The 56,390-nt window shown below is 59.3% G+C and carries 57 protein-coding genes (2 of these 57 only partly in view); 21 read left to right on the forward strand and 36 right to left on the reverse strand.

The window, feature by feature from the left end:
• Together cobW and FZZ85_RS03225 are read right to left on the reverse strand one after the other, a co-directional pair.
• Positions 1-765, reverse strand: partial view of a cobalamin biosynthesis protein CobW gene (cobW, locus tag FZZ85_RS03220; protein WP_226412179.1) — the 5' portion only. 345 nt of this gene lie to the left of the window's left edge; 765 of the gene's 1,110 nt are visible here — the first part of the coding sequence; it begins with the start codon at positions 763-765; its stop codon lies off the left edge, out of view.
• Positions 766-770: 5 nt separating this feature from the next.
• Positions 771-1,280 (reverse strand): pentapeptide repeat-containing protein, encoded by a 510-nt coding sequence (locus tag FZZ85_RS03225; RefSeq protein WP_226412479.1) that lies wholly within the window; start codon positions 1,278-1,280, stop codon positions 771-773.
• A 55-nt stretch (positions 1,281-1,335) separates the two neighbouring features.
• Here FZZ85_RS03225 and FZZ85_RS03230 point away from each other — a divergent pair, with 55 nt between their 5' ends.
• The 3 genes from FZZ85_RS03230 to ilvD are packed head-to-tail and all read left to right on the forward strand — an operon-like array spanning position 1,336 to position 3,974.
• A complete protein-coding gene (locus FZZ85_RS03230) occupies positions 1,336-1,941 on the forward strand; it encodes a uracil phosphoribosyltransferase (RefSeq protein ID WP_226412181.1) in 606 nt (201 codons plus the stop codon).
• A 36-nt stretch (positions 1,942-1,977) separates the two neighbouring features.
• Positions 1,978-2,256, forward strand: coding sequence for a hypothetical protein (locus FZZ85_RS03235; RefSeq protein ID WP_226399955.1), 279 nt, complete (start codon positions 1,978-1,980; stop codon positions 2,254-2,256).
• A gap of 44 nt (positions 2,257-2,300) precedes the next feature.
• Positions 2,301-3,974 (forward strand): dihydroxy-acid dehydratase, encoded by a 1,674-nt coding sequence (gene ilvD / locus FZZ85_RS03240; protein ID WP_226412183.1) that lies wholly within the window; start codon positions 2,301-2,303, stop codon positions 3,972-3,974.
• A gap of 11 nt (positions 3,975-3,985) precedes the next feature.
• Here ilvD and FZZ85_RS03245 read toward each other — a convergent pair whose 3' ends face one another.
• From FZZ85_RS03245 to glpX, 7 genes are all read right to left on the reverse strand, one after another.
• A complete protein-coding gene (locus FZZ85_RS03245; protein ID WP_226412185.1) occupies positions 3,986-4,354 on the reverse strand; it encodes a hypothetical protein in 369 nt (122 codons plus the stop codon).
• Positions 4,355-4,358: 4 nt separating this feature from the next.
• Entirely contained in the window at positions 4,359-4,919 is a 561-nt protein-coding gene (locus FZZ85_RS03250; RefSeq protein ID WP_226412187.1) for a CIA30 family protein, read from the reverse strand.
• Complete coding sequence (pgl, locus tag FZZ85_RS03255) at positions 4,900-5,613, reverse strand: 6-phosphogluconolactonase (protein WP_226412189.1); 714 nt, start codon at positions 5,611-5,613, stop codon at positions 4,900-4,902. The genes FZZ85_RS03250 and pgl overlap by 20 nt, the downstream gene beginning before the upstream one ends.
• Before the next feature lie 11 nt (positions 5,614-5,624).
• Complete coding sequence (gndA, locus tag FZZ85_RS03260) at positions 5,625-7,043, reverse strand: NADP-dependent phosphogluconate dehydrogenase (RefSeq protein WP_226412191.1); 1,419 nt, start codon at positions 7,041-7,043, stop codon at positions 5,625-5,627.
• Between the two features lie 136 nt (positions 7,044-7,179).
• The gene (locus FZZ85_RS03265) at positions 7,180-8,475 is read right to left on the reverse strand and encodes a glucose-1-phosphate adenylyltransferase (RefSeq protein ID WP_226412193.1); all 1,296 of its coding nucleotides are present in this window, start codon (positions 8,473-8,475) and stop codon (positions 7,180-7,182) included.
• 121 nt (positions 8,476-8,596) lie between these two features.
• Positions 8,597-9,895: a glutamyl-tRNA reductase gene (locus FZZ85_RS03270; RefSeq protein WP_226412195.1), complete on the reverse strand. Its 1,299-nt coding sequence runs from the start codon at positions 9,893-9,895 to the stop codon at positions 8,597-8,599.
• A 32-nt stretch (positions 9,896-9,927) separates the two neighbouring features.
• Complete coding sequence (gene glpX, locus FZZ85_RS03275; RefSeq protein WP_006851350.1) at positions 9,928-10,932, reverse strand: class II fructose-bisphosphatase; 1,005 nt, start codon at positions 10,930-10,932, stop codon at positions 9,928-9,930.
• Between the two features lie 150 nt (positions 10,933-11,082).
• Between glpX and rpe the strand changes: the two genes are divergently transcribed.
• The gene (gene rpe / locus FZZ85_RS03280) at positions 11,083-11,766 is read left to right on the forward strand and encodes a ribulose-phosphate 3-epimerase (RefSeq protein WP_226412197.1); all 684 of its coding nucleotides are present in this window, start codon (positions 11,083-11,085) and stop codon (positions 11,764-11,766) included.
• A 1,913-nt stretch (positions 11,767-13,679) separates the two neighbouring features.
• Here the strand turns inward: rpe and ccsB are convergent.
• Genes ccsB through FZZ85_RS03320 form a run of 8 tightly spaced genes read right to left on the reverse strand, consistent with a single transcriptional unit; the run spans position 13,680 to position 22,508 of the window.
• Positions 13,680-14,594 (reverse strand): c-type cytochrome biogenesis protein CcsB, encoded by a 915-nt coding sequence (ccsB, locus tag FZZ85_RS03285; protein WP_226412481.1) that lies wholly within the window; start codon positions 14,592-14,594, stop codon positions 13,680-13,682.
• Between the two features lie 38 nt (positions 14,595-14,632).
• The gene (locus FZZ85_RS03290) at positions 14,633-15,763 is read right to left on the reverse strand and encodes an LptF/LptG family permease (RefSeq protein WP_226412199.1); all 1,131 of its coding nucleotides are present in this window, start codon (positions 15,761-15,763) and stop codon (positions 14,633-14,635) included.
• Between the two features lie 29 nt (positions 15,764-15,792).
• Positions 15,793-16,521 (reverse strand): LPS export ABC transporter ATP-binding protein, encoded by a 729-nt coding sequence (lptB, locus tag FZZ85_RS03295; RefSeq protein ID WP_226412201.1) that lies wholly within the window; start codon positions 16,519-16,521, stop codon positions 15,793-15,795.
• Positions 16,518-16,955, reverse strand: a complete 438-nt coding sequence (locus tag FZZ85_RS03300; RefSeq protein ID WP_226412203.1) for a hypothetical protein — start codon at positions 16,953-16,955, stop codon at positions 16,518-16,520. Before FZZ85_RS03300 ends, lptB begins: the two co-directional genes overlap by 4 nt.
• A 50-nt stretch (positions 16,956-17,005) precedes the next feature.
• The gene (locus FZZ85_RS03305; RefSeq protein ID WP_226412205.1) at positions 17,006-17,362 is read right to left on the reverse strand and encodes a DUF309 domain-containing protein; all 357 of its coding nucleotides are present in this window, start codon (positions 17,360-17,362) and stop codon (positions 17,006-17,008) included.
• Positions 17,362-19,170: a translational GTPase TypA gene (gene typA / locus FZZ85_RS03310; protein WP_226412207.1), complete on the reverse strand. Its 1,809-nt coding sequence runs from the start codon at positions 19,168-19,170 to the stop codon at positions 17,362-17,364. Before typA ends, FZZ85_RS03305 begins: the two co-directional genes overlap by 1 nt.
• A gap of 57 nt (positions 19,171-19,227) precedes the next feature.
• A complete protein-coding gene (locus FZZ85_RS03315; RefSeq protein ID WP_226412209.1) occupies positions 19,228-21,759 on the reverse strand; it encodes a U32 family peptidase in 2,532 nt (843 codons plus the stop codon).
• Positions 21,756-22,508, reverse strand: coding sequence for a M15 family metallopeptidase (locus FZZ85_RS03320; protein WP_226412211.1), 753 nt, complete (start codon positions 22,506-22,508; stop codon positions 21,756-21,758). Before FZZ85_RS03320 ends, FZZ85_RS03315 begins: the two co-directional genes overlap by 4 nt.
• Before the next feature lie 108 nt (positions 22,509-22,616).
• Between FZZ85_RS03320 and chlP the strand changes: the two genes are divergently transcribed.
• Entirely contained in the window at positions 22,617-23,999 is a 1,383-nt protein-coding gene (gene chlP, locus FZZ85_RS03325) for a geranylgeranyl reductase (RefSeq protein WP_226412213.1), read from the forward strand.
• 35 nt (positions 24,000-24,034) lie between these two features.
• On the opposite strand, the gene FZZ85_RS03330 is transcribed toward chlP, so the two are convergent.
• Complete coding sequence (locus tag FZZ85_RS03330) at positions 24,035-24,223, reverse strand: hypothetical protein (protein WP_226412215.1); 189 nt, start codon at positions 24,221-24,223, stop codon at positions 24,035-24,037.
• 236 nt (positions 24,224-24,459) lie between these two features.
• Here FZZ85_RS03330 and FZZ85_RS03335 point away from each other — a divergent pair, with 236 nt between their 5' ends.
• Positions 24,460-24,711 (forward strand): hypothetical protein, encoded by a 252-nt coding sequence (locus tag FZZ85_RS03335; protein WP_226412217.1) that lies wholly within the window; start codon positions 24,460-24,462, stop codon positions 24,709-24,711.
• Entirely contained in the window at positions 24,711-24,962 is a 252-nt protein-coding gene (locus FZZ85_RS03340; protein WP_226412219.1) for a hypothetical protein, read from the forward strand. The genes FZZ85_RS03335 and FZZ85_RS03340 overlap by 1 nt, the downstream gene beginning before the upstream one ends.
• Before the next feature lie 373 nt (positions 24,963-25,335).
• Here the strand turns inward: FZZ85_RS03340 and glyS are convergent, their stop codons facing one another.
• Positions 25,336-27,507 (reverse strand): glycine--tRNA ligase subunit beta, encoded by a 2,172-nt coding sequence (gene glyS / locus FZZ85_RS03345; RefSeq protein ID WP_226412221.1) that lies wholly within the window; start codon positions 27,505-27,507, stop codon positions 25,336-25,338.
• An 88-nt stretch (positions 27,508-27,595) separates the two neighbouring features.
• Between glyS and FZZ85_RS03350 the strand changes: the two genes are divergently transcribed.
• Positions 27,596-29,338, forward strand: coding sequence for an NADPH-dependent assimilatory sulfite reductase hemoprotein subunit (locus tag FZZ85_RS03350; RefSeq protein WP_226412483.1), 1,743 nt, complete (start codon positions 27,596-27,598; stop codon positions 29,336-29,338).
• Here FZZ85_RS03350 and FZZ85_RS03355 read toward each other — a convergent pair.
• From FZZ85_RS03355 to FZZ85_RS03405, 11 genes are all read right to left on the reverse strand, one after another.
• Positions 29,302-30,003: a M15 family metallopeptidase gene (locus FZZ85_RS03355; RefSeq protein ID WP_226412223.1), complete on the reverse strand. Its 702-nt coding sequence runs from the start codon at positions 30,001-30,003 to the stop codon at positions 29,302-29,304. The two genes, FZZ85_RS03350 and FZZ85_RS03355, sit on opposite strands and share 37 nt — an antisense overlap.
• A gap of 20 nt (positions 30,004-30,023) precedes the next feature.
• The gene (gene recG, locus FZZ85_RS03360; RefSeq protein WP_226412485.1) at positions 30,024-32,462 is read right to left on the reverse strand and encodes an ATP-dependent DNA helicase RecG; all 2,439 of its coding nucleotides are present in this window, start codon (positions 32,460-32,462) and stop codon (positions 30,024-30,026) included.
• 32 nt (positions 32,463-32,494) lie between these two features.
• The gene (locus FZZ85_RS03365; RefSeq protein ID WP_226412225.1) at positions 32,495-33,616 is read right to left on the reverse strand and encodes a hypothetical protein; all 1,122 of its coding nucleotides are present in this window, start codon (positions 33,614-33,616) and stop codon (positions 32,495-32,497) included.
• Positions 33,617-33,621: 5 nt separating this feature from the next.
• Positions 33,622-34,284: a translation elongation factor Ts gene (tsf, locus tag FZZ85_RS03370; RefSeq protein WP_226412227.1), complete on the reverse strand. Its 663-nt coding sequence runs from the start codon at positions 34,282-34,284 to the stop codon at positions 33,622-33,624.
• 84 nt (positions 34,285-34,368) lie between these two features.
• On the reverse strand, positions 34,369-35,085 hold the full coding sequence (gene rpsB / locus FZZ85_RS03375) for a 30S ribosomal protein S2 (RefSeq protein WP_006850376.1): 717 nt from the start codon (positions 35,083-35,085) through the stop codon (positions 34,369-34,371).
• Between the two features lie 130 nt (positions 35,086-35,215).
• A complete protein-coding gene (locus tag FZZ85_RS03380) occupies positions 35,216-36,148 on the reverse strand; it encodes a glycosyltransferase family 2 protein (RefSeq protein WP_226412229.1) in 933 nt (310 codons plus the stop codon).
• Positions 36,149-36,239: 91 nt separating this feature from the next.
• The gene (locus FZZ85_RS03385; protein WP_006850288.1) at positions 36,240-36,395 is read right to left on the reverse strand and encodes a hypothetical protein; all 156 of its coding nucleotides are present in this window, start codon (positions 36,393-36,395) and stop codon (positions 36,240-36,242) included.
• Between the two features lie 36 nt (positions 36,396-36,431).
• Positions 36,432-37,109, reverse strand: a complete 678-nt coding sequence (locus FZZ85_RS03390; protein WP_226412231.1) for a DevA family ABC transporter ATP-binding protein — start codon at positions 37,107-37,109, stop codon at positions 36,432-36,434.
• Complete coding sequence (devC, locus tag FZZ85_RS03395) at positions 37,109-38,278, reverse strand: ABC transporter permease DevC (RefSeq protein ID WP_226412233.1); 1,170 nt, start codon at positions 38,276-38,278, stop codon at positions 37,109-37,111. The genes FZZ85_RS03390 and devC overlap by 1 nt, the downstream gene beginning before the upstream one ends.
• The gene (locus tag FZZ85_RS03400; RefSeq protein WP_226412235.1) at positions 38,275-39,171 is read right to left on the reverse strand and encodes an HlyD family efflux transporter periplasmic adaptor subunit; all 897 of its coding nucleotides are present in this window, start codon (positions 39,169-39,171) and stop codon (positions 38,275-38,277) included. The genes devC and FZZ85_RS03400 overlap by 4 nt, the downstream gene beginning before the upstream one ends.
• Positions 39,171-39,914 carry a phycocyanobilin:ferredoxin oxidoreductase gene (locus FZZ85_RS03405; RefSeq protein WP_226412237.1) on the reverse strand — a complete coding sequence of 248 codons (744 nt, stop codon included), beginning with the start codon at positions 39,912-39,914 and terminating at the stop codon, positions 39,171-39,173. The genes FZZ85_RS03400 and FZZ85_RS03405 overlap by 1 nt, the downstream gene beginning before the upstream one ends.
• Positions 39,915-39,932: 18 nt before the next feature.
• Between FZZ85_RS03405 and FZZ85_RS03410 the strand changes: the two genes are divergently transcribed.
• Together FZZ85_RS03410 and FZZ85_RS03415 are read left to right on the forward strand one after the other, a co-directional pair.
• The gene (locus FZZ85_RS03410; RefSeq protein WP_226412239.1) at positions 39,933-41,216 is read left to right on the forward strand and encodes a pitrilysin family protein; all 1,284 of its coding nucleotides are present in this window, start codon (positions 39,933-39,935) and stop codon (positions 41,214-41,216) included.
• Positions 41,213-42,469 (forward strand): pitrilysin family protein, encoded by a 1,257-nt coding sequence (locus FZZ85_RS03415; protein ID WP_226412241.1) that lies wholly within the window; start codon positions 41,213-41,215, stop codon positions 42,467-42,469. The genes FZZ85_RS03410 and FZZ85_RS03415 overlap by 4 nt, the downstream gene beginning before the upstream one ends.
• Here FZZ85_RS03415 and FZZ85_RS03420 read toward each other — a convergent pair.
• Positions 42,466-42,693, reverse strand: coding sequence for an NAD(P)H dehydrogenase assembly family protein (locus FZZ85_RS03420; protein ID WP_226412243.1), 228 nt, complete (start codon positions 42,691-42,693; stop codon positions 42,466-42,468). The two genes, FZZ85_RS03415 and FZZ85_RS03420, sit on opposite strands and share 4 nt — an antisense overlap.
• Positions 42,694-42,749: 56 nt before the next feature.
• On the opposite strand from FZZ85_RS03420, the gene FZZ85_RS03425 reads away from it, so the two are divergent.
• Genes FZZ85_RS03425 through FZZ85_RS03435 form a run of 3 tightly spaced genes read left to right on the forward strand, consistent with a single transcriptional unit; the run spans position 42,750 to position 45,416 of the window.
• Positions 42,750-43,319: a biotin transporter BioY gene (locus tag FZZ85_RS03425; RefSeq protein WP_226412248.1), complete on the forward strand. Its 570-nt coding sequence runs from the start codon at positions 42,750-42,752 to the stop codon at positions 43,317-43,319.
• On the forward strand, positions 43,316-43,792 hold the full coding sequence (gene lspA, locus FZZ85_RS03430; protein ID WP_226412250.1) for a signal peptidase II: 477 nt from the start codon (positions 43,316-43,318) through the stop codon (positions 43,790-43,792). Before FZZ85_RS03425 ends, lspA begins: the two co-directional genes overlap by 4 nt.
• Positions 43,793-43,826: 34 nt before the next feature.
• A complete protein-coding gene (locus FZZ85_RS03435; RefSeq protein WP_226412252.1) occupies positions 43,827-45,416 on the forward strand; it encodes a YcjF family protein in 1,590 nt (529 codons plus the stop codon).
• A 121-nt stretch (positions 45,417-45,537) separates the two neighbouring features.
• On the opposite strand, the gene FZZ85_RS03440 is transcribed toward FZZ85_RS03435, so the two are convergent.
• Complete coding sequence (locus FZZ85_RS03440; RefSeq protein WP_226412254.1) at positions 45,538-46,947, reverse strand: pyridoxal-dependent decarboxylase; 1,410 nt, start codon at positions 46,945-46,947, stop codon at positions 45,538-45,540.
• A gap of 100 nt (positions 46,948-47,047) precedes the next feature.
• Between FZZ85_RS03440 and FZZ85_RS03445 the strand changes: the two genes are divergently transcribed.
• The gene (locus tag FZZ85_RS03445) at positions 47,048-47,491 is read left to right on the forward strand and encodes a nucleoside deaminase (protein WP_226412487.1); all 444 of its coding nucleotides are present in this window, start codon (positions 47,048-47,050) and stop codon (positions 47,489-47,491) included.
• Here FZZ85_RS03445 and FZZ85_RS03450 read toward each other — a convergent pair.
• The gene (locus tag FZZ85_RS03450) at positions 47,463-48,659 is read right to left on the reverse strand and encodes an alanine--glyoxylate aminotransferase family protein (protein WP_226412256.1); all 1,197 of its coding nucleotides are present in this window, start codon (positions 48,657-48,659) and stop codon (positions 47,463-47,465) included. The genes FZZ85_RS03445 and FZZ85_RS03450 overlap by 29 nt on opposite strands.
• 96 nt (positions 48,660-48,755) lie before the next feature.
• Positions 48,756-49,280 (reverse strand): allophycocyanin subunit beta, encoded by a 525-nt coding sequence (locus tag FZZ85_RS03455; RefSeq protein ID WP_226412257.1) that lies wholly within the window; start codon positions 49,278-49,280, stop codon positions 48,756-48,758.
• Positions 49,281-49,486: 206 nt separating this feature from the next.
• On the opposite strand from FZZ85_RS03455, the gene glnA reads away from it, so the two are divergent.
• From glnA to FZZ85_RS03475, 4 genes are all read left to right on the forward strand, one after another.
• Entirely contained in the window at positions 49,487-50,908 is a 1,422-nt protein-coding gene (gene glnA, locus FZZ85_RS03460) for a type I glutamate--ammonia ligase (RefSeq protein ID WP_226412259.1), read from the forward strand.
• 114 nt (positions 50,909-51,022) lie between these two features.
• Entirely contained in the window at positions 51,023-52,096 is a 1,074-nt protein-coding gene (locus FZZ85_RS03465) for a class I SAM-dependent methyltransferase (RefSeq protein WP_226412261.1), read from the forward strand.
• 74 nt (positions 52,097-52,170) lie between these two features.
• The gene (locus tag FZZ85_RS03470; protein ID WP_226412263.1) at positions 52,171-52,461 is read left to right on the forward strand and encodes a copper-binding protein; all 291 of its coding nucleotides are present in this window, start codon (positions 52,171-52,173) and stop codon (positions 52,459-52,461) included.
• A 353-nt stretch (positions 52,462-52,814) separates the two neighbouring features.
• The gene (locus FZZ85_RS03475) at positions 52,815-53,069 is read left to right on the forward strand and encodes a DUF6439 family protein (RefSeq protein ID WP_226412265.1); all 255 of its coding nucleotides are present in this window, start codon (positions 52,815-52,817) and stop codon (positions 53,067-53,069) included.
• Here the strand turns inward: FZZ85_RS03475 and FZZ85_RS03480 are convergent.
• Positions 53,029-53,466: an ATP-binding protein gene (locus tag FZZ85_RS03480; protein WP_226412267.1), complete on the reverse strand. Its 438-nt coding sequence runs from the start codon at positions 53,464-53,466 to the stop codon at positions 53,029-53,031. The genes FZZ85_RS03475 and FZZ85_RS03480 overlap by 41 nt on opposite strands.
• A 53-nt stretch (positions 53,467-53,519) precedes the next feature.
• Positions 53,520-54,239, reverse strand: a complete 720-nt coding sequence (locus tag FZZ85_RS03485) for a GUN4 domain-containing protein (RefSeq protein WP_226412269.1) — start codon at positions 54,237-54,239, stop codon at positions 53,520-53,522.
• A 39-nt stretch (positions 54,240-54,278) separates the two neighbouring features.
• Here FZZ85_RS03485 and mnmH point away from each other — a divergent pair, with 39 nt between their 5' ends.
• The 3 genes in view from mnmH to FZZ85_RS03500 are tightly spaced (at most 30 nt apart) and all read left to right on the forward strand, a layout consistent with a single transcriptional unit that may run on beyond the window.
• A complete protein-coding gene (gene mnmH / locus FZZ85_RS03490) occupies positions 54,279-55,322 on the forward strand; it encodes a tRNA 2-selenouridine(34) synthase MnmH (RefSeq protein WP_226412489.1) in 1,044 nt (347 codons plus the stop codon).
• Between the two features lie 30 nt (positions 55,323-55,352).
• The gene (gene psb28 / locus FZZ85_RS03495; RefSeq protein WP_226412271.1) at positions 55,353-55,736 is read left to right on the forward strand and encodes a photosystem II reaction center protein Psb28; all 384 of its coding nucleotides are present in this window, start codon (positions 55,353-55,355) and stop codon (positions 55,734-55,736) included.
• A protein-coding gene (locus FZZ85_RS03500) for an AI-2E family transporter (RefSeq protein ID WP_226412273.1) crosses the window boundary here: on the forward strand, positions 55,733-56,390 show its 5' portion. It continues 422 nt past the right edge of the window; 658 of the gene's 1,080 nt are visible here — the first part of the coding sequence; its start codon is at positions 55,733-55,735; its stop codon lies beyond the right edge, outside the window. The genes psb28 and FZZ85_RS03500 overlap by 4 nt, the downstream gene beginning before the upstream one ends.

The raw sequence follows: 56,390 nt of genomic DNA on the forward strand, positions 1-56,390 counted from the left end.
GTCGACATGGCTGTGGTCGTGATGGTCGTGATCGTGATCGTGATCGTGGTCGTGGTCGTGGTCGTGGTGGTGCTTGGGCTTGTGCTCCAGACCCAACACAACAGTTGTCTCCACCTGTCCCTGAGACACCGGGAGCAGAGCGGTTCCCGGGCGGACTTTGCCCTTGATCCGCCCCTGCACCTCATTCATCGCTGATGCATCAAGGCAATCAGCCCGGCTGATCAAGACCAGATCAGCGGCCTGGAGTTGATCCTCAAACAAGTCATCGATCGCTGTGAGGTGATCGAGGCTGGGATCCTCGGCACGTTGCCGTTCCAGCGCCTCAGCATCAGCCACTGGGCTGCCCGCAGCCAAGGCTTCGCCATCCACAAGCGTCACCACACCATTCACATGCACACGGCTACGGATGGCTGGCCAATCCAAGGCCTGGAGCAGAGGCCGTGGCAAGGCCAGACCGCTTGTCTCAACAACGATCCCATCCAACTGATCCGCCCGTTCCAGCAAGGTCTCCATCGTCGGGAGGAAGTCGTCCTGCACCGTGCAGCAGAGGCACCCGTTGTTCAGCTCGACCAGTCGGCCATCAACATCCTCCTCGGGACAGAAGCCACAGCTGCGAATCAGATCACCATCAAGCCCAACGCTGCCGAATTCATTGACCATCACGGCCAATCGCTGGCCTCCGCGTGTGAGCAGATGGCGGAGGACCGTCGTCTTCCCGGCCCCGAGAAACCCGGTGATCACGGTCACCGGCAGACGCTTAGCCATGAGGATTAAGGGCGGCAGCCCAGGCTCTCACGGGTTGAGACGCCACTGGTCGGGTTGGATCCATCCGCCCGAGCACAGAGAGCCCGCTGTTGGGGCAGATCGATAACAGCATTGGTGAAATCAGCACCGTCGATCTGCGCGTCCGTGAAACGGCTCTGCATCATCATCGCATTGGTGAAGTTGGCCCCCCGCAGATCTGCGCCCTCGAAGTGGCTGGCAAAGCCAACAACATCGGAGAGATCGGCATTACGCAGATCGGCCCCCTGCAGTTGGGAGGTGTTGATCACAGCTCCGCGCAGGTCCGTGTCGCTGAGATTCACCTCCCGCAAATCGGCCTTGAGAAACTCTTTTTCCTTGAGATCAAGACCGTGCATATCGGCGCTGATCTCCTGAACTGCGAATTGACCACGCAACTCGGGAGCGGTGATGGCCTGCACTGATTCAGCCCAGAAAACGGTGCTGATCGCCAGCGTGATCACCGCAAGCAGCGAGGCCAAACGTCGAAGGGCGCCCATGAGACCGGTAATTTGAGCAATCACGTTATGGCAACTGTCAGCGGAGCGAGTCGATATGGCCATGAGCTTGCGGGTGGTGGTTCCACCCCATCCCCTAATCGGTCATTGGCTGACGATGTTGCGGCACCGGGAAACCCCTGCTGCCCTTTATGCCACCGCCCTGCAGGAGCTCGGCCGGTGGCTCACCTACGAAGCCCTGCGGGACTGGCTGCCCCATCGTCGGGACATGGTGCCCGGAATCGATGGAGACACCGAAGGCACCATCGTTGAGTCGTCGGTTCCGCTGATCGCCATCCCAGTGCTGCCAGCAGGCCTCGAGCTTTGGCAGGGGGGACGATCTGTCCTTCCCGATTCCTCCCTCAGCCTGGGGTCATGCCCAGAGAAAATCGAAGCCAATGCCGGGGTAATTCTGTTTGTTGATCAGATCAGCGATGGCCAATCCACCCTCAAGCTTCTGCAAGAGCTCCAGACCAAAGGTGTGGATGGAAGGCGGCTACGACTGATCACTGCCCTATGTGCCAGTCCTGGACTAAAGCTTTTGGGTGAAGCGATTCCAGACCTAACGCTGCATACCGCCTGTATCGACGAAAGCCTTGGTGAGCAAGGCGAGATTTGTCCGGGAATCGGTGACCCTGTGCGACGGCTGAACTTCAGATCTTGAGGGCGTGACTAACCTTCATTCAGGTTGATTGCACCCATGGCCCAGCAGCACGACACGGGCTCAGGCACCCTGGCAACTCTGGTCACCGGAGCAGTGCTCGGTGCTGCAGGCCTGGCTTGGTGGCTCCTCAATGAGGCTGACAGGCGTAGGCGTTACGGCGCGCAGACGTCGATGTTGCACGCACCGCGGATGCAGGACGGTTCGGAAGTACTGGACAGTTCACCCAACGGGCACCTCGAGGAACGGGTTGAAAAACTCAACGCAGAGATTGCCCGCGTTCGTGCCCAGCTCGAGGGACTCGGAAGCGAAGGATGAGCGCTCGGTAGGTTGGCTTGATTGCCACTGGTCCGCTCCGTTCCATGCTTCGCTCCGACGCCGTCACCAAGGGGATTCAGCGGTCTCCCAATCGCGCCATGTTGCGGGCCGTTGGCTTTGGAGACAGTGATTTCGGCAAGCCCATTCTGGGCATTGCCAACGGCTACAGCACCATCACCCCCTGCAATGTGGGGCTGAACGATTTGGCCATACGGGCTGAGGAAGCTGCCCGGCAGGCCGGAGGCATGCCACAGATGTTCGGGACCATCACCGTGAGTGACGGAATTTCCATGGGCACCGAAGGGATGAAGTACTCCCTGGTGAGTCGTGAAGTGATTGCTGACGCCATCGAAACGGCCTGCAACGGCCAAAGCATGGATGGGGTGCTGGCAGTCGGAGGCTGCGACAAAAACATGCCTGGCGCCATGCTGGCCATGGCAAGGATGAACATTCCTTCGGTGTTCGTCTACGGCGGCACGATCAAGCCGGGCAAGCTGGGTGGCTGTGATCTCACGGTGGTGAGCGCTTTTGAAGCGGTCGGCCAACTGACCAGCGGCAAAATCGACGAGGAGCAGCTCACCGCAGTTGAAAAAAATGCCTGCCCTGGGGCTGGCAGTTGCGGCGGCATGTTCACCGCCAACACCATGAGCGCCGCCATCGAAACGATGGGTCTCAGCCTTCCCTACAGCTCCACGATGGCTGCGGAGGACGGGGAAAAGGCCGATAGTGCCGCTCGCTCCGCTGAGGTGCTGGTGGAGGCCGTGAAAGCCAACATCCGCCCCCTGGATCTGCTGACCAAGGAAGCCTTTGAGAACGCCATCAGCGTGATCATGGCGGTGGGTGGCTCCACCAATGCGGTGCTGCACCTGCTTGCCATCGCCCGCACGGCCGGCGTCGAGCTGAGCATCGATGACTTCGAACGGATCCGTCAGCGGGTGCCTGTGATCTGTGACCTCAAGCCCAGTGGCCGCTACGTGACCGTTGATCTACACAACGCCGGCGGCATTCCCCAGGTGATGAAGCTGCTGCTGGATGCCGGGTTGCTGCACGGCGACTGCCGCACGGTGGAGGGCAAGACCCTGAATGACTTGCTGGCAGACGTGCCGTCAGCACCAGCCGCCGGACAGGACGTGATCCGCCCCTTGAGCAACCCCCTTTACGCCAAAGGCCACCTCGCCATCCTCAAGGGCAACCTCGCTAGCGAGGGCAGCGTGGCCAAGATCAGCGGTGTGAAGACCCCGGTGCTCACAGGCCCGGCCCGGGTGTTCGAAAGCGAGGAAGACTGTCTTGCCGCCATCCTCGACAAAAAGATCAAGGCCGGGGATGTGGTGGTGGTCCGCAACGAGGGTCCCGTTGGTGGGCCGGGCATGCGGGAGATGCTGGCTCCCACATCAGCGATCGTGGGTCAAGGCCTGGGAGACAAGGTCGCCCTGATCACCGATGGTCGCTTCAGCGGTGGCACCTATGGCCTGGTGGTAGGTCACGTGGCCCCTGAAGCTGCTGTTGGTGGAACGATCGGCCTAGTTCAAGAGGGCGACAGCATCACCGTTGATGCCGACCAGTTGCTGCTCCAACTCAACGTGGATGAGGTGGAACTGGAGCGCCGCCGGACGGGATGGAGTAAGCCGGAACCGCGCTATCGCCATGGAATACTCGGCAAATACGCACGGCTGGTTTCCAGCTCAAGCCGTGGTGCAACAACCGACCACTCCGATTGAGTTCGTCGCAGTCAAACAGCCGGTTGCACCAAGGCTCGTAAACGTCTACCCAATGCCTCGAGAGGGGCGGCATCCTGTGGTGCCGCGCAACGCTGACCGGATCCACCATCCATCCAGACCGGATGGCGCCCGTGCCAGAGCATCGGGCGTTCCGGTTGGTCCCACCAGCTGAGCATCAGATTGATCTCGTTACCGCTCCGGTAGATCTCCAGTTCAAGGTCCTGCTCGGAGCAACGCTGGCCTTCGCCATCGCGGCATTCAATCCGCACGTGCAGATCGTCGATTTGTTCGGGAGCTGAAGGATCGATCAAAACAACCGCATGGTTCCAGGGCTTGAGGCAAACATCAGCCGCCTTGGCAATCAACACCAGAAGGTCCATGGGCTCAGGGCAAGGCGCGGATTGAGCGGATCAGCATCCGGATGGAGCCTGCGCGAAAACCCGGATTGAGATCCCCTGCATCGCCAAATTTCGAGTGCAACACTTGAATGCGGGTGATCCCACTGGGATCGAAGCGCAGCGATATGCCAACGGGCTTGGCCCTCACGGTGGGTCTGAGGTCGTCGAAAGACACCACCACAGGTGTCACGCCAGTGGGTTGGGTTGGAACATCCACCACCCAGCGGAGGCCACCAGGAATCAGTTCGGTGAGTCCCATGGCTCCATCCCTGCAACCGAGGGCAATCTTCAGTGTGCGTCCCTCACCTTCAACATCCAGCCGAAGTGCCGAATAGGTCGACAGGTCGAGCGCGGGCTGCAGGCGAGGGGAACGGCAGCTCACGAACCCACCACCGGTTTCCACCAGGTCCCCCTCCAGCACGAGTCCATCGGGGGTCACGCGACAACCGGCACGGGATCGGCCGCCCATGATCGTGTCATTCAGGCTGGCCCAGTCAGCAAAGTCGCTGCCCTGGAAAAGAATCTGCTCAGAGGCCGGCGGCTGCATCCTGATCGGCGAGGACCAGCACATCACTAGCAGGTTGAACCAGCCGAGCGGGGGTGCGATCGGAAGATTCGGAGGGATCCACCAGTCGCCTGAGGGCCTCCTGTTTTCCGGCCCCACTGACGAGGAAGATCACCTGACGGGCGGCACTGAGAACAGGTGCCGTCAAGGTGATTCGATCCAATCCTTTACCACGGCCAATGGTCGTCCAGCGATCTAGCACCGCTGGAGCCTCAGTGCCGGGGAAAAGGGATGCGGTATGTCCGTCATCCCCAAGGCCCAGCAGCATCACATCGAACACCGGTGGGGCTCCTGAGCAAAGCTGAGAGATCTGGTCAGCAAAGGCCTGGGCACTGGCCTCAGGGCTTTCGAGTTCCACGGTGGGCACCGGGTGAAAGGCGGCCGAAGCTCCAGGCCCGGGGGAGAGCAGGGTGCGTCGCAACATGCCGGCGTTGCTGGACTCATCGTCCGCAGCAACCCAGCGCTCGTCGCCCAAGACGACGTCCACCCGATCCCAGGGCAGCCGCTCCTGTCCGAGCAGGGAGTAGGCCCTGGCAGGCGTGCTTCCACCCGAGAGAGCGATCTGGCAGCGATCCCGTTGGTCCAGCGCCAGATCAATCTGAGCGGCAATCATTTCAGAGGCCTTGCGAGCGAGGTCATCGGAATCTCTCGCCCGCTCGATGCGGTAGTTGGTCATCGCTCAACCGCTCAGCTGAGCCATTCGGTGTGGAACGCGCCCTCCTTGTCCACCCGTTGGTAGGTGTGAGAGCCGAAGCAGTCGCGCATCGCCTGAACCAGGTTCTGGGGAAGACGACCAGAGCGGTAGCTATTGATGTAATCGAGGGTGCTGCTGAAGCAGGGAACGGGAATACCGGCCTCGGCGGCACCGGCCACCACTTGAGCCAGCCCGGGCAGCCGTCGGTTGATCTGCTCAGCGAACCAAGGATCCACCATCAGGTTGGGCAGTTGGGGGTCAGCATCGAAAGCATCCTGAATGCGCTTCAGCAGACGGGCCCGAATGATGCAACCACCCTTCCAGATCTGAGCGATCGATGGCATGTGGAGCTCATAATCAAGATCCTTGGAGGCGATGCGTAACAGTTCCATGCCCTGGGCATAACTGGCGATGCAGCTCAGAACGGTGGCATCCATCAACGGAGCCATGGCGTCATCAGGCGTCCCCAGATCAAAGTCCTTAGTGGCAGGACCTTTGAGGATCGATTCAGCCGCCATGCGCTGGGGCTTCATCGAGCTCATCACCCGTGCATTGAGGGAGGCATAGATCGTTGGCACAGAAGCACCCATCTGAAGCGCCGTCACCACGGTCCAGAGTCCCGTGCCCTTTTGGCCAGCCTGGTCGGTGATTTTCTCCACCAGATCAGTGCCATTGACGGGGTCCTTAGTGCGGAGACACACCTCGGTGATTTCCACCAAATACGACGACAACTCTTCTGTGGCGTTCCATTGACCGAGAACGTCGGCCATCTGCACACCACTCATTCCCTTGACCCGCTTCATCAGGTCATAGCCCTCAGCAAGGATCTGCTCGATGCCGTATTCGATCCCGTTGTGGACCGTTTTGACAAGGTGTCCTGACCCTCCGGGACCGATGTAGGTCACACAAGGTCCGTCTTCGACCTGCGCCGCCATCTTGTTCACGAGGCTCTCGATGGCCTCGTAGGAGGTCTTGGTTCCTCCGGGCATCATGCTCGGCCCCTCCAGGGCACCTTTGGCGCCACCAGACACACCCATACCGATGAAGCCGAAACTCTTGCTCTCGAGTTGCTTCACACGACGTTCGGTGTCGTGATAGTCGGAGTTGCCTCCATCAATCAGCAGATCGCCTTCTTCGAGATAGGGAGAGAGCTGATCGACGACGGCATCGACGGCAGACCCCGCCTTCACCATCATCAAAATCCGGCGGGGTCGTTCCAGCTTGCCAACGAAATCTTCGAGGTCAGTGGCGCCCTGAATGTTTTTGTCCTTGCCACGCCCCTGGAGGAAGTCTTCAGTTTTGGCGTAGGTGCGGTTGTAAACAACGCTAGAAAAACCGTTGCGCTCCGCATTAAGGACGAGGTTCTCGCCCATCACGCCTAGACCAATAAGGCCGAAGTGAGACTTGGACATGGCCTGAAGGACCACTAACGACTCACCTCAGTGTGTTGATCTCGGCTGGTCCTGACTGCAAATCAACCAACAAATGTCAGGAATGAACCATCGGCTCAGGGAGAGGGCGGCTCACTCCCGCGAGCGGTTTCAGCGCTCAGATCACCGTTCCATCAGCGATGGTGGCGTTTTTCTGAACAACCACGATGCCGTTGCGGATGTAGAAGCCCTGATCGGAACGATCGGCCTCTTCCACGTTGTCCTTGTTGATGATCGAGACACCCGAACCAATGCGGGTGTTCTTATCGAGGATGGCGCGTTTAACCGTGGTGCCCTTGCCAACGCCAAGAGGAATACCTCCTCGCTCTCTCAAGACAGCACGTTCGTCGGGTGATTCAAAGAAGTCGGCTCCCATCACCAGCGTGTCTTGAAGCACGCAGTCACTTTCAATTCGACTGCGCACGCCTAATACACAGTGATGAATGCTGCAGGACTTCAGAATGGAACCTTCCCCAATGATCGAGTTGGTCACCTGGACATCAACCAACTTGCTGGGGGGCAGATAACGCGGACGGGTGTAGATGGGGAACTTCTCGTCGTAGAAGCTGAAAGGAGGCGTTGGTTGCTGGGTCAGCGCGAGGTTGGCTTCATAGAATGCACCGATGGTGCCGATGTCTTCCCAGTAGTCGTCGAACACGTAGCTCTGAAGCTTGTCTCCCCTCGCGAGAGCCTCGGGGATGATTTCTTTGCCGAAATCCTTGTGTCCGGGATGCTTGTCGAGCAGATCAAACAGGGTCTGACGGCTGAAGACATAAATGCCCATTGAGGCCAGATAGGGCCTTTCCTTAGCTGAATCGGCAGTTAGGCCGAAGCGAGAGGTGTCGACAGCCATCTCCAGCAGCGAATCACCCTTTGGCTTCTCTCGGAACTCCTTAATCGTGCCATTTTCATCGGTCCGCATCAGGCCGAAAGCCTCAGCCTGCTTTGGATCAACGGGAAGAGCGGCAACGGTGAGATCGGCGCCTGAACGGCGATGGTGCTCAATGAAGAGGCTGTAATCCATCCGGTACAGCTGGTCGCCGGAAAGGATCAGATATTCATCAACGTCCCATTCCTGGAACAACCACTGGTATTTGCGTACAGCATCTGCAGTGCCTTCAAACCACGTGGGACTGTCAGGGGTCTGCTGGGCTGCGAGCACCTCAACAAACCCTCCACCGAAGGAATTGCTGAGGTTGTAGGTCTGGCTCAGGTGGCGGTTGAGTGACGCACTGTTGAACTGCGTCATCACATACATCTTGTTGATGTCGGAATTGATGCAGTTGCTAATCGGAATATCAATCAGTCGGTATTTGCCTGCCAGAGGGACGGCCGGCTTGGCGCGCATTTTTGTGAGCGGATACAGGCGTGTGCCTGCTCCGCCGCCCAGAATGATGGCCAAGACCCGCTTCATGCCGCTATCCCAAATCGGCGTTGCCGCAAGAACTTACCGGAGTTTTTGGCTTCTCAACCGTCTTTGGGAAGAATCAGTCGAGATTACTGGGATTCAGGTCGCGACTGAATCGCTGATGAGCTCAAGATGCTTCCAAATCGAACAGTCTTTCAACAATTCGAAGGGCTTGTTGACGATCCTGACGGCTCTGGGGAGCCCGGAGCTGGGTGACCGGCGTGTGGAGGATTTTGTTGATGATCCCCTTGCTCAAGGCTTCGACAACCTTGCGTTCCCGAGCTGAGAAATCAGGACCCATTCGGCTTAGGGCTTTTTGGAGTTCCTCCGTGCGGATCGACTCCATCGAAGAGCGCAGCTGGTTGATGGTCGGCACAGCCTCGAGGCTGTCCCACCACTCGAGGAACTGCTGTGCTTCCTGCTGAAGCAAATGCTCAGCCTCCCGGGCCATTGCCTGACGGGCTTCCTGGTTACGGGCGACGACCTCTTGAAGGTCATCCACATCGTGGGATTCAACGCCGTCCACATCGGCAGCATCGGCAGCGATGTTGCGCGGCACCCCGATATCAATCAAGCGAAGCTTGCTGCGCCGGTTCAGAGGTGCCAGACGCGCGGCATCGATGATGGGATCATCGGCGGCTGTACTGGTGAACATCAGCGAGCAGGTGCTCAGATACTGATCCAGATCCGTGAGCGGCCTGCACTGAACAGGAAGATCAGGGAAATCAGCCGAAAGCTGTTCGGCCCGTTCAACGGTGCGGTTCAACAGAACAACACCGGAGGCACCTTTGGCCTGAAGGTGCTGAAGCAACAGTCGGCTCATGCGCCCGGCACCGACAACGGCGATCTGCTCGCTTTCCAGGGTGACCAGTTGATCCAGTCCCCGGGATTGACCGAGCTTGAGCTGGGCGAGCTCAACGGCCGCCGAGCTGATCGAAACCGCCCCTGTTCCGAGGTTGGTTTCACTGCGGACACGTTTGCCCGTGGTGACGGCCTGGGTGAGCAAGCGATTCAGGATCGGACCCAGGGATTTGTGCTCCTGGCCGAGCCGCATCATTTTTTTCACCTGGGAGAGGATTTGACCTTCCCCCAGCACAAGGCTGTCGAGACCTGCTGCCACCCGCATCAGATGGTCGACAGCATCTTCGTGGTGGAAACTGAAAAGGTGCGGAGTCAGCTCTCCTGTCTCAAGGCCGGAGTGGCTGCTGAGGAAGTCGCTGACAGCAGACACGCCAAGGTCCGGATTGCGAACCAACGTGTAAATCTCGAGGCGATTGCAGGTGCTGAGGATCGATGCCTCGAGCACCTGCTCATTGCCGCGGAGGGATTGAAGGGACGTCTCCATGGTCTGCTCAGGGATGCTGAGCCGTTCCCGGATCTCCACCGGTGCCGTGCGATGACTGAGGCCGACGACGGAGATATGCATTGAAGACGTTCCTCTCAACCAGTGGGTGACGATCAGCTCAGAGCGATGCTCTGGGCGCCGTCTTTGATGTGCACGGTGTTGGTGAAGCGGCAGGTGTTGTCCAAGTTGCTGATCACCAGGCTGCTCGTGCGGGTGCAGTCCTTTTCGAACTTAACGCCATCGAAGAGCAGACCATCAGTGATGCCGCTGCCTGCGAAACAAACATGCTCGCCACAGGCCAGCTCCTCTGCTTCGTAGACCTTGTCGGGATCGGCGATGCCCATCTCGGCGAGACGAGCCAGGTTGCCCTCCTTGGTCATGTCAGCCCATTCGGAGGTCTGAGCAATGGCAGGGTCATACACCAGTTGACCCTGGAAGTGGCCACCAAGAGCGCGCATGGCAGCGGCGGAAATCACACCTTCAGGCGCAGCACCAATGCCCATCAGACAGTGGGTTCCCGTGCCAGCGAAACCGCAAGCGATTGCAGCCTGAACGTCACCGTCGGAGATGGGCTGAATGCGAGCGCCGGTGGCACGGATCTCAGCGATCAGATCCTTGTGACGAGCGCGATCCATCACCACGATGTTCAGCTCATCGACGGGGAGGCCCAGGCACTCGCTGAGAATCTTGATGTTTTCAGTGGCCGATTTGCGGATGTCCACCTTGCCCTTGGCAGCCGGAGGAGCAGCCAGCTTCTTCATATAGAAGTCGGGGGCGTTGAACAGACCACCGCGATCGGAAGCGGCGAGAACAGCCATCGAGCCACGCTGGTTGAAGGCGCAAAGGTTGGTGCCTTCGCAAGGGTCAACTGCGAAATCCACGCCAGGGCCAGTGCCGGTGCCGACCTCTTCTCCGATGTACAGCATCGGGGCTTCATCACGTTCCCCTTCGCCAATCACGATGCGGCCTTGCATCTGGATCTGATTCATGCGCTTGCGCATGGCATCGACGGCTAATGCATCCGCTTCATCCTTCAGGCCTTTGCCGGAGAGCGAGGCGGAAGCGATGGCGGCCTGCTCGACGATCTCGAGAATTTCCTGAATAAGGGTCTGATCCACGGGACTCCGGATGAGGTGGGACGGGTTGACGAGATCTCCTGGACGGGCAGTTGGCCGTCGCCGCAGTGGATCTCGACGTCTGAGCGCGGCTCACTGTATCAGTGGTTGCAGGAGTCCCTAAAATCTCCCGGCAAATCGCGCTCCTCATCCATGAGCACCAAGCCCCTGGTGATCTCGCCGTCGATACTGTCGGCTGACTTCTCACGCCTCGGCGCAGAAGTGAAAGCCGTGGACGAAGCCGGTGCAGATTGGATCCATGTGGATGTAATGGACGGCCGATTTGTTCCGAACATCACCATTGGACCGCTGATTGTTGAGGCGTTGCGTCCGGTGACTCAGAAGCCACTGGACGTTCACCTGATGATTGTTGAGCCGGAGAAGTACGTCCCCGACTTCGCCAAAGCCGGCGCCGACATCATTTCTGTTCAGGTTGAGGCCTGCCCGCATCTTCATCGCAACCTGGCTCAGATCAAGGACCTGGGCAAAAAAGCAGGGGCAGTCCTGAATCCCTCAACTCCAATCGATACCCTCGAGTACTGCCTCGAGCTCTGCGATTTGGTGTTGATCATGAGCGTCAACCCCGGTTTCGGTGGCCAAAGCTTCATCGAAAGCCAGGTCCAGAAAATCCGCGACCTACGCCGCATGTGCGACGAGAAGGGTCTCGATCCCTGGATCGAAGTGGATGGCGGCATTAAAGCTGGCAATGCCTGGAAGGTGATCGAAGCAGGTGCCAACGCGATTGTGTCCGGCTCCGGTGTGTTCAACCAACCCGATTACGCCGAAGCGATCAAAGGCATCCGCAACAGCAACAGTAAGGAAGCTGTTCTTGCCTGATCAGCAGGGCATCAATTGAGCACCAAAAGCCCGGCAGCCAATGCCGGGCTTTTTCTTGAGAAAAAACATTCACACCAGAGTTGCTCAGCCCGCAACATCAGCTTCAAGCAAGGACCGAGCGATTGAGCAGTTTCATCATCTCCATAGATTTGATAGCCACACTAATGCGATCAAGTCGCCGATAATTGGTAAATGCAAAATGACGTCAAACTGGTTGCAGCATTCCTAGCCCTTAATGCTGGCGTGATTTCATTAGTTGTCGCTGGCTATCTCAAAGGCAGTATGAATATTGGCGCCGTCCTTCAACACTTAGCCCAATAAATTTTTTCGTTTCGTATTTCACCAGCCCTCGTCCTAACCCCTGCCGCTTGAGTTGAAATACGGATGACCAGCTCCTCTCCTTTGAACCAAACTGGACATGTCGAAGTCGGAGGCGTCCAATGCGTGACGACAGTCCAACTGAGCAAGGTCTAGAAGCTGCCTGACTGGCCTGACTAGCCATACAGCCAGACGCTTCGTTCAGCTTCAAAGAACGCCAACAAGGAAGGCCATCCCTTTGCAGGGGTGGCCTTCCTTTTTGTCCGTTGCCCTGATGCACCTCTTGAGAGGCCAACCACCCCTTGGTTAGACATCACGCCAATCAGTGAGGTTGATAACAGAACAAGATTGACGATCATGGAACTATTCAGAAACGCGATGGACCACAGGTCACGACGCGAAATTCACGCATAACCGAGAGAACAGCATGAGTAGACGAGGAATCCATCCACTTCTTTGAGCTCTTGATCGGTCTCAACAGGTGGCACCCTTAAGACGTGCTGTACCGCTTTCTGGTCTGGAATCGGCACAACGAAAACGGTATCTGCGCTCGGAAACTGAAGAGACCGAAGCGTTCCAACAAAAGGACAGTCATCGCTCATCCACGTGAGACCACGTAGCCCCGCAAGCGCTTATTTGATTCGTCCTGGGGCTCAGAGAGGTTTGAGATCACAGCCCAGGGTGATTGGCGTGAGGGAGAAAGCATGTGGTCCTCAATCCACCTCAGTGATGGGGGGGGGGAGTCCGTTAGGCCTCGATCCCCTTGTGGCGGCCGCTTTCGCTGCCAGACCCATATCTCCACCTTGCAGTCCATTCACAGCTGCAGTTATGCAGCTCAACAATCTCTTCCTCTGCTCGAGAACAGGCTTCACAGGCTGAACCTGCAAAACATCCCTGGAATGTTGAATCTGGGTAAACGAATCAATCCCTCATCTAGAGAATTGAATCGAGGTGAAAAAATGATTGCTATTAATACAACACAAAATCACAAAATTAGGACTGGATGCATCCAGTCACAGATCGAACTTAAGTAGACAGGTTTTCCTTCATCCGGGAATGCAGAATAACTGCACGAGACCAACTACTCCGTCATGAAAATTATTCTTTAGGGACTTATTGCTGGTGTCGTGTCGATCACAGCTTTGAATGAACCAGACCCAATCAAAAAGAAATATCCTAGGGCAAAAACTTGTTATCAGAATCAATACGTTTAGACGTACTATCTCGGCACCTGGGATAAGCCTAGGCATGTCAGCAGTCGAGAGAAAAAGGTGAAACTACCCTGCCCCAAGAGCTTGCATTTCCATGGGCACAAAAGCCATAAACACCAGGAGGAGAATCGCACCAACAACCATCCCGCCCATCAACCGACACTTGAAGCGGAAGAACCGTTGTCGTGGATCCTGCGGATGAGGACAGCAATTCTTGTTTGGGAGGAACTGTCGCTGGCGATGTTCTTGCTGGAACCTTAGAAGGCGTCCTCGCCAAAAAAGACAACTGATCTGGTCGATTCCTACCGGGGCTGTTAGCGGCGCCCTTGTCGGATGTCAGATCGATAGCGGGTGAGCACCTCTCGAGTGCACACAGAAAGCTGTTCAGAAAAACCAGCCGTAGCTATGCAAACCAATGCCCAGCAAATTCACCCCGATGTAGCAAACAGCGATCACCAAAAGGCCAACCACAGCAACAAGAGCGGGGCGTCGACCCTGCCAACCGCGACTGAGGCGAGTGTGCAGATAAGCGGCATACACCAGCCAGCAGATCAAGGCCCAAGTTTCCTTGGGATCCCAGCTCCAGTAACTGCCCCAGGCTTCATTAGCCCAAACAGCACCACTCACGATGCCCACGGTGAGCATCAGGAACCCAACCGTAATCGTGCGGTAACTGAGACTGTCGAGTTGTTCATTTGTACTCAGTTGAACCGATTGCAGCTGAACAGAACCAGCATTGGCAATCGAGGCGGCCTGACGAAACCCGCCACTGCCAATGGAGCTGCTCCGGAGTTCCAGGGATTGGCCGCGATCCGTGACCAACACCGCCAAGGAGAGCAGCGATCCCACCAGCAAGGCGGCATAACTCACCATGATCACGCTCACATGCATGACCAACCAGCTGGAGCGCAGGGCAGGAACCAGAGGAGCCGCTGACTGCAATTGATCAGGAAGGGCAAAGCTTGCGAAGGCAATGCAACCAAGGCCCATCGGAGTGGCCGCTGCCGCCACGATGGGGGAAGGCCAGGCCCGTTCCACTAGCAACTGGGTGAGGGTGCAAGCCCAGGCAAGAAAGCAGAGTGATTCGTAGAGGTTGCTGATCGGGAAGTGGCCGGATTGCCACCAGCGCAAAATCAGCTGAGCTGTGAACAGCAGGTTGGCGACTGCCACCAGCAGGCGGACCAAGCCAGCACGGGACTGGCTGGAAACCGCCCAGAAGGCCAGCGGCAGGGCCAGCAGCAGCAACACAAAACCAGCAAATCCAAGACTGATGACCAGCTCAAAAGGCGTGTTCAGCACACCATTCCCCGAAGACATGGCAATTCTGCCTTGGCCAATCAGCGACTGGCCTGTTTCAGCAACAGACCACCAGCGCCTAGAAACAACATCACAGGAAGCCAAGCCGCCAGGATCGGTGGCATGGTTCCCTTGACTCCCAGGGAACTGAAGCTGAAACCAATCACGTAGTAGACAGCGATGATCCCGAGGGTGAGCACAAACGAGAAGCTTCTGCTGCTTCTGTAACTGGGCTGAGCGCCGAGGGTAGCTCCAAACAAGCCAAACACCAGACAGGCCATCGGAACCGTGAACTTCTCCTGGATCCGCACACGGATTTTGCGGGCTTCCTTGATGCTGCCAGCCTCTTCATACAGGCTCTGAGCATGCAAGGCTTCAGCAACAGTCATGTTGACGGCATCGCTCTCAATCCCCGCCAAGCGCAGCGGCCCAGAGCCAAGTGGATAGACGTAACGATCGAAATCGGCTTTGGTTGAGCTGCCGTTGGTGGCCAAGGTCAGAATATGGCCATCTAGAAAATTCCAGCTGGCTTGACCCTCATTCCAAATGGCTCGATCTGCACGCAACATCTGGGTTAGACCGGGTCGGCTGAAATCCAGAACCGTCACATCCAGCATTTGGCCGTTCTGGAATTTGCGGGAATAAAACAGTTGAAGGAGGCCTTTGTCGCCCTTTTCACCATCTGAACCAATACGTCTTCCAAAGCGGGGATAAATGACATCGCGCCCTGTCTCACTGGCCAGTGAACGCCCCAATGACCGCTTGAGGGTGACCTCTGCATAGCGTTGGCTGCGGGGCACCACAACATCGTTGAGGACAAAGGTGAACAGGGTCATCGCCATTGAAAGGGCGAGGGCCGCACTGATCATCCGCTTCGTGGTGATTCCGAGACTTCGTAGGGCTGTTATTTCGTTGTTTGCTGAAAGACGGGTGAACACAAACAGCGAGGCCATAAGTGTTCCAATCGGCATAGAGAAGGCCAGCCAACGCGGAATGCTGAACAACAGCACCTGAACCGCGATCGTGATCGGCAGGTTCTTGTCAACCATCTGCCGCACCAGTTCAAACATCACGCCGCCCGTAAGCAGCAGCAGCGTGAAGAGGGCAATGAAGAACAGCAGTGGACCCAGTAGCTCCTTCAGCAACCAGCGATCAAGCAGATCCAGCCTCATCCAGGTGGTGCGTTTGAGACGATCCAAAATCACAGTTGGAATCCCTCCCCGAGGTAGTAACGACGCACCTGTGGATCAGCCGCTACCTCATCAGAGCGTCCTGATGCCAACACAGCTCCAGCATTGAGGATGTAAGCGCGATCGGTTATGGCCAGGGTTTCGCGGACGTTGTGATCGGTGATCAGGATCCCCATGCCCCGGGAGCGCAACTCCTCGATCAACAGCTGAAGATCTGCCACCGCAAGAGGATCGATGCCGGCGAAGGGTTCATCCAAAAGCAAATAGGTGGGTCCTTTTGCACCTGAAGCCATCGCCCGGGCCACCTCACAACGGCGACGTTCGCCCCCGGAGAGTTGAAAGCCACGGCGGTTGATGAACTCGGTGAGGTGAAAGTCCTCAATCAGCTGCTGGCGCCGATCCCGGTGCTGCTCGGGACTGAGATCGGTCTGTTCAAGAGCGATATCCAGGTTTTCTCGCACCGTGAGATTGCGAAAAACACTTGCTTCCTGGGGCAAATAACCCACCCCACGCCGTGCGCGTTCAGGCATTGGCAGATAAGTGACCCGCTCGCCGTTCATGGTCACCTCGCCGTGATCAGGGGACAGCAAACCAATCACCAGGTTGAAGGTGGTGGTTTTACCGGCTCCATTGGGACCCAACAGTCCGACCACCTCGCCGGGGGAAAGCCTCAGATTCAAGCCCTTCACCAAACGACGGCCGCCAAGGGTGATGGAAACGTTAGAAAGCTCCAGAGTCATGGGGCCTCCAGGTTGATGGCAGGAGCACCCTCCACCACAGCCTGGCTGGGCTGGAGCGTCCATTGACTAAACACCTGCTGCCCAGGGAGGGGGATGGCGACGGCCCGCTCTTCCTCAAGCAAGTAGATGAAGCGATCCGCACGGAGCAGGTTGCCATCGGCCTGGATCACATCCACATCACCACTCAGCACAATCCGGTCTTCCTCCGTGAAGTACTGGGCCTGTCGGCTGGTAGCAACCAAACCACGGCCGGCATGCACCACGCGAACATTGCCGCTGGCGGTGATCACACCAGTGCTGTTGTCGGCCGCTTGCAGATCGGACTCAATCGTGATGACACCTGCATCAGCAGTTTGCTGAGCCTGGACCGCATCCAGAGGGCAAATGGCGGCCAGAAGTGGCAGAGCTAAAAGAAGGCCCCCGGAGCGGAGCATCGCTTTACCTGCCACGCAATTTGCTCGAGTTCGTTGAGATTACCGGCGCTTCAGCACATGCACTCAAGAACAGGGACAGTGCATGACTCGGGATCCCCATCCTGCTGAAGGGCTTCAAGCCGTTGTTGCGTCGCTTGGCAGAGAGCATCAAGGTCGAGACCCAGATCAGGAGTTCCTGGACGTTTCAGACGTCCAAGGGCTTCGCCAAAAAGAATCGTGGCACCACGATGGTTGCCCCGTTGCAGATGCAGCTGGGCAACCGCCACTTGAAGGATTCCCTGCAGGCTTCGCCGCTCCGGATCAGCCGTTTCATGCCAGAGCTCTTCAAACAGATCGTGGGCGGCGTACCACTCACCGGCATTGAAAAGCTCCACGCCCTCCTGAAAGCGGGGATCAGCCTGGGGCATCAGCGCTTGGACTTGGCCGGCTTCTTGCCGGGAAGTTTGCGCAAACGAATCGACTCGGGGGTTACTTCAAGCATCTCGTCTGGACCGATGTATTCCAGAGCCCGCTCAAGGGTCATCTGAATGGGTGCTTGCAACGTATCCAGTTCCTCAGCACCCGCGGAACGCATGTTGGTGAGCTGCTTGGTCTTGCAGACGTTGATCTCAAGATCCTGGGGCCGGTTGTATTCCCCGATGATCATGCCCTTGTAGACCTTGGTGCCCGGGCTGATGAAGAACTGGCCACGGTCCTCGGCGTTCTTGAGGGCATAGAAGGTGGCCGTGCCTTCTTCGAAGGCTATAAGCACACCGTTCCGGCGGGTGTCGAATTCACCCATCATCGGTCGGTATTCATAGAAGGAGTGGCTCATGATTCCTTCGCCTCGGGTGGCTCGGATGAACTCACCCCGGAAACCGATCAGACCGCGGGAGGGAACGATGAACTCCAGCTGGGTGCGTCCATCAGCACTGGTTTCCATGTTCTGCATCTCACCTTTACGGGTGCCAAGTTTTTCGATGCAGCTGCCGACCGCTGGCTCAGGGACATCCATCACGAGGGTTTCAACCGGCTCGCAAGGCGTGCCATCAATGGTGCGGTAGATCACCTGAGGCTGGGAAACCTGGAACTCATAGCCCTCGCGGCGCATGGTCTCGATGAGGATGCCAAGGTGCAGCTCACCGCGGCCACTCACAGCAAAGCGGTCTGGTGAATCGGTGTCTTCGACACGCAGAGCCACGTTGGTGAGCAATTCACGCTGCAGGCGGTCACGCACCTGGCGGCTGGTGACGAACTTTCCTTCCTTGCCTGCAAACGGGGAGTCGTTGACGACGAAGGTCATCTGCAGGGTGGGCTCATCCACCTTGATCAACGGCAGAGCGGTGGGCTCATCGGGGCAGGCGATGGTTTCGCCGATGTTGACGTCGTCAAAGCCAGCCACAGCCACCAGATCACCGGCGGAAGCCTCTTCGATCTCGACGCGCTGGAGACCCTCGAAGCCCAGCAACTTGCTGATGCGGCCCTTCTTGACACTGCCGTCGTCCTTTATCAGCGCAGCGTTTTGACCCTGTTTAATTTTTCCGTTGTGAACGCGGCCAATGATGATCCGACCAAGGAAGTCGGAATAGTCAAGGGTGGTGATTTGCAGCTGGAGGGGCTTCTCCGGATCACCAACCGGGGGCGGAACGTGGCGCAGGATCGCGTCGAACAGAGGACGCATGTTGTCGCTATCAGTCTTCATGTCGGGCTTGGCGAAGCCCCCAAGACCGCTGCCGAACAAGTAAGGGAAATCGCACTGATCGTCGTCAGCGCCGAGTTCGATGAACAGATCGAGCACCTTGTCGACAGCGGTCTCGGGATCCACCCGAGAACGGTCGATCTTGTTGACGAACACGATCGGACGCAGGCCCTGCTCGAGGGCCTTCTTCAGCACAAAGCGGGTCTGGGGCATCGGCCCCTCATTGGCATCCACGATCAGCAGACAACCGTCAACCATGCCCAGCACCCGCTCCACTTCACCACCGAAATCGGCGTGACCCGGAGTGTCAACGATGTTGATCCGGGTGTCGTTGTAGGTGACCGCCGTGTTCTTCGACAGGATCGTGATGCCCCGTTCACGCTCCAGGTCGTTGGAGTCCATCACACAAGTGGGGACGGCCTCGTTGTCGCGGAAAATTCCTGACTGCGCCAACAGTGAATCGACCAAAGTCGTCTTGCCGTGGTCAACGTGGGCGATGATCGCGATGTTGCGGATCGCCTTGTTGTTGGCGCTCATGCGGGTTGACCGTAAGTATTTGTGAAGAACGCCAAAGGCGCAGTGCGACAGGTTATCTCAACGTGAGAATCGACTGGTGCGCTCCGGACCAGTTCTGCGCAGGCTGCCGCGGGTGACGCCGAGCTGGTGGTGAATCTGCTCCTGGGACCAAACGTCCTGGGTGGCCATCCGACCCGCCAGAGCTTCGGAATAAAGGCTGACGCGCCGACGCGTCGCAGCGGCATCTTCATCGAGAAGTTCAAGCCGAATCCTGCGTACGCCCGCCCGCAGCAGCGACGGAAGCGCCTCAACGCCCGATTGCGCCGTCCCATTGAAGAGGGTGTTGCGACAACCCAGATCAGCGCGCAGGGGATGTTCAACCCCGCTGCGATCCCGAAGGGTGACGTGGTGCTTCTCACAGGGACGACCGCAATCGGTGTGGTCCTTGCCGTCCGAGAGGAACGCACAGAACAGGCAATGCTCCATGTGGAACAACGGCATGTGCTGATGCAGGGTGACTTCCAGCAGCGCTGGATCAACGGCGGCGACCAAATCCAGAAGTTGCTGAAGGTTCAGGTCGTAACTGGCCGTAAGTCGCTGCAGATTCCAGTGGTCGCGATACCAGTGGAAACTCAGAGGGTTGGCGGTATTGAGGGAAAAGTCGCCAATGCAGGGGGCCAGCGACGTCAGCACCTCCAGCTGATCGGGATTTCGAACCAGGAAGCCATCGGGGCGGGCGCGAATCAGAGGCTCAAGAGTCCAGCGTTCATCGGGCCGTGTGATCCGTGCCCCGGCCAACCAAACACCTTCCGGCCAGCAGCCTCGACCGATAGACACCGCTTCACGCAGCTCCCGGGGCTGCTCGAGATCCGCCACCACCGAGCGAATCGGCAGGCCCGTGCTTGAGAGATCCACCAAGGCCTGCAACTGATCCAGGCTGCGGACCAGCACCACCAAGCCTGGCTTGGTCTCACTGAGGTGAGCATCCGCTGGGGGGCACATCTGGGCCAATAGCTCTATTGGGTCTGCCGTTTTGGGAAGTACAGGGCCAGGGACTGAATCGGTGCTGTCATCCAGCGAGGCCTCCAATTGCTCCAGCAGGGCCCTGCGCATGCGGTTGAGTTCCGCCACGGGCAGAAAAAGATCGCCCTCCAGCTGGACCTCCAGATGCTGAAGCGACCAGCCGGTTCCCCCCAGGCGTCCCAATTGCTCCTCAAGCCGTTCCCGATCCAGCGAGCGCTGCGTAGCGTTCTGCAGCGGCATGGTGCTGTTGACCTGAAGATCCACCCCCTGGGGTGCCAGCAAGTGCAGCTCAAGCGGTGCATCCAACCGACCGGACACCCGCAGTACTAGATCCCGAGAGCGCGCCTCCACTCTGCGGCGGGCAGCACGCTGCCAACGTGACTGCCATTCAGGGTCACTGGTGAGCCAGACCGAAGCGCCAGGTCTCAAACCAGAGCAATCGACTCGCTCGGGCCCAAGACGCAGCTTCCAGCGTTCGTCGCCCATCCGCTCACACACCATGATCCGACCACCAATCTCCCGAGGCGGGTGCAGGGGGTCAGACGAAATCTGTTCCAGGACAAGACCCTGACCGGGTTGCAGCTGTTCCCGGCTGCGCAGATGCAACCAACCACCCCGTTCCACCCGTAGCAACTGCCCCAGCAGCGGGCCCCGCTTCTTGCTCCAGCGGCCATGCACCAGACGGCGATGGTTCACCCCTTCCAGCCAACCGGTGGACAGACCTCGGGAAAATGCCAACTCAAGCTGGCGTTGCACCTGCGGCGCCGAGACAGTGATCTGATCCAGTCGATGCCGATAGGCGTCGGTAACAGCGGCCACGTAAGCAGCGTCCTTCAGGCGCCCTTCGATCTTGAGGCTGGCCACGCCGATGCGCTGCAATTCCGGCAGCAGCTCCCAGGCCGCCAGATCCTGGGGCGAGAGGAGGTAGCGCTGGTCTTCAAGGGAGTGGGGTTGACCATCCACCACCATTTCGTAGGGCAGGCGACAGGCCTGGGCACATTCACCTCGATTGGCACTGCGCTGTCCGAGGGATTCACTGGTCAGGCATTGACCGGAATAGGCAACGCATAGGGCGCCGTGCACGAACACCTCCAATGGCATCGCAAGGTGCCGCTGGACCAGTTGTGTCTGCAGGCGCTCAAGATCACGCAGGGCCAGCTCTCGGGCCAGCACCACCCGCTGACAACCGAGCGCAGCTGCCTGGGCAATACCCGCTGCACTGGTAATCGACATCTGGGTTGAGCCGTGCAAACAGAGGCTGGGCACCAGCCGCTGGGCCAAGCGACAGAGCCCCACGTCCTGGACAATCACCGCATCCACCCCCGCCTGGTCTGCAGCGATCAGCAATTGAGCCGCTGCCTGTAATTCATCGCTAAACACCAACACGTTGACGGTGAGGAAGCCTTTGACCCCCCGCTGATGCAGCCACTGCATCACCTCAGGCAGGTCATCCAGTCGGAAATTCTCAGCCCGCTGACGAGCGTTGAAGGCATCAACACCGAAATACACCGCATCGGCACCCGAGGCGGCGGCAGCCTTCATCGCAGCCCAGTCGCCGGCTGGAGATAACAGTTCGGGGACATTCAAGGGTCGCGCCTAGAGAACCGACTGGCCGGCTCAAACAAACGCAGTGCATCCGCATTGCCCTGGTAGCGCCAATGCCAGGGTTCGTACATCACGCCCTGTTTGTTGCCCTCAGGGAAAGACAACACGAAGTGATATCGGGCCGCGTGATCTTGCAGCCAGCGAAATGCTTCGGTGTCTTGAAAGCTCTGGGAGAGGTTGGTCTCAGGGAAACGGCCATCGCCGAGATCAACGGCATAACCAGTGCTGTGCTCGGAGTACCCCGGTGGAGCCGACACCTGGGCACGCTCTTCAGCTGTCTGGTTCCGTTCAGAGGCCACGTCAAAAAAGATGGATTCCTGAAGGGCTAGAGAGCGGAACCCACTGAGCAGACGGAGATCGACCCCGTAAGCCGAAGCGGACCTCATCATCGTGTCGAGGGCGTCTGCTGCCTCCACATTCAGCTCAATCCCCGGTTCAAACACAATGAGTTGATCGGCCTCTGCTTCGCTGTAAGGAAAGTGGCCAAGAAGACGGCCATCAGCGTCGGGACGTTCCCGAAAACCTGAAATCTCGAGGCTTTGCATGGGCTGACGACGGGAGAGCAAAGTGGGAAGCACCATCACCGCAGCCAGGCTTCCTGCGCAGACGAGAACCAGCCCGAACAACAAACCAGCAGCGGAATTTCCCTTGCGTTGACGAGGCTGTCGTGTTCGACGGGCGACCGGAATATCCTCCCGCTCAGTGCGTCGCGCAGAGGAGGCCCGAACCAAAGCGCTAATGCGTGTTGTTTCGATCGTAAAGGCAGTGGCCAGTTCGACCCACAATGGTTGTTGTGACAGTGATAGCTTCAAAAAACAATCCAGCGGAGACGGGCTGAGATGTTGCGAGTTGCGGTGATCGGTGGCGGCCCTAGTGGCTCCTGTGCTGCCGAAATTCTGGCCAAGGCAGGAATTGAGACTTGGCTGTTCGAGCGCAAACTCGACAACGCCAAACCGTGTGGTGGGGCCATCCCGCTTTGCATGGTTGAAGAGTTCGACCTTCCTGACGAAATCATCGACCGCAAGGTCCGCAACATGAAGATGATTTCCCCCTCCAACAGGGAGGTGGACATCAAGCTCGACCCCCTCGGCTACGACGAAAACGCCTACATCGGCATGTGCCGTCGTGAGGTGTTCGATGCATTCCTGCGCAACAGGGCAGCAGATCTGGGCACAACCCTGATCAATGGCCTGGTGCAGAAAATCGACACCGGCACCGACCGTCAGGGCCCTTACACCATCCATTACGCCGACTACAGCGGCGGTGGCCCCACCGGTGAGCCGAAGACCCTGGCCGTTGACCTGATCATCGGTGCCGATGGCGCAAACTCACGGGTGGCGAAAGCGATGGACGCCGGGGATTACAACGTTGCCATCGCCTTCCAGGAACGGATCAAGCTTCCTGCTGAAGAGATGACCTATTACGAAGATCTGGCAGAGATGTACGTCGGAACGGACGTCTCACCTGACTTCTATGCATGGGTGTTCCCCAAATATGACCACGTAGCGGTGGGAACGGGAACCATGCAGCAGAACCAGAGCCTGATCAAGGGTCTGCAGAAGGGCATCCGCGAGCGGGCCAACAAGCGTCTGTTCCAGGGTGAAGTGATTAAGGTGGAGGCGCATCCGATTCCTGAGCACCCCCGTCCGCGCAGGGTCGTGGGTCGTATGGCGCTTGTGGGTGATGCAGCGGGCTATGTAACCAAGAGCTCCGGTGAAGGCATTTATTTCGCTGCCAAAAGCGGACGGATGTGTGCCGAAGCGCTCGTTGAAATCTCCAACAACGGTGCTTCCATTCCCACCGAAAAACAGATCAAGTCGACTTACCTCAAGCGCTGGGATCGTAAGTACGGTGCCACCTATGTGGTGCTCGACATTCTCCAGCGAATCTTCTACCGCAACGACGCTGCCCGGGAAGCCTTCGTAGAGATGTGCGACGACAAGGACGTGCAGAAGCTGACCTTCGACAGCTACCTGTACAAGCGGGTGGTGATGATGAACCCCTGGCAGCAGATCAAGCTCACCCTCCGCACCCTGGGCAGCCTGATCAGAGGAGAGGCCCTGGCTCCATCCGATTACAACCCTGTTCCTTCGGCTGTTGGTCGTTCAGACGGCGATTTCCTTGCGGAGGAAGCAGCCCAGCAGATCAAGGCCCAGGCCGGAGAGTCCAAGGGGCCCAACTCCAAGGGTTCCGAGTCGAAGGAAAAGGCCGGCGTCTCCTGACGGAGGCCGGCCCACAACATCGCTGAAGCTGCTGGTTAGTTGCGAGGCTCCATCGCTTTGCCAGAGGCATCCTTGATTTGCTCAATCCCTCGCTCAAGGTTCTTGGCGGAGGATCTTTCTTTCTTGACCGTCGACCATATGTTGATGGCGTAAACAGCGGCAGCAGCAAAGATCACCGCCGCAATGTCGGTTCCCAGACCATTGCCACCTTGGCGGATCAGCACAGGCTGCTGGATGTTTTTGTCTCTTGATCAGGCAGTCCGGCTGAATGGACTGGCCACTGCTTAACCGCAAAGGTCAGCGGTGACATTTATTTGGATTGAATCGATTCAAACAATTTTTGGGCCTGAGACCCTTGTTTTTGCAATGATTCTCAGAGAACGTGTATGCCCACGATGTATGCCCACATTGTCTAGTAGGTATTCCGCCTCTAGAAACTGTGGAGTCATGCGCACCATGGATGCAGCTCAACGTTGAGAAGGGTCTGATCGGAGCAGCTGTCCTTGGAGCTCTTGTCCTGATTGCACCGATAGCGAAGCAGTCCAAGGAGTTCGTGAACTGCGTGAAGAATGCTGAGACCGGGATCGTCAACCTGTCTGGCGTTGAGTTCACCGACGTGGATGGTGAAGGTGGCTTCATCGAGCGCCCAGTTGCCGTTCACTACTGCAACGGCGGTGACATCACCAAGTACCTGAAGCTGGTGGGTCAGTGATGAAAGCTTTGCTGGCTGCTGCTCTGCTTTTTGCCTCGACTGCACCTGCTGCGTTGGCTCAGAAGGAGATCCCTAAGTCTGAAGGTCATGACCAGTGCCCACTGGGTTACGTCAACACGCTCGGGACTACCTGTGTCTCCCCCATCTATTACGAGGTGGCGCCTACCAACGGCAAAGCCTGCAAGGAGGGGTGGATGAACATCAGTGCCGGCTATTGCAAGAAGAAGAAAGGTCCCTTGGGAATCCTCTGATCAACCTTGGGCCTGCCTTGAAACCTTTACTAAACGCTGGCCAGGTGCTTGCTTCGGTTGTTGCATAGCCAGCTTTGGCTGAGGAGTCGAGGATGCTTGAGGAGAAGCTTCTCTACTGCGAAGAAGTGGTGGAGCAAGTCGATGACTTCAACGACTGGAGTCAGAACTTCGAGGCCTGCATGGCTTCCTCGTATTGACGAGAGAGGTCCCCCAACAGATAAGCAGAAATATGAAGATAAGTGCAGGCGGCACCCAGCGCTGGAAGTAGTAACTCTCTCCGCCCTTCCTTCGGGTCAGACAATTCGCAAATTTATGCCCAATATGTATGCCTTATGTCGGCAAGAATCCCTTGATCTCAATGTGATTATGGGGATTAGCCCTCTGCCTTCTGAATCGATTCAAATTCAGCCAACACCGAGGCCTGATTGCGCAGAACGGCCAAAAGGTTGAGGCGATTGAGTCTCAGCGCGGAATCGTCGACCATCACCATGACGCTGGTGTCACCGTCAAAGAAGGCCTGAAGAGCCGGAGTTGCCGCGACAAGCGCATCGGCGAGGGATTGATAAGACCGCTGCTGAGCCAGTGGATGCAGCTGCTCCAGAGCTGCGAACAGATCCTTCTCACTGGCTGACTCGAATCGATCGGGCTGAACCACATTGCGGGCCACAAGCTGATCCCGTGGCAGATCACCTTTTTCAGCAAGTTTGGCTGCCCGTTGCACCACCGCCTGGACGGCATCCAGCTGACCGCTGTCTCGAAGGTCACGCAACAGCTGAATCCGTTGTTTCACATCCAGTGGATCACTGAGCAGACGCTGGCTAGAGACGGCATCACCAGCAACAGCCTGCACCAGATCAGGAGCAAAGCCGTCGTCTTCCAGTTGGGACACGATCCGCTGCCGCAGCAGCTGACAGAGGTCGTTGTGAAGTTGGCTTGAATCCACCCCAAAGGCAGGGAAAAGAGAAGCCCACTCCGCCACGGAGTTGTTGAGAAAAGCCATGAGGTCAAGGCGCCAAGCCATGCCCCAGAGAATCTGCACAACACCATTGCCGGCCCGCCGCAAGGCATAGGGGTCGGAGGATCCTGTCGGCCGCTCTCCCTTAGCAAAGATGCTGAGGAGCAGCTCAAGCCGTTCCGCCAAGGCCACAACTGCTCCTGCAAGGGTTGCGGGCAGGGCATCACCGGCGCCCCGGGGCAGATAGTGCTCCACCACAGCGAGAGCGACATCGCGGGGTTCTCCCTCCTCCAGGAGGTATTTGCCCCCCATCAAGCCCTGAAGTTCAGGGAACTCGCCCACCATTTGGCTAACAAGATCGTTCTTGCAGAAATGAGCGGCACGCTGGGCCGCATCCACCACGCTCTGATCAAGATCGAGTTGCTTCAACAGCAGCCCCGTGAGCCGCTCGATCCGCTCGGAGCGGTCAAGAAGACTGCCCAGCCCTTCAGCGAAGGTGACGCGATCAAGGGCTTCACGCCGAGATGCGCTGGACTGACGTCGGTCAACATCCAGGAAAAATTCAGCATCCGCCAGGCGCGCTCCAAGCACGCGTTCATTGCCACGAACGATTAAGGAAGACGCCGGGGCCAGGCCATTGCTCACCAACAAAAACTCGGGCCGAAGCACAGCCTCAGCAGTGAGTCGAAGCGGGTCAGCCTCCAGGCCAGGCACCTGCAGTGGCACATAACGCTGGTGAGCCTGCATCACCGTGCTGATCACCTCCGGAGGAAGCTGCAGGAACCGTTCAGCAATGGTCCCCTCGAGAATCCTGGGATCTTCAACCAGGTCCACCAGTTCTTCGAACAGAGACTCCGGACAGTCGGGTGTTCCATTGGCCGCCTGAGCCGACTGATCAAGGCTGGTGCGAATCCGTTTGGCCCGCTCCGCACGATCAACAACAACGCCAGCGGCGGCGAGGGTTTCACCAAACACCTCCGCTGATGCGATGGACAGTGATTCGTCACCATGGAGACGGTGGGCACGGCTCAAACGATCGCTGCGGACCTCGGGGTCAGCGCTGTCGAGCACCACAGGGATTACCTCTGACCCCTTGAGCGCTAACAGCCAGCGGATGGGGCGGCTGAAGCGCTGGGCTCCGGTGCCCCAGCGCATGAACCGCCGACCCTGGAGAGCATCAATCCATTGGGGAATCAGCCCCTGAAGCAGTTCAACACTGGCTTCACCGGGGGTGAGCACGGTTGCGAAAACGCAAGGACCCTTCGGAGTTTCACGCTGCTCTAGGGCTGAAGGATCAACATCGCAGCGCTTGGCAAAACCGATCGCCGCAGGCCCTGGGATGCCGTCCTTGAAGGCCTGAGCCACAGGAGGGCCCTTGCGGTCTTCCTGAAGATCGGGCTGGCGCTCCTCCAGCTCAGCTACGGAGACCACCAGACGCCGGGGGGTGCCGAACACCGACACCGATCCATGGCCCAGCCTTGCCTCACGCAGATCACGACTGACCCGCTGCTGCAGCTGGTCAAGCGCTTGATTGACAAAATCGGCAGGAAGCTCCTCGGTGCCGATTTCCAGAAGAAAGGTTGCCGTCACGCCAAGGTCAGAGCCGAAAGCGACTGTATTGGAAGCCGTTTCGCTACGTTCAAATCAAGAAAACCTTTTCGGGGTGGGGGAAGGCTCCTTGGCAGTGGCGGAATCAGAAACTCAATTGCTGTCCAAGGCGGAACAGCGCAAGCTGGACAGCGACCATCTGCGCGACCCGTTGTTGAGCGAACTCAGCAACGACGACGTTCGCTTCACGGAAGATGCCGTTCAACTGCTGAAGTTTCACGGCAGCTACCAACAGCACCACCGCGAACTGCGCAAAACAGACAAGGTCCGCAGCTGGCAAATGATGCTGCGGCTGCGCAGTCCGGGAGGACGCATCCCGGCCAGGCTGTTCCTCGCCCTCGATGACCTGTCCAACCGCCTTGGGGATGGAACTCTGCGAGCCACCACCCGTCAGGCCTTCCAGATGCACGGCATCGCCAAGGCCGATCTGAAAGAGGTGATCGGCACCATCGTTCGCAACATGGGCTCGACCCTGGCGGCCTGCGGGGATATCAACCGCAACGTGATGGCACCCCCAGCTCCTTTTGAGAAAGGCGGCTATCCCGTGGCACGGCGCCTCGCCGATGAAATTGCCGATCTGCTAAGCCCCGAGGCGGCCGAGGGGGCCTATCTCGACCTCTGGGTGGATGGTGACCTGAGTTATCGCTTCAAGCCCAGCCGAGCCGTTCAGAAGACCAGAAAGCGCCAGAGCGAAGGCGGCATTTTTTCCGGCAGCACTGAGGAACCTCTCTACGGGGACACCTACCTGCCCCGGAAGTTCAAGGTGGCCGTCACCGTGCCAGGGGACAACTCCGTTGATCTGCTCACCCAGGACATCGGCCTGGTTGCCTTCACCGACCCCTCCGGCGAACTGCGTGGCTGCAACGTCTACGTGGGCGGTGGAATGGGTCGCACCCACAACAAGGAGGATACCTTCGCTCGAACAGCGGATCCGTTGGGTTACGTAGATGCCGCCGACGTTCTGGATGTGGTTCAGGCAATCCTGGCGCTGCAACGGGATCACGGGGATCGGGAGGTGCGCAAGCACGCCCGCATGAAGTACCTGCTGCACGACAAGGGCATCCAATGGTTCCGCGAAACCCTATGTACGACCTACTTCAAGGGACCCCTCAAGGGGCTTCGCAATGAGCCGAAGGCCAAGCTGCTGGACTACCTCGGCTGGCATCGGCAAAAGGCTGGGATGTGGTTTGTGGGACTGCCCCTGCTCTGCGGTCGCCTAAACGGAGAGCTCAAGGCAGGGCTCAGGCAGCTGGTGGAGACTTACCAGCTAGAGATTCGTCTCACCGCCAATCAAGACCTGCTGCTGTGCAACATCGGCACCTCCCAACGAGCCAGCATTCGAACCCAGCTGGAGGCCCTTGGGTTTGAGGTACCTGAGGCCCCAGCCCCTCTTGCCAGACATGCCATAGCCTGCCCGGCTCTGCCCACTTGCGGGCTCGCCATCACCGAATCGGAGCGCATCCTTCCGGATGTACTGGATCGCCTCGATGCCCAGCTGCGGAGGCTCGACATTGAGAAGTCTCTTCTGGTGCGCATGACCGGTTGCCCCAACGGCTGCGCTCGCCCATACATGGCGGAGCTGGGATTGGTGGGCAACGGAGTCAACCAGTACCAGCTGTGGCTCGGCGGCACTCCTAACCTCCAGCGTCTTGCGCGCCCCTACATAGAGAAACTACCCCTGGACGATCTGGAAAAAACCCTTGAGCCGCTCCTCCTCAGCTGGAAAGCTGCCGGTGGACGACGCAGCTTCGGGGACCACATCGAGAAGCTGGGCGATCAGGAAGTGAGCTCGCTGTTGATGGCCTCGGCGTAGACAGCCACAGCTGCAGCCTTTCGCCAGGCCCAGAGCTGATCGCCGAACGAGAAGTGCCACCACTCGTTCGGATGCTGAACAAAGCCGGCTGATCCCATCACTTCAGCAAGCAACTGCCGGCGTTGATGCCAGCGCCTAGCTTCGGAATCCTCCCGACCGGCGTAGTGCTGCGGTTCAGACACTGCACCGATGGCATCAATCTCTCCACCCATGGCCAACGGCGTTCCATCGCTGCTACTGAGGGTGAGGTCAACAGCAGCACCGGTGCTGTGGGGTGGAGGCGTGGCGGGATCCCGACTGGGAGCGGCCCAGAAACGTCCCACATCGGCCACCACCTCATCGAAGGCGTCCCCCGAGCGCACCTCCACACCGCGTTCATGGCAGAGTTCCGAAATGTTGTAGTCCACCATGTAGGCCTGCACGGCGATTGGCCGCCACGCATCAAAAATGCTGAGTCGCAGGCTGGGGTCGTGCTCGATCAACCGCTGCTGAGCCTCAAGCAGGCGCTGAACGACCCCCAAGCGCAATTGGAAAGGATTCCCAGACGCCCCATAGGGTGCTCCGAGCGTGACGTACGGATGGGGTTCCATCCGCAGCAAATTGGGAGGCAGCAGTTGCAAGGGCTCACCGCAATCTTCGATCGGAATCGGGCTCCAGGGGCGCATCGAAACTGCAACGGGACAGGTCAGTTCAAAGGGGTGCCGCCGCTGAGGCGACGCTGCTGTGCATCGAGGGTCTCACGCAGCAACGGGTGCTGCGCGAGCTCGGGATCATGCTTCAACAGCTCCTGGGCGGCTGTTCGTGCGTCCTCCAGAATGGAACCATCATCAGCAAGGCTGGCCAGGGCCAGATCAGGCAGGCCCGACTGACGGGTGCCCAGAACCTGGCCAGGACCGCGAAAGCGCAGATCCATCTCGGCGATCTCGAAGCCATCGGTGGAGCGCACCAGCACATCCAGACGCTGGCGGGCCAGGGGGTTGGAGCTGCCATTGATCAACAGGCAATGGGAGGCAGCAGCACCACGGCCGACGCGCCCCCGCAACTGATGCAGCTGCGCCAGCCCAAAGCGTTCGGCATGGTCGATCACCATCACGCTGGCTTCAGGCACATCCACCCCCACTTCCACCACCGTGGTTGACACCAGCACCTGGGTCTTGCCCGCAGCGAAATCGGTGAGCACCGCCTGCTTGTCGGCACTGGAGAGACGTCCATGCAGCAGACCAACTGCCAGATCAGGAAAAACCTCCGAGGCCAATTCAGCGTGAACCTCAACGGCTGAGCGAAGCTCGAGCTTTTCCGACTCTTCCACCAAAGGCAGAACGACATAGGCCCGCTGGCCCAGCTGCACCTCCTCACGGATCAACTCATAGGCCTTGTCCCGCTTTCCGGTAGTGAGCATGCGAGTACGAATCGGTGTTCGCCCTGGAGGCAATTCATCGATCTGGCTGACATCCAGATCCCCATGCATCGAGAGCGCCAGGGTCCTTGGGATCGGTGTTGCCGTCATGGTGAGCAGATGAGGCTGCAAGCCCTTGTTGAGCAGGCGATCTCGTTGATGCACCCCGAAACGGTGCTGTTCATCCACCACCACCAGCCCCAGGCGGTTGAAGACAACCGGATCCTCGAGCAAAGCATGGGTGCCCACCAGCACCTTCAGGGAACCGTTGGCCAGGTCATCCAGCAACTCTCGGCGGCGGGGCCGTGGCGTGGATCCCGTCAACAAGGTGACGCTGACGTGGAGCTGCGGCAGCCACTGGCAGAGGTTGCGGTAATGCTGCTCGGCCAAGACCTCCGTGGGGGCCATCAGAGCCCCCTGCCAGCCCGAAGCAATGGTGCTGAGCAACGCAGCAATGGCAACCACTGTCTTTCCAGAGCCGACATCCCCCTGCACCAGTCGGGCCATGGGTTCGGTGCGCGCCAGATCGGCTTCGATCTCCTGAAACACACGTTTCTGGGCTGCGGTGAAGCGGAAGGGCAGCAGATCCATGAACTCCCCAACAAGCCCACTGGAACTGGACTGAAGATCAAGGTCAGGTCCCGTCCGAGAGCGCAACGCCTGGCGTCGGCGCAACAGGCCGAGCTGCAGTAGCAGAAACTCATCGAACACCAACCGGCGGCGTCCTTGATCGAGGCTCTCGCGATCCTTGGGCGCATGCAGGGCCTGCAGGGCATCCGCCAGCATCGGTAGATGGAATTGCCGCTGCAGCGCGGCGGGGAGAGGATCAGGGCAGGATGCCGCGAGGGGCAAGACCTGATCGATCAGGCTGCGGAAACGATCAGCTCCGACCCCTTCGGTGAGGGGATACACCGGGAGAAGTCGCCCGATGCTGGGGGATTTGACTGGAGACGAGGGGCTGTCCAGCACCTCGATCAATGGATCCTGAAAGGTGATGCCGTAGGGGCCGTCTTTCACGAGACCACTAACGGCCACGGTGGCACCAACGGGGTAGAGGCGCTGCTGTCCTTTGAGGTAGGCAGGAGAACTGAAGCGTTTGCCCGCCAGGAAACGGCTCACCTTCAGGCGACCCGTCGGATCCTCCAGCTGGAGCTCGATGATGGCGAGGTTGGTGTTCCTCGGGCTGACAAATCCGTTGCAACGGCGAATCGTGGCAACGATCGTGGCTGTTTCCCCCGACACCAGCGCCTCAATGCGGCGCATCGCGGAGTAATCGACATGATCGCGGGGGTAATAGCGGAGTAGGTCGCGCACCAGAAGTAGACCGATAGAGGCCAGCCGAGCAGCGAATTTCGGCCCTACACCACGGATCTGAGTGATGGGACTGTCGAGCTGCAGAGGGGAGGTGGTCCGCTTCTGGGGAGATGCCTCCACCTTGAGGCGTGGCGGTGCCATGGGAGCCGAGGGCTCCAAGCGATGGCGCAGCTCATGCAGCCACTGACGGGCATCGGTGACCAAGCGACGGCGGACAGGGTCAGCGAGGTCCGGATAATCGGCAAAGCCTGCGCTGAACTTGGACATACGCTCACTGACACCCTGAGGGAAGGGCACGGCCGGTGGGGCGGCAAGCTGCTGCTGCAGAAAGTCGTGAAACCGCTGCTGGCGACCCTGCAGATTCTGAAAACCTCGATCAGCCTCCAACCCCAGCGAGCGCTGAATGGGAAGCATCCACGCCAGGAGCAGCGATAGCTGCTCGCTGGTCAGTCCCCGCTCAGCTGCTGCGTTGAATCGGATGGGGTCTGCCAATGGGTCCGGGCCTCACGATCCAGAGAGCGACGCTGCCAATGACGCTGCTGCCGCACCATTGTGAGCAGAGCATCGTGGTGAGTGCGCAATCGTTTGCGGCACTGACGCAAACGTGGGCTGTCGAACTCCAAATCGTTACTGCGCAGGAGCACACAGAGCACATCCATGCCCTGGTCGAGCTCACCGACGGCCAGAGGAAGGCGCAGGCGAAGCACGTTCGTAGCGGTTGGCTGCGTTTCGACTTGTCCCTTCAAGACAGCATCAAGAAGGCTGATGGGGAGGAGGGTCTGGGCCAGCCCTGTCCGCAGCATCTGCACATTCAAAGCGTGGGACAAATTGCGAAGCCGTCGCTCAATCGCCTGATCCATGGCGTTGATCCAGTGCAACAGCGCATCCGGCTCACTTGGGAGAAAGTGGTCGTTGCCTTCAACCGATTGATCCAGATCAACACCGGGCTGAAGGGGGTGTTGGGCCTGCTGCATGGCATCACCGGCCAGCTCGAACAGTGATCGGAGCACATCAAGATCGCCAGACAATCTGGCTTCTTCTGGTTCAGGGACCGATTCAGTAACGGGATCCTGAGCAGCGGTGCCCTGGGGGGACTCAAGCGGTGAAGCCAGGCTCAAACGGATGGAACCACTGGGCTCCTCCCGTGGCAGACCATTCGCAGGGGGTTCGAGCTCAGGTGCACTGTCCTGGGTCTGGCGGCTGAGCTTCTGAAGCATGCTTCGGCTGGCATGCGCCTGCTGGCGCCTTTGCTCCTCCTGCATCTGCTGCACAAGCTGCATCAGCTGCTCCACCGTGAGCAAGACGCTGCAGCGGTCAATCAGGTCGGTAACCGACGCATGGAAATTCTGACGGGTCGACTCCGGAAGACGACTGAAACGGGAGGGATCAACCTCACCAAGAAGATCGAACAGTGCCTGACGAGTGGCTCCTTCCAGCAGCTCCCTCAGCACTTGTAGATAGAGAGCCTGCTCCCTATAGAAGGCAATGGCCCGCAGCCGGCACAACCGTTGTAGGCGTGCCAGCTGTTCTGACGGGTCGTAAGCAGGCCTGACGTCCGGTTCGGACAAGGGAATCAGCCGGCGTTCTGCATGGACGCCACTTCAGCAGCGAAATCGTTGTCTTCCACCTCGATGCCCTCACCCAGGGTGTAACGGGTGAAACGACGAACTTTCACGTTCTCGCCGATCTTGCCGGCGGTTTGCTTCACCAGATCAGCAACGGTAATGGAGCTGTCCTTGATGAAGGGCTGCTCCATCAGGGCGAGTTCTTTGAGGCGCTTGCCAATGCGACCTTCAACGATCTTTTCCTTCATCTGCTCAGGCTTACCCTCGAGATCGTCACGACCCATCTCGATTGCCTTTTCCCGCTCACGGATCTCGTCGGGAATCTCGTCGGTGGTGACGTACTCGACGTTGGGGCATGCCGCCACCTGCATGGAGACATCACGAAGAAGCGACTGGAACATGTCGCCCCGTGCCACGAAGTCGGTTTCACAGTTCACCTCAACCAGCACACCCACTCGGGCACCTGTGTGGATGTAGCTGCCGATGGCGCCCTCGGCGGCGGTGCGACCGGATTTCTTTTCAGCGCTGGCGATACCTTTCTGGCGGAGCCACTCAACGGCCTTGTCGGCATCGCCTTCCGTGGCGGCCAGGGCCTTTTTGCAATCCATCATCCCTGCGCCGGTCTTGTCGCGCAGTTCTTTGACAAGCTTGGCGGATACGGCAGCAGCCATTGGTCGGAGCAGTGAGAAGTGGAATTAAATCGCCGCCGATTCCCTGTTTGGAATCAGCGGCGTGAACTTAGCGGTCAGAGGAGATCAGCCTTCGCTGTCACCACCACGCTGATCGTTAGAGCCATGGCGACCCTCATTGATCGCGTCAGCCAAACGACCCAGGATCAGCTGCACAGAACGAACGGCGTCGTCGTTGCAGGGAATTGGTACCTCACAGAGGTCCGGATCGCAGTTGGTGTCCAGCATGGAGACCAAAGGGATGTCGAGCTTGCGGGCTTCCAGCACGGCATTCGACTCACGACGCTGGTCCACCAGGACCACCACATCAGGCAAGCGACGCATGTTCTTGAGGCCACCCAAATACTTCTGGAGACGCTCGAGTTCACGACGCAGGACCGCACCCTCTTTCTTGGGGCGCATAGCGATAGCGCCACTGGACTCCATCCGCTCAAGATCCTTGAGACGGTCGATCCGGGCCTTCATGGTGGTCCAGTTGGTGAGCATGCCGCCCAACCAGCGCTGGTTGACATAGGAGGCTCCGCAGCGGGCTGCTTCAAGCGCCACCACTTCAGAGGCTTGCTTCTTGGTACCGACGAAGAGAAAACGCTTGCCGCTGCGGGCAGCAGAACGAGTCCACTTGTAGGCATTGTTCATGCAGACGGCGGTCTGCACGAGGTCGATGATGTGAACGCCGTTGCGCGCGCAATAGATGTAGCGCGACATCTTGGGGTTCCAACGACGGGTCTGGTGCCCAAAGTGGGCACCAGCCTCCATCATCTCGGCAAGGGTTACGACAGCCATGGATTGAGGGTTTCGGGTTCGCCTCCACCTGCCAGGGACCTGAACAACCAGCATGAGCTGGTCTCACGGTGCACCCGAAACGGGCAGGTGTGCGGAGTGAAAGGACCTATAGAAGCTATCAAAACGTTGATCAGCGAAGTCCCGCCGCTCTGGCTTCACGGAACAGAGCACGCACACCAATGAGATTGAGGGGCAAACGAAGCAGCTCCATCGCCGTTCCCGGATAGCCATGCCTGATCAGCCAGCGGAGCAGCGGGCTAAGGCTGGAGGGATTGATCAGCCCGCCGAGGTTGAGCACTTCCCAGAGGATGCGATGGAACCAGGTGAACTGGATGATCAGCCGCACCCGTTTGGTTGGATGTTTGCGGTAGAAGACAAGCCCCATACGGGCCCGTTCTCCCTCCACTTCCACAAGGCGGGAGATTTGGTCGAGGGTCAGGGCGGGGTGCCAGTGGTAACCGACCGCGTCTGGACACTTCACCAACTCAACCCCCATCCGCCGCAGGCGCTCGCCCAGTTCCAGGTCCTCCCAGCCGTATAAGCGAAAACCGGTATCGAACAGGCCTGAACGTTCCAGGACCTCCCGATCAATGGCCACATTCCCGGTGGCGAAATAAGCCCAGGACAAGTCACGTAATTTGTGGCGTTCCGAGCAAGGTGCTTCGAAGTTGGCGGTGTTGATGACAGCGCCATAGGTGAAGCAGAGCCGATCACCACGCCGGTGCCAACACTGCTTCAACGCCCGTGCATGGGTGGCCAGAAAGGTCTCTGTGACCACCAGGTCGCTGTCGATGAAGACGATCACATCACCACGGGCGTGATCCACGCCGCGGTTCCGACCCTCCGCAGGGCCACCGTGCTCCTGCTCAATCAGGCGCACATGAGAAAAACGAATGGCTTGTTCCCTCAGCCACGACGGCGTTCCATCGCTGGAACCGTCGTCGACCACAACAACTTCGTAGTCCTGAAGAGCTCCAGCAAGCTGCTGATCTTCTAGTGCCGAGAGGCATTTCTCGAGGATCGGGCGTCGGTTGTATGTCGGAATAACGACGCTGACGAACATCGCGACAGCCGATGCAGAAGGGAGCCCACCCTACGAACAATAAAAAAGGGGGCCCTAAGGCCCCCTTTTTGTGGATGATTTGATCCGCTGCTCAGTCGGCGGCACCACCATTGTTGGCTGTTCCGGTCACACCGTTACCAGCTCCTTCACCGCGGCCATCGTTCCGCATCTTGCGTTTCTTGAACTTGCGCGCGTAAGCGCGGTTCCGCTCCTGCTTTTCTTTCTTCAGGTTTCTGCGCTTGGCCATGCGGAACTGCGGGCTCTGATATCAACTTTCATCTTACTAAACAGCATTCATTAGTCGTCCATCCTCCATTTGGAGCAGGCGATCGGCGACATCAACGATGCGCGGGTCATGGGTCACCATCAGCACCGCGCAGGATTGTTCACGGGCCAGTCGGCGAAGCAGCTCCACCACCTCCCTGCCCGTGCGGCTGTCCAATGCAGCGGTGGGTTCATCAGCAAGGAGCAGCCGAGGGGTTGCGGCAAGGGCACGGGCAATGGCAACCCGTTGCTTCTGTCCTCCGGACAAGTCGTGAGGAACTTTGGCCATGTGGTCCTCCAGACCTACGGCGCGGAGCCACTGACGGGCTTCATCCCGACGAGCCCTGTAGCTGAGACCAGGCAGAAGATCGGCTCCCATCTGCACGTTCTGTTCTGCAGTGAGGCAGCGCAGGAGGTTGTGGCCCTGAAAAATCATCCCAATGCACCGGCGCACCTGCTGGCGGCGCCGACGGCCGGCCCCATGAAGCGCTTGACCAAGCACCGACACCTGGCCCTGCTGAACAGTCCGCAAGGCGCCGATCAAGGTGAGCAGCGTTGTCTTGCCACAGCCGGAGGGACCGGTCAGCAAAACCACTTCGCCTGGCTCAATACTGAAGCTGATGTTCTGAAGAACCTCGCGGCGCATCTCCCCTTGGCCGAAGGCATGGGAGAGGTTGTCGACAACAACAGTTGCCATCAGAAGATCTCCGCGGGGTCTGCATCGATGAGACGACGCATGGCAAGAAGCGACGACAACATGCACATCACCAGGATCATCACCAGCACGGTCAACGCTCGGGAAAAATCCATACCGACGGGCAGCTTGGTGGCGTCACGAACGAACGAGTACAGACCCTGACCAGCCAGGTAGGCGGGGACGTATCCCATCACCGCCAGGTAGAAGCCCTCACGGACCACCACCCCCAATAGATGACTGAGGCGATAGCCCATCGCCATCAAGGTGGCGTACTCCGGCAGGTGATCACTCACATCGGTGTAGAGCACTTGGTACACGATCACGCAGCCCACCACGAAGCCCATGGCTGCGCCGAGGGTGAAGATGAAACCGATGGAGGTGCTGCTCTTCCAGTAGTTCTGCTCGAAATCGATGAAGCCTTGCTTGGTCAGCACCAAAACATCTTTGGGCAGTCGCTGGCTTAATCGGGACACCACCTGCTGAGGATCCGCTCCTGGCTTCAACCGCACCAGACCCACTTCGATGGCCCCAGGCGGCTTCTGAGGCATCAGATCGAGGAACGTCTCGGTGCTCGTGAGCAGGTTGCCATCGGCACCAAAACTGGTGCCGAGGCTCACCAGACCCGCGACCCGGACGCGGTTGCCAGCGATCTCGGTTTCCACCACCCGGCCATCGCGGTACCAATCAGCAATGGGTCCAAATTCAGGGCGTGACAGCTGATCAAACAGGATCCGCCCTTTCTGCTTGAGAGCGTCGGTTTTCTCAGCCAGGGAGGGGTCAACAAAGAAGGGGTCGTCGGGATTGAAGCCCAATGCCAGGATCGACCGGTTGCGCCGCGTTTCAGGGTTGCGCCAGAGCATCAGCCCCCAGTGCACCTGAGTCACCCCATCGACATCGGGATCAGCCAGGGTCTGAACCAGCCGCCGCCTTGGAAAGGCTTCCATGCTCACGGAGCTGGCGGAGCGGGGACTGATCAGAACGACATCGGCATCGAACAGCCGGTGCGCCGTGACGCTGGCATCAAAGAGGCCATCACGGAATCCGAGCTGCATGAACATCAGAATTCCCGCAAAGCTGATGCCGGCAAGTGCCACCAGCAAGCGAAAGGGCTGGCGCGTCAGCAACAGCCAGGAGAGAGGAATCCGACGGCCCCGCCAGAACCGGTTCATGGATCGAAGCGGGCGATTACCTTCAAACCAGCCAGACGGCTGACCTTGGCGGCATCTTTAGGGTTGAGCACCACATCAACCACAACAACGCGGGCGTCGGCATCGCCGGTGGGATCGGTGGAGAGAACAGACCGTTGTTCCACCTGCGGGCTGATGCGCAAAACGCTACCGAGGAGTTCACCGCGGAAACCACCGTTCTCGCTGGTGAGGCGTACAGACTGGTCGGTGCGGATTCGGGAGATGTCCGATTCGTAAACCTCGATGCTGGCCTGCATCGCCTGGTTGGCACCCACATCCATCACCCCCTCCGCACCAGGGCGCTCGCCTGCACGGGCGTGCAGCTTGAGCACAACACCATCAAGGGGCGAGATCAGCTGGCTCAGCCTGAGGTCGGCTAGAAGCCCTTTGCGCTCTGCCAAGGCCTGATCCCGCCTTCCCTGAAGGCGCACCAACTCTTCACGCTTGTTGTCCACCAGAGTCAACTCGGCAGCACCCCAATCCGCGGCTTTGCTGAAGCGCTCCACCTCAATGGCCTGAAGACGAATCTCCTGGTGGAGGCTGCGCAATTCCGCGTCGACACGCTCTAGATCAGCGAGGAGGCCATCACGGTGATCGAACGACGCCAACACCTGGCCCCGCTTGATCAGGTCACCCTCATTCACCTTGAGGACTGCCACCCGGGGTGTCCCCGCCATCCCCGCATTGGGTGCCGCCAGATTGCGGATGTCCCCAGCCGGCTGCAGCTGCCCCAGGGCAGCAACCGCTTCCGGACTAACCGTGCGTGCAGGCAGCGGTTCAACCGGCTTGGGTTCGGGCGTCGGCCGAAGCAACCAGCCCCCGATGACAGCAATTAGCAAACTCCCAGCCAGAACAGACCAGCGCTTGGGGGTCATCAGAGTTCCGGTGGGTTGTCGAAAAGAAGTATGTCGATGTAGCGATCGGCCCAGGCGGAATCGAAGGCCTTCTCGAGCACGCGGCGGGTCTTGTCGTTGCGTTTTTGCTGAAGGCAATAGTTCAACTGACCCTGGTATCGGCGGACTGTAGTGAGAGCCTTTGACGATTCGGGAGTCGCTTCCATCACGCTGGTAGCCATCACCTGCAGGTAGTGGCTCACCAACTCCAAGAAAGCCGCTTCCTCGTCAGCACCATCGGGGCGGATGAAGCACACCTTTTTCGAAAAGATGACTGATCCCCATGCCGGCAGGTCCCGAACCTGACGGAACGCCGGCCAGGGCTTGGCCTCAAGCCGCTGAATCAACTGCTCCGGCAGGGCATCGGAGGTGGGGGAAAGATCGACAATCGCGGCGGAAACGCCAGCGGGGCCCGTCACGATGTCGGCACCGAAAATCGGCAGGTCGTAATGGGGATCGGGGAACCAGACGCTGTGGAGGATCTGAAGTCCGTTGCCGAGTCGCGCAACCTCTAAATGAAGCTTGCGAAGGCCGATGCAGCGAAAAAGCTCGTTGCCGATCGATAGGCCTTCACCATCGAGTTGGCCCTGGATGAAGCGCAAATCCTCATCGCAGGAAAGGATCTCCAATCCGGGCAATCCCGCCCAGGCACTACGGATCGACGCCGCCAAGGCATGCACAAGGGGGTGCTGTCCTGGCGGTGGCGCCAGCGGCTTGGGCTGCATCGAAGGGGCAGGCACAGAATGGAACTTTGCCACGCAGTTCTGAACCTTCCGTTCTCCGGTCCCCCACTGGACCATTGGACCCTCCCCAACGGAGTGCGCTGCGTGTCGGCCAACATGCCGGATGCACCCCTGACCTGTCTCGATCTCTGGTGCCGTGCCGGCAGTGCCAGTGAACAGCCAGGGGAAGAGGGCATGGCCCATTTCCTGGAGCACATGGTGTTCAAGGGAAGTGAACGGCTGGCCGCAGGGGCGTTCGACGAGGCCATCGAAGCTCTTGGGGGCAGCAGCAATGCCGCAACAGGCTTTGATGACGTCCACTTCCACGTGCTGACACCGCCGGAACGTGCCCGCGAGGCGTTGGATCTGCTGCTCGAACTGGTGTTACTGCCAAGCCTCGAACGAGACGGGTTCAACACGGAACGGGGGGTGGTGCTTGAGGAGATCGCTCAATACGCCGATCAACCCAATGAACAAGTGCTGCAACTGCTTTTGAGCAAGGGCTGTGACCAGCATCCCTACGGGCGACCCATCCTGGGTACACCCCGCAGCCTGGAGGGCATGACTTCCGAGGCCATGCGTGCGTTTCATCAGCGGCAGTACCGCGGTTCCAACTGCTGCCTGGCGATGGCCGGGCCTGCATCAGCGGAGCTGCGCAGTGCCCTGGGGGCCTCGGCTCTGTCGGGCCTCCTGGATGCCTCTGATCCGTCATCACCGTCATCCCCCCTGAGCGTGCGTCCTGGACGCGAGAGCGTTGTTGTGGACCGGCTCGAATCCGCTCGACTTCTGATGCTCTGGGGAGCACCCCAGGCCAAGGATCAGCCAGGCGTGATGGCAGCTGATCTCGCTACAACCCTGCTCGGGGAAGGACGACGCAGCCGTCTCGTGAACCGCTTGAGGGAGGAACTGCAGATCGTTGAAAGTGTGTCGATGGACCTCTCCGTTCTGGAGCAGGGAAGCCTGATCACCCTTGAGGTGATCTGTCCGGACGAGCATCTGGAAGCTGTGGAAGCCGAAGTGAACCGGCAGCTGCGCGCCATGGGAGATGAGCTCGTCAGCGATCAGGAGCTGAAACGGGGCCAGCAGCTGGTGAGCAACGGACTGCGCTATGCGTTGGAATCGACGGGTCAGGTGTCTGGAATCAGCGCCAGCCAGACCCTGTGGGACCGGCAGCAGGATCTGCTTCACCCCCTGGCCTTCCTGCTGCCATGGACGCCCGAGCGGCTTCGCTCAGACTTTTTTCCCAGGCTTCAACCCGAACAGGCGTTTGTGCTGACCGCCAAGGCCAAGACGAAGAACGGATGAGCAACCCCGAACTGCTGATCGAACCGGTCTCTAGCCCGGGGATTCTGGCCGCAAAACTGCTGCTTCCTTTCGGCAGCGCAGACGACCCTGCCGGAACACGGGGCGCCCATGACCTGCTGGCATCCCTGCTCAGCCGAGGCTGTGGACAACACAACCACGTGGAGCTGGCGGACCTTGTTGAGGGATGCGGAGCTGGTCTGCGCTGCGATGCCCAGGAGGACGCACTTGTGCTGAGCCTGCGCTGCACGGTGGAAGACGCAGGGCAGCTCCTGCCCCTGTTGGCACAGATGGTTCGTTCCCCCCAGCTTGAGCCCGGCCAGGTGGCCCTTGAGCGTTCACTCACGATTCAGGCCTTGCAACGGCAACGGGAGGACCCCTTCCATTGCGCCACGACCGGATGGAGACAGCTGGTCTATGGCAACGGGGGCTACGGCCACGACCCCATGGGCATCGCAGAGGAGCTGGTTGACCTGGATCGGGAGGCACTTCTTCCCCTGGCCGAACGGCTACCGCGGACGTCGAGCGTTCTCGCCCTGGCGGGCAGCGTCCCGGCAAAAATCATCGACACGATCGGCACGCTTGAGGACTTTTACGACTGGCCTCAGGGGAGCAGCAACGATCCCTCAGGCCGCCGGCCCTACGCCGAAGCGGTTGGGACCGAAACGATCCAGCTCGAACCAATGGACACCGAACAGGTGGTTCTGATGCTTGGGCAAGCGACGGTGGGGCATGGCCACCCGGATGAACTGGCGCTGCGTCTGCTGCAGTGCCATCTAGGGGTGGGCATGTCGAGTCTGCTGTTCCAGCGTCTTCGGGAAGACCATGGCGTGGCCTACGACGTGGCAGCTCACTTCCCTGCCCTGACGGGGCCTGCACCGTTTGTGCTGATGGCCTCCAGCGTGGAGGAGCGCTCAGAGCTAGCTCTAGACTTGCTCGTGAACATCTGGGATGAGCTGAGTGAGCAACCACTCAGTGAGGCCGCACTCGAGCTCGCACGGGCCAAGTACATCGGTCAGCTCGCCCAGGGCCTGCAGACCTGCTCCCAACGGGCGGAGCGACGCGTTCAGCTGAAGGCACAGGGGTTGCCCGACGATCATGACCAGCGCTGTGTTGAAGCTCTCGCGGGGCTGACACCGACGGATGTGCGCCGGGCAGCCAAAAGTTGGCTGAGCGAGCCACGACTCAGCCTGTGCGGAACCTCCAGTGCGCTAGAGCAGCTCGCCCGGCGCTGGCGGCGCCGAGCCGCTGCCTAGTCCGCCTCAGCGGCATCCACCGCATCCAGCCGGTCGAGAGGAATCAGAAACGTGCCCCGGCGAAAACGCACGGCAACCGTGTCCATCGGATGAAGCGCAACCACCTCGCCCACCTCACCGACCGCCACCAGATCAGGCGGTCTCAGCATCGGCATCGGATCCGCCGACTTGAGGTACGGAAGCTGCTGCGACAGGCGCAGGCGATCACCAATCGATACCGTCATCTGGACTGTGCAGGATCTGCATTGTCGAGCAGGATGGGCCGAGTTGTGCGAATGGTGTGAGGGCTCTCGCCTGCTGGTGCGGTGCCCTGGCGGGTCTGCTGGCAATCCTTATCGGTGGTCTTGTGCCGGCCGCGTTGTTCCTGCCTGCCCCCGATCCAATCATTCTCCCCCTGCCCGTCACATGGCAGGTGCCAGCTCTGCTTCTCTGCGCCATGGTCAGTGGACCGCGTGCCGCCGTGATGGCCGCTGTCGGCTATCTGTCCCTGGGATTGTTAAATCTGCCGGTGTTTCATGGCGGTGGAGGGTTGAGCTACGTGCTTGAACCGGGTTTCGGCTATCTGGCGGGCTTCGTTCCCGCGGCCTGGCTGACCGGTCGACTGGCGCAGCAGGAAGGGATGAATGACCTGCCCAGACAGTCGCTCTGCGCCCTTGCGGGACTGCTTGTTCTCCAGATCTGCGGGGTACTGAATCTCGCCCTCGGGGCTCTGCTGGGGCGATGGGCCCTTGGCTTCCCCGAGCTGCTGATGCAGTTTTCGATCGGTCCGCTACTGGGTCAAATGCTGCTCTGCATCGGTGCAGGATTCCTCTCGGTTGTACTGCGCCGGTTGTTAGTTATCGAGCCATGAAGAGAGCACTTCCGCGTCGCTCAACCCTGTTGATCGCCCTGGTCATCGTGGTGGTGGATCAGCTGAGCAAGGCGGCTGCCTCCAGCGCTTTGCAAGGGAGTCAATCCCTACCCCTGCTGCCGCACCTGCTCTCCCTGCAATTGGTGCACAACACAGGCGCAGCCTTCAGTGTTTTAGAGAACTCCACTGCTCTGCTTGGGCTGCTCAGCTTTGGGGTTGGCATTGGGCTGATCCTGTGGATCTGGCGTGAACAGGTGCTGCCGTTCTGGCAGGCCCTTGCCGCTGCGGCGCTTCTGGGCGGGACCCTGGGCAATGGTCTTGATCGTTGGCGTCTCGGCCACGTGGTGGATTTTCTGGCGCTCCAACCGATCGATTTCCCGATCTTCAATGGGGCGGATGTCGCCATCAATCTCTCGGTGCTCTGCTTTGCCATCGACCTCATGACACGCCGGGGTGACAGCAGCCGTGGCTGACCCAAACTTGCCCTGAGGCTGGTGTGACGCAGGCATGAAACGTCAAACCCGGTTGCTGATCGGTCTCGCCGTTGCCTTTGCGGCTCTCGTGCTGATCGGCATCGCCGTTCAGACCATCCGCAGCCTGCTGTGGGATCTGAGTTACTTCCTACCTCCCTGGTTACTGACGCCGGTGCTGCTGCTGGGGTTCGTGCTGCTAGTCACCGTGGCGGTGCAGGTGGGTTGGCCGATGTGGAGACGCCTGAAAACACGCCCGGCCCAACGCCAAAGTCAACCCACCGCCGCTCCACAGAACCGCCGGGATGCAGCTAACACCAGCCTCGGCCACGTCGATCGTCTGATCGAACGGATCCAGGACGACATCAGCCGCCGCAGCCTTCAGAACGAACGCGATCGGGTCGCTGAGGAGCTGAAACGAGGCGATCTGGTGGTTGTGATCTTCGGCACCGGATCCAGCGGCAAGACATCGCTGATCCGTTCCCTGCTCAATGAAATGGTCGGAGATGTGGGAGCGCCCATGGGCGTGACCAAAACCAGCCGTACCTACCGCCTGCGTTTGAAAGGTTTGCAGCGTGGTCTTCAGCTAGTGGATACCCCAGGAATCCTGGAAGCTGGGGAAGACGGCCTCAGCCGAGAGGAAACAGCCCGTCGTCGGGCGGTTCGCGCCGACCTTTTGATTGTGGTGGTGGACGGAGACCTCAGGGCCTCGGAATACGAGGTCGTGAGCTCCCTCGCCGGTCTCGGCAAGCGCCTGCTCTTGGTGCTGAACAAGCGAGATTTACGCGGTATTGACGAGGAAAAGAGACTCCTGCAAGTGCTTCGTTCCCGTTGCCAGGGATTGCTCAACGCTGCTGATGTAGTGGCCTGCAGTGCATCTCCTCAATCGATTCCTCAACCCGGACGTCGCCCGCTGCAGCCGCTACCTGACGTCAGCGATCTGCTGCAGCGCCTCGCCGTTGTGCTGCATGCCGAGGGGGAGGAATTGATTGCCGACAACATCCTTCTGCAATGCCGATCCCTCGACAACCGTGGGCGCGACCTGTTGAACGACCAGCGGTCACGGGAAGCCAAACGCTGCATCGACCGCTACAGCTGGATGGGAGCGGGGATCGTCGCTGCAAACCCGCTGCCTGGGGTGGATCTATTGAGTACAGCAGCGGTGAATGCCCAGATGATCCTGGAAATGGCCAAGATTTACGGGGTCGAGATGTCCCGTGATCGCGCCAAGGATCTGGCCCTGTCCCTCGGACAGACTCTGGGCAAGCTGGGCATCGTCAAAGGTGCCATGAGCTTGCTGGGCACCAGCCTTAGTCTGAGCTTGCCCACCTTGGTTCTGGGTCAGGTGCTCCAGGGGGTTGTAACCGCATGGCTCACCCGAATCGCCGGAAGCAGTTTCATGCGCTATTTCGAGCAGGATCAAGACTGGGGTGACGGCGGCATGCAAACCGTTGTTCAACAGGCCTTTGAGCTCAACCGACGGGAACTCTCACTGCAGCGCTTTCTGGCCAGTGCGATGCGACAAGTTGTTGCACCGCTTCAGACGGCGGCGGCGGGACGGCTTCCCCCCCGGCCAGGGCTTCAGCAGGAGGGGGAAGCATCGGACCCCGGGCATCCAGAACCGTGATCAGGAGCAGATAGAGCACACCAATCGCCACGGAGATCGCCCCGGTGACGATGGCAACCCAGCGTGAACCCTGCTGCTGTTCCGACATGGGAGCCTTTCAAACGATGGCGATTTTGAACGATCAGGCTGGAGCCAGGGATCCATTAATTCGTCCCGACAAGTCGCTGAGGTGCTGAGCCGTGGTGTGGGGGTTTCCAAAAACCGCCTTGAGACAGAAACGATCGCCGTAGAAAGGTCGCGACAGCATGTAGCCGTGTGACAGCAGCATTTGCCGGGTGTCTTGACTCCAACGGCCGGCTTCATCAACGTCCCCCTGCTTGGCATGAAATGCGAGCAGGTGAAGATCACCACTCAACAACGTGAACTTCTTTGGATCCAACTGGGCTGCAAAGGCGGTTCGCCGTTGCAAAGCTCCGCTGAGCGTCGCTTCGATACCCGCCTCGCCCAACTGACGCATGCCCAGCCAAAGCTTGAGGATCTCCGCAGGTCGGGTGCCCTGCAAGCCGATCTCCCCGCCGTGATCCATCCCCTTGGGCGCCTCCATGTAGGGCAAACCCGTAGCAAAGGCCTGACGGAGATGGGTTCGGTCCCGCAGCAACAGCAGGGATGACGCCTTGGTGATGCCCAGCAATTTCTGGGGGTTCAGCGTGATCGAATCCGCCAGGTTCATGCCGTCCATAAGAGATGCATGGCTGGAACTCAGCGCGAACACACCGCCGATGGCGGCATCAACATGCAACCAGACCTCAGCATCACGGCAGAGGGTTGCCACATCCAACAGAGGATCAATGGCTCCGCGCACTGTGGTGCCGGCCGTGGCCACCACCGCCAAGCAAGGACGTCCCTCAAATTGCAGGGATCTCAAACGCTCGGCCAAAGCCTCGAGACAAAGGCCACCATCCGCAGCCACGGGAAGCGTCTCAAGCGCATCATCCGCCAGCCCCATCACCCTTGCGGCCTTGTTGATCGAGACGTGGGCATCTTGGCTGCACAGCAGCACAGGATCCCGATGACTAGCCCCCAACGCCGCCCGTGCCGCCACCAGCGCCATGAGATTGCTAAGGGTTCCGCCGCTGGCCAGAACGCCTCCAGACCCCGTGGGCAAGCCAATCCGGTGGCAGAACCAGCGGCAGAGGTCATGTTCAAGGCCTGTCAGACCAGGCGAAAGCTCCTCGGCCAGAAGGTTGTTGTTGAGACCTGCACAGACCAATTCCGCCGCAATGGATGCGGTTAGCGGGGGCGGATCGAGATGGGCCAGAGCACCGGGATGGGACGGCTGATACGCCCCATCCATCACCTGCTGAAGGTCACTGAGCAGCGATTCAACGCTGGCCCCCTCAACCCCTGGGGCCACGTCAGGCAATGGGCGCATGACGGGGACCGGGCCTGATCGATCAGCGGAGCCGATCCAACTGCAAAGCAAATTTGAACTGCGATGCAGGAAGTCCCTCAGCACCGGATCTGTGGCCGACGGGATGGCGAACGGAGCAAGCCGATCCGGTGGATGCTGAGACTCGGAACAGGCTTGCAACGGAGACCCGTGAACTGCAGTGATCTTCGCGTCTCGTGGGAAGGTGCTCAAAGGACAACGTGGGACAGCGGTGGATCAGCGGGATGAGTTCACTCGCTGGATGGACGTTCTGCTCCAGCGCGCCGAGGCGGCTGGAGTGGAGGGAGAAGTGCCGGTGGCCGCAGTGATCCTCGATGGACAGGGAAGAGCCATCGGCCATGGACGCAACCGGCGCCAGAACCACAGGGATCCCCTAGGGCATGCCGAACTGGTGGCCTTGCAACAGGCAGCGATCGTTCAGGACGACTGGAGATTCAACAACTGCACCCTGATCGTCACCCTCGAGCCCTGCCCCATGTGTGCAGGGGCCTTGGTGCAAGCCCGGATGGGAACTGTGGTTTTTGCGGCAACAGACCCGAAACGAGGAGGCCTGGGCGGATGCCTTGACCTCTCCACCCATGACAGTGCTCATCACCACATGAGGGTGATTAAGGGCGTGCGCGAACCTGAGGCGAGGGGGCAGCTGGAACGCTGGTTCAGGCAGCGGCGGCGACAGAACCGCTGAAACGAGGCAGCTCTGTCTCAAACAGGTTGAGCAGACGGTTCACGTTTTCAGAGTTGGAGTTGTAGCCCATCAGACCGATGCGCCAAATTTTTCCGGCCAGGCTGCCGAGTCCACCACCAACCTCGATGCCGTGATTGTTGAGCAGGTGTTGGCTGAAGGCCTTGCCATCCACACCCTCAGGAATGCGAACCGTGGTGAGGGTGGGCAATCGGCGGTCGGCTGGGACATGCATTGAAAGACCGAGGCTTTCAAGACCACTCCAGAGCATCTCCGCATTGCTGCGATGGCGCGCCCACGCCTGATCGAGACCTTCTTCTGCCAAGAGACGCAGAGCCTCGCGCATGCCGAAGTTCATGTTGACCGGCGCAGTGTGGTGATAGACGCGGTCGCTTCCCCAGTATTGATTCAGCAGAGAAACATCCAGGTACCAGTTGGGGACCTTTCCCTGACGGGCGGTCATCTTGGCCTCAGCACGGGGACCCATAGTGAAGGGGCCGAGTCCGGGAGGGCAGCTCAGGCCTTTCTGGCTGCAGCTGTAGGCAAGATCAACTTTCCACTCATCGATGTAAAGCGGTACACCCCCCAGGGAGGTGACTGTGTCGAGCAACAGCAGGCAATCATGCTTCCGGCAGAGGTCGCCAATGCCCTCCATGGGTTGGCAGACACCCGTTGAGGTTTCGGCATGAACCATCGCAAGGATGGCGGGCTTGTGCTCAATGAGGGCAGCTTCTAGCTCATCGAGGGAAAACCACTCACCCCAAGGCTTCTCAATGGTTTTCACCTCAGCGCGATAGCGGCCGGCCATGTCAGCCAGTCGCAGGCCGAAGTATCCCTTGACCGCCACGAGAACGGTGTCTCCAGGTTCGACAGTGTTGGCCAGGGTTGCCTCCATGGCAGCACTGCCAGTGCCGCTCATCGGAAGTGTGAGGCGGTTGTCGGTCTGCCAGGCGTAACGCAGCAACTCCTGGACCTCACCCATCAGCTCCACGTAGAGAGGATCAAGGTGACCAATCGGCGTTCTCGATAGAGCCTTCAGAACCGTTGGATGAGCATTTGAGGGGCCGGGTCCAAGCAGGAGGCGGTCGGGTGTGCCGATCGGTGCAAAGGCTTTGCGGTGACGATCGTCAACAGGAAGGAGTGAGTTCGTCGTCGCCAAAGCCCTGATCATTGGTTCGTAATGGTGAGCCTACGCAGTCACGCCCCTTGGAAGGGATGAGGAAAGCGCAATTGCAATCTGATCGAATCTTGCCTTGAACGTGTGGGCTCAGCGCTGGCGCACGTTGGTTTCACCAAGGCCCTTTGCTAGGTGATCAAACGGCTGAAGAACGGTGGCGAGCTGATCAGATGCAGCGCCGTTGGCCAGAAGCATCTCGGAAACAACTTCCCCCAGTAAAACGATGCTACGGACTGTTGGACCGGTGGGTACGCCCAGACTCTTGTAGGTGTCGTCGAGTCCGTTCAGAACACGCTCATTGAGGATCGTGGAGTCACCAGCCACCAGGGCGTAGCTGACGTAACGCAGGAAATAATCCATGTCTCGCAGGCAGGCGGCGAGCCGGCGCGTGGTGTAGGCGTTGCCGCCAGGCAACAGCAGGTCGGGCTCATCTCGGAACAAGCGCTGACTAGCTTCACGGACAATCTCAGCAGCAGACCCGTTGATCAGCTCAACGGCCTGAATCCGCAGCGTGGATTCATCTAGGTACGCATTGATGCTGTCGATCGCCGAACGATCGAAATAACGACCTAACTGGTCGTAGCGACCGATCAGACCGCTGATTGCATCGCGCATGTCCCTGAATCTCCAGAGGATCCCCAGCGGAAGCTAACACTGTCGAAGCGGTCAGATCCTTTGGTAGGCCTGGATTTCAGCCAAGTTGACAGAAACGGTTACGCAGTCGCCCCCTAGCGGTTGAAACGTACCTCTTGATACAAAATGGTGACTTGTGGCTCTTTACGGTCACATCACTGCACAATTCAGTCGAGCAGTCCTTTCTTATGTCGAAATCCCCCCAGGACGTCCTGCGCCAGATCAAGGACGAAGGCATCGAACTGATCGACCTCAAATTCACCGATCTGCACGGCAAATGGCAGCACCTCACGGTCTGCACCGATCTGCTGGAGGAAGAGTCCTTCACTGAGGGCCTCGCTTTTGACGGCTCATCCATTCGCGGATGGAAAGGCATCCAGGCCTCCGACATGGCCATGGTGCCGGACCCCAATTCCGCCTGGGTGGACCCCTTCTACCGGCACAAGACCCTGAGCATGATCTGCTCGATTCAGGAGCCACGCACCGGCCAGCCCTATGAGCGCTGCCCCCGTGCCCTGGCCCAGCGAGCTCTGAACCACCTAGCCAGCACCGGGCTGGCCGACATGGCTTTCTTCGGTCCTGAGCCGGAGTTCTTCCTCTTCGACGACGTTCGCTACAACTCGGCCGAAGGTGGCTCCTTCTACAGCGTTGACACCATTGAGGCTGGCTGGAACACCGGACGCATCGAGGAAGGCGGCAACCTCGCCTACAAGATCCAGGAGAAAGAGGGCTACTTCCCTGTCGCTCCAAACGACACCGCGCAGGACATCCGCTCCGAGATGCTCCTGCTGATGAGTCAGCTGGGCATCCCTACCGAGAAGCACCACCACGAGGTTGCCGGCGCGGGCCAGCACGAACTCGGCATGAAATTCGCTGAGCTGATCGAGGCTGCCGACAACGTCATGACCTACAAATACGTTGTTCGCAACGTGGCCAAGAAGTACGGCAAAACGGCCACCTTCATGCCCAAGCCGGTCTTCAACGACAACGGCTCCGGCATGCACGTGCACCAGAGCCTTTGGAAGGGCGGTCAGCCCCTGTTCTTCGGTGAAGGCACCTACGCGAATCTCTCACAGACGGCCCGCTGGTACATCGGAGGCATCCTCAAGCATGCTCCCGCCTTCCTGGCCTTCACCAACCCAACCACCAATAGCTACAAGCGTCTGGTGCCCGGTTTCGAAGCCCCTGTCAACCTCGTCTACTCCGAAGGCAACCGCTCTGCAGCCGTGCGGATCCCGCTCACCGGCCCGAGCCCGAAAGCCAAGCGCCTCGAATTCCGCTCTGGTGATGCCCTTGCCAACCCCTATCTCGCCTTCAGCGCCATGCTGATGGCTGGCCTGGACGGCATCAAGAACCAGATTGATCCCGGAGATGGCGAAGACCGCGACTTGTTCGAACTGGCAGCTGAAGAGCTGTCCAAGATCGCCACGGTTCCTGCGTCCCTCAACGGTGCGCTGGAAGCGTTGAATGCCGATCGCGCCTTCCTCACCGCTGGCGGCGTGTTCAGTGACGACTTCATCGACAACTGGATCGACCTGAAGTACGAGGAGGTTCAGCAGCTGCGCCAGCGGCCGCACCCCCACGAATTCTCCATGTACTACGACGCCTGATCAGCGCCCATAGATTCCACGACCCGCCTCCAGAGAGGCGGGTTTTTTTGTGGACTGCAAAACACGCGATTGCGCGCCACATTCGCTGGAATAGCTCTGTTGTCTTGATCCGCGATGGCATCAACGCCCCTGAGCAAGCTTGCGTACCAAACGCTCCAGCAAGGCAAAAGCATCGCGGGCCTAGCCCACAAAGAGCTGAGCACCAAGCTGATGGAGCTACTGGCTCCAGATGCTGTTCCGAAAACGGAACCCGTGTCCGCCGAAGTTCTTGGTGAGCTCCGCCTAGACATGGGCAAGCTCCAGGAACAGGATTGGCAAGATGCCGAACAGGGGATCTACCCCGAGCAATTGTTGTTCGATGCTCCCTGGTTCGACTGGGTCAGCCGGTACCCGCAGGTTTGGCTGGATCTTCCCTCGACCTGGGATCGACGTCGAGAGCGCAACGTGCACGATCTGCCTAAGGAGACCGATAAAGAGCTTTATCCCGAGTACTACCTCCAGAATTTTCACCATCAAACTGACGGGTATCTGAGTGACCACTCGGCCGGTCTTTACGACCTGCAAGTGGAAATCCTCTTCAATGGCACAGCCGATGCCATGCGACGGCGGGTCTTGGCTCCGCTGAAACGGGGCTTAAAGCACTTCGCAGGCCGTGCTCCTGGCTCTCTGAAGGTTCTCGATGTGGCCACCGGCACGGGCCGGACATTGCAGCAAATTCGGGCTGCCGTGCCCCACGCGCAGCTCATAGGCACCGATCTTTCCGAGTCGTACCTGCGTCAAGCCAATCGCTGGCTGAATGACGGCGATGCATCGCTGGTTCAGCTGATCCGTGCCAACGGAGAATCCCTGCCATTGGCCGATGGATCGGTTCAAGCCGTTACCAGTGTGTTTCTGCTGCACGAACTGCCGGCGGAAGCCCGCCAGAACGTTCTGAATGAGGCCTGGCGTGTACTCGAGCCTGGTGGTGTGTTGGTGCTGGCCGACTCTGTTCAGATGGCTGACTCACCCAAGTTCGCCGCAGTAATGGAGAACTTCCGGCGTGTCTTCCATGAGCCCTTCTACCGCGATTACATCGGCGATGACATCGACGCCCGCCTCTCAGCTGCAGGGTTCGAAGGCATCACTGCGGAAACCCACTTCATGACGCGGGTCTGGTCTGCACGCAAACCCATCGCAGAGGCCAGCTGAGGGGATTCCCTGACACCGTCCCTTGCACGAACGGCTGCGAGCCATAGGGTGTGCTCGAAACCGAAGGGAACTTCATGACCAATCCCTTCCGGCTGCGTTGGCTTCAAGGCTGGACGTTTCAGCTGGTGCTGATGGAAGGTCACGTACAGGTGGAAGCCCATGGTTTTGGCATCTGTCTGCGCACGGCAGTGATGCCGGGGGAAAGTCCTCAGGCAGCGGCAGATCGTTTGGTGCTATCTGAAGATCGACGCAGACGGGCTCTGCACAATGCCTGGATTCGCGGTAAGGACGTGGCACAGCCCACTGAAGTTTCAAGCACAAAAGAGGTTGCCCCCTCCTCCAATTCGCTGGTGGTGGTTGGCTAGACCCATCACCAATCAGGTGACCTGTTCTCCTGATCTATTCAGAGCTGAGCAAGAACCAAGCCAAAGCAAACCCTGCTCCCCCTAAGCGCAGTTCCCTCCAGACGCGCTCCCGAAGACGTTGAGAGGGTCCACTCCGCAGGCGGTTGGCTGATCAGGTTGGCGGCAAGTTTTCATTGCTGCACACATCGCCGTCCCGCAACACCCGACAGGGCATGGGCCGGACATTGGTCTTGCAACAGAAAACGGGGGCAAGGTGAAGCCAACGCAATGCACTGCTACGACGCTTGCCTTTTCGCTATTCCACGCCTTTGCACCCACATCATCTCAAACTAGATCGATCTTCTGATCCAGGGATGACTTCACCCGATGCCCCATGGCCCGACTCCGCCAAAGCCAAGGCAGAAGAGCTGCATCAGTTGCTCCGCATTGGCGATCGCGACTGGCATCAGCTAAAGAGCAACAGACAGCGGCGAGGAGCCGAGTTGCTGGCTGCAGCGATGGTGCAACTGCTTCGCCAAGGGAACAGCTCCGACGTGGAGGACCTGACCCAACAGGCGCTCGGATGGTTCAAAGGAGAGTTAAAGGATCCGGGCTGTCCGCGTCACTGACGGGCCGGCGGCAGGCCAGCTGCAGGCGATTCCCGCGCCGGCTCCAGCGCACATCGTCAAAACATTGGTGGATAAGAAACAATCCACGGCCGCTGGCGGCATCGAGCGCCGTCGGCAGAGTTGCTGTACGGGACTGCTGTGGAAGGCCGCAACCCTCATCTTGAACCTGCCACACCATCCAATTGGGCGTGAGGATGCGGCGAACGCGGAGCTTCTTGGCGGGGTTCTCAGCGTTGCCATGGCGAACGGCATTGACCAGGGCTTCATGCAACCCCAGCTCAATCCGCTGACTGGTAACGACACAACCGACTGGCTCAGTGAGCAGCTCCAGCAAAGGGGCCAGCTGCAAGGTCGACGGCAAGTTGAACTCAGCCCAGCGAAACCTCTTGGACGGCACAGTGGAGCCCGTTGACGTCGGTCTTTCGAACTTACCGTTGATGGGAAGCCCCGTCAGAAACTCCGGGCCACAAGTGCCGGGTGATTCAACAGGGAATCCATCAGGCGAACGCCACGGAGCTGATTGATCAACGGCATATGGCCCTCTGGAGCCTCGATCGACCAGGTGAATGCACCGGGGTAACGCGTCCAGACGCCATCGCATTTCCAGCCGATCCGGGGCCAAAGGCGTTCGTAACGCCCATCGAGGGCTGACAACAACTGGGACTGGGCTGTAAAGCCAAAGCGACCTTGGGAATACACGGTCCAGAGTCGATCGAGACTGACCAGATCAACGCCTGACATCGGCGCTACTTCTGAGAAATAGACGTAGCCCCGTTTCACGGCGGCATCACCGGCTAATTCGCGCAGGCACTGACTGGTGATGCGATCTGCCTCTTCAAAGTTCTGATGGAGCAGCTCCTGCTGCAGAGGCCCGTAATCCAGTCCCACCCCGGAATCAGTGTTCAACCAGCCTCGATCGGATGACGGGATCAGAGCGGAAACAGCATCGGGCTGGTGGCGCTGCAACACCTGCAAGATCCACCCTGCAGCCCAGTCATCCCCGGAGGGGTCGAAACCAGAGAGCAAACCTGGTCCAACCGCAGCCAGCTCCTCAACACGGGTTTCGATCTGCTTGATCAGGGGACGTCGCTGGCGAGGTGTTCCCTTCGCGAAACGATCCAGCAGCTGGTCAACGCTGAGTTTGGTGGCGGGTGTGGAACCGGAGAGCATGAGTCGCAACCGGCCCCAACTGGCTCGGTGTTGGCCACTATGTCAGGCATGGGCGAAACAAGTTCAATCGAGATTCAGCAGCTTCGTGAGCTGAAAGGTCCGCTGGTAGACGTGCGCAGCCCAGGCGAATTTGAAAAGGGACATTGGCCTGGGGCCATCAACGTGCCTCTTTTCAATGATGCAGAACGTGCCGCAGTCGGTACCGCCTACAAGCAGCAGGGACGGACTCCAGCGATTCACCTGGGGCTAGAACTCACCGGCCCCAAGCTCAGCAGCTTGGCCCGTCAACTGGAAAGCCTCCGTCACCAGGGGGATCCACGGATCTACTGCTGGCGGGGCGGAATGCGCTCGGCCAGTGTGGCCTGGCTTGCCCAACAGATCGATCTCAAGCCGAGGCTGCTTCAGGGGGGATACAAGAGCTACCGGCGCTGGGCTCAGAGCCGATTTGAACAGACCTGGCCCCTTCGCGTGATGGGCGGACGCACGGGAACAGGTAAAACCGATCTGCTGTTGGCCATGGCGGCGCGCGGTGCAGCTGTCATTGACTTGGAAGGGCTGGCAAACCACCGCGGCAGCAGTTTCGGCGGCCTGGGCCTACCGGATCAACCCAGTACCGAGCACTACGAGAACCAATTAGCGGAGGCTCTGGATCAACACCTACACCGTGGGGCCACGGCGATCTGGTTGGAAGCTGAAAGCATCCAAGTGGGGCGTTGCCGCATTCCCAAGCCCCTGTTCGATCAGATGCAACAGGCCCCTGTGCTGGAGATTCAGCGCGAGCTAACAGAACGGGTGAACAAATTGGTGCAGGTGTACGGCCACCAGGGGGGAGCCGCTCTGGCTGAAGCAACCGACCGGATCAGTCGACGCTTGGGGCCCCAACGCACCAAGGAAGCCCTCGAAGCGATTGCCAGGGAAGACTGGGCCAGCGCCTGCCTCGCCACGCTCGATTACTACGACCGCTGTTACGACCATGAGTTAGCGCGAACGCCCAGTCACGAAGCGATCGATCTCTCGGGGCTCAGCGCTGATCAAGCCGCCGAGAACTTGATCGACCGGGGGTTCATTGAAATCCCCGATTAAGATCGCCCCCAGCGATGGTTCGAGAACGACGTGAGCAAAGCAGCGATTCAGTTCTTTCGGGGAGTCAACGAGCCAGTGGTGCCCGACATCCGTCTGACCCGCAGCCGTGACGGCCGCACAGGTCAAGCCACCTTCCGTTTCGAACAGCCCGCTGCGATTGCTCCCGAAACCATGGGTGACATCACCGGAATGTGGATGGTCGATGAGGAAGGCGAAATGGTCACCCGGGAAGTGAATGGAAAATTCGTAAACGGCACCGCCAGTGCCCTTGAAGCCGTTTACTCATGGAAATCCGAAGAGGACTTCGAACGGTTCATGCGCTTCGCCCAGCGCTATGCCGATGCCAATGGCTTGGGTTATTCACAAAGCCAGGATTCCGATCAGACTGACGAGGCCGACGATCAACAAGATTGAGACTGCCCCAGTGGCTGTCATTGACAGCCTTCATTGCAGCCATCGTTCTGCTTTGGTCGCTGCGTGACCTGCTCCTGCTGATTTTTGCAGCAGTGGTTCTATCCATGGCACTGTGCACGCTGGTGGGCATCCTTCGAGAGCGGCAGCCGATGCCACGGCCCTTGGCCGTACTGCTCTGCATCGTTGGACTGATGTTGGTGGCAGCAGGTGCGGCAGGCGTTGTTGTCCCGCCTTTTCTCGAGGAATTTGCACTGTTATTGCAGAAGCTGCCCGAAGCGGGGCAGACCCTGGTTCGGCTAGGCCTCGGTTGGATCGACAGCGTCAGTACTTCCATTTATGGCGTCGATGCATTCCCCGATCTTGAGGAACTTGGACTGAGCGGTCCACGCCAGCTCGTGCCCGACGGTTCATCACTCGCCGCCGGCGTGGGCAATGGCTTGTTGGGCCTGCTCGGTTTGGCTGGCAACCTCGGCAACGGTGTTCTGCGTCTGTTGTTCGTGGTGGCTGTGGCACTGATGATCAGCATTCAGCCACAGGCCTATCGGAATGTTGGGCTTCAGCTGATTCCCTCCTTCTACCGACTCCGGGGGCGCCGCATCTTGGATCAATGCGGTGCTGCCTTGAGCAGCTGGATGGTGGGCGTACTGATCAGCT

Origin of the sequence: Synechococcus sp. MU1642, from assembly GCF_020514115.1 — a bacterium.
In the GTDB taxonomy this organism is placed as follows: domain Bacteria; phylum Cyanobacteriota; class Cyanobacteriia; order PCC-6307; family Cyanobiaceae; genus Parasynechococcus.

Excerpts from the sequence above, each read along its gene's own strand:
- FZZ85_RS03265 (WP_226412193.1), bottom strand. The coding sequence starts at position 8,475 with ATGAAGCGGGTCTTGGCCATCATTCTGGGCGGCGGAGCAGGCACACGC.
- FZZ85_RS03420 (WP_226412243.1), bottom strand. The coding sequence starts at position 42,693 with ATGACGGTATCGATTGGTGATCGCCTGCGCCTGTCGCAGCAGCTTCCG.
- FZZ85_RS03435 (WP_226412252.1), top strand. The coding sequence starts at position 43,827 with ATGAAACGTCAAACCCGGTTGCTGATCGGTCTCGCCGTTGCCTTTGCG.
- FZZ85_RS03335 (WP_226412217.1), top strand. The coding sequence starts at position 24,460 with ATGCAGCTCAACGTTGAGAAGGGTCTGATCGGAGCAGCTGTCCTTGGA.
- FZZ85_RS03410 (WP_226412239.1), top strand. The coding sequence starts at position 39,933 with ATGGAACTTTGCCACGCAGTTCTGAACCTTCCGTTCTCCGGTCCCCCA.
- FZZ85_RS03270 (WP_226412195.1), bottom strand. The coding sequence starts at position 9,895 with ATGCATATCTCCGTCGTCGGCCTCAGTCATCGCACGGCACCGGTGGAG.
- FZZ85_RS03465 (WP_226412261.1), top strand. The coding sequence starts at position 51,023 with ATGGCATCAACGCCCCTGAGCAAGCTTGCGTACCAAACGCTCCAGCAA.
- lptB (WP_226412201.1), bottom strand. The coding sequence starts at position 16,521 with ATGACTCTGGAGCTTTCTAACGTTTCCATCACCCTTGGCGGCCGTCGT.
- FZZ85_RS03485 (WP_226412269.1), bottom strand. The coding sequence starts at position 54,239 with ATGCTCTCCGGTTCCACACCCGCCACCAAACTCAGCGTTGACCAGCTG.
- ilvD (WP_226412183.1), top strand. The coding sequence starts at position 2,301 with ATGCTTCGCTCCGACGCCGTCACCAAGGGGATTCAGCGGTCTCCCAAT.
- lspA (WP_226412250.1), top strand. The coding sequence starts at position 43,316 with ATGAAGAGAGCACTTCCGCGTCGCTCAACCCTGTTGATCGCCCTGGTC.
- chlP (WP_226412213.1), top strand. The coding sequence starts at position 22,617 with ATGTTGCGAGTTGCGGTGATCGGTGGCGGCCCTAGTGGCTCCTGTGCT.
- FZZ85_RS03475 (WP_226412265.1), top strand. The coding sequence starts at position 52,815 with ATGACTTCACCCGATGCCCCATGGCCCGACTCCGCCAAAGCCAAGGCA.
- FZZ85_RS03235 (WP_226399955.1), top strand. The coding sequence starts at position 1,978 with ATGGCCCAGCAGCACGACACGGGCTCAGGCACCCTGGCAACTCTGGTC.
- FZZ85_RS03455 (WP_226412257.1), bottom strand. The coding sequence starts at position 49,280 with ATGCGCGATGCAATCAGCGGTCTGATCGGTCGCTACGACCAGTTAGGT.
- rpsB (WP_006850376.1), bottom strand. The coding sequence starts at position 35,085 with ATGGCTGTCGTAACCCTTGCCGAGATGATGGAGGCTGGTGCCCACTTT.
- pgl (WP_226412189.1), bottom strand. The coding sequence starts at position 5,613 with ATGACCAACTACCGCATCGAGCGGGCGAGAGATTCCGATGACCTCGCT.
- FZZ85_RS03385 (WP_006850288.1), bottom strand. The coding sequence starts at position 36,395 with ATGGCCAAGCGCAGAAACCTGAAGAAAGAAAAGCAGGAGCGGAACCGC.
- FZZ85_RS03290 (WP_226412199.1), bottom strand. The coding sequence starts at position 15,763 with ATGAGGCTGGATCTGCTTGATCGCTGGTTGCTGAAGGAGCTACTGGGT.
- gndA (WP_226412191.1), bottom strand. The coding sequence starts at position 7,043 with ATGTCCAAGTCTCACTTCGGCCTTATTGGTCTAGGCGTGATGGGCGAG.
- mnmH (WP_226412489.1), top strand. The coding sequence starts at position 54,279 with ATGTCAGGCATGGGCGAAACAAGTTCAATCGAGATTCAGCAGCTTCGT.
- FZZ85_RS03340 (WP_226412219.1), top strand. The coding sequence starts at position 24,711 with ATGAAAGCTTTGCTGGCTGCTGCTCTGCTTTTTGCCTCGACTGCACCT.
- glnA (WP_226412259.1), top strand. The coding sequence starts at position 49,487 with ATGTCGAAATCCCCCCAGGACGTCCTGCGCCAGATCAAGGACGAAGGC.
- FZZ85_RS03245 (WP_226412185.1), bottom strand. The coding sequence starts at position 4,354 with ATGGACCTTCTGGTGTTGATTGCCAAGGCGGCTGATGTTTGCCTCAAG.
- typA (WP_226412207.1), bottom strand. The coding sequence starts at position 19,170 with ATGAGCGCCAACAACAAGGCGATCCGCAACATCGCGATCATCGCCCAC.
- tsf (WP_226412227.1), bottom strand. The coding sequence starts at position 34,284 with ATGGCTGCTGCCGTATCCGCCAAGCTTGTCAAAGAACTGCGCGACAAG.
- FZZ85_RS03415 (WP_226412241.1), top strand. The coding sequence starts at position 41,213 with ATGAGCAACCCCGAACTGCTGATCGAACCGGTCTCTAGCCCGGGGATT.
- FZZ85_RS03380 (WP_226412229.1), bottom strand. The coding sequence starts at position 36,148 with ATGTTCGTCAGCGTCGTTATTCCGACATACAACCGACGCCCGATCCTC.
- FZZ85_RS03470 (WP_226412263.1), top strand. The coding sequence starts at position 52,171 with ATGACCAATCCCTTCCGGCTGCGTTGGCTTCAAGGCTGGACGTTTCAG.
- FZZ85_RS03450 (WP_226412256.1), bottom strand. The coding sequence starts at position 48,659 with ATGATCAGGGCTTTGGCGACGACGAACTCACTCCTTCCTGTTGACGAT.
- rpe (WP_226412197.1), top strand. The coding sequence starts at position 11,083 with ATGAGCACCAAGCCCCTGGTGATCTCGCCGTCGATACTGTCGGCTGAC.
- FZZ85_RS03230 (WP_226412181.1), top strand. The coding sequence starts at position 1,336 with ATGGCCATGAGCTTGCGGGTGGTGGTTCCACCCCATCCCCTAATCGGT.
- FZZ85_RS03225 (WP_226412479.1), bottom strand. The coding sequence starts at position 1,280 with ATGGGCGCCCTTCGACGTTTGGCCTCGCTGCTTGCGGTGATCACGCTG.
- FZZ85_RS03445 (WP_226412487.1), top strand. The coding sequence starts at position 47,048 with ATGGACGTTCTGCTCCAGCGCGCCGAGGCGGCTGGAGTGGAGGGAGAA.
- FZZ85_RS03405 (WP_226412237.1), bottom strand. The coding sequence starts at position 39,914 with ATGCAGCCCAAGCCGCTGGCGCCACCGCCAGGACAGCACCCCCTTGTG.
- FZZ85_RS03305 (WP_226412205.1), bottom strand. The coding sequence starts at position 17,362 with ATGCCCCAGGCTGATCCCCGCTTTCAGGAGGGCGTGGAGCTTTTCAAT.
- FZZ85_RS03250 (WP_226412187.1), bottom strand. The coding sequence starts at position 4,919 with ATGCAGCCGCCGGCCTCTGAGCAGATTCTTTTCCAGGGCAGCGACTTT.
- FZZ85_RS03300 (WP_226412203.1), bottom strand. The coding sequence starts at position 16,955 with ATGCTCCGCTCCGGGGGCCTTCTTTTAGCTCTGCCACTTCTGGCCGCC.
- devC (WP_226412233.1), bottom strand. The coding sequence starts at position 38,278 with ATGAACCGGTTCTGGCGGGGCCGTCGGATTCCTCTCTCCTGGCTGTTG.
- recG (WP_226412485.1), bottom strand. The coding sequence starts at position 32,462 with ATGCTTCCCATTCAGCGCTCGCTGGGGTTGGAGGCTGATCGAGGTTTT.
- FZZ85_RS03355 (WP_226412223.1), bottom strand. The coding sequence starts at position 30,003 with ATGCGCCCCTGGAGCCCGATTCCGATCGAAGATTGCGGTGAGCCCTTG.
- FZZ85_RS03390 (WP_226412231.1), bottom strand. The coding sequence starts at position 37,109 with ATGGCAACTGTTGTTGTCGACAACCTCTCCCATGCCTTCGGCCAAGGG.
- FZZ85_RS03400 (WP_226412235.1), bottom strand. The coding sequence starts at position 39,171 with ATGACCCCCAAGCGCTGGTCTGTTCTGGCTGGGAGTTTGCTAATTGCT.